The sequence below is a fragment of the Bradyrhizobium sp. WSM2793 genome (assembly GCF_000379585.1).
In the GTDB taxonomy this organism is placed as follows: Bacteria; Pseudomonadota; Alphaproteobacteria; order Rhizobiales; family Xanthobacteraceae; genus Bradyrhizobium.
This window is the reverse complement of record NZ_KB902835.1, coordinates 109,874-167,320: the sequence shown is the minus strand read 5'-3', so window position 1 is coordinate 167,320 and position 57,447 is coordinate 109,874. Positions and strand designations below refer to the sequence as shown.

Genomic DNA, 57,447 nt, shown 5'->3' with positions numbered 1-57,447 from the left:
CGATGGCGCGGGCACCCAAGCTCGGCACCCAGACGCCCTACTGGCACCGCTTCGTTCTCGGCGATGCCGAGGTCACCGTCGTGTCCGACGGGCCGCTGCCGCTCGGCGATCCCTCCGGAACCTTCACCGGCGTGCCCAAGGAAGAGGTGAAGAAGATGCTGGCGGACAATTTCCTGTCGCCGGACAACGTCGTGCTCGAACAGAACTCCCCGATCGTGAACACCGGCGACAAGCTCATCCTGTTCGATACCGGCATGGGCTCATCGAAGATGTTCGGCGCCAGCACCGGCCGGCAACAGAAGAGCATGACCGAGGCCGGCATCAAGCCGGGGGACATCGATGCCGTGGTGTGTTCGCATGCCCATATCGACCATATCGGAGGCATCGTCGACGAAGGCGGCAAGCCGCTGTTTCCGAACGCGCAGATCTACATCTCGCAGACCGATTTCGACTTCTGGACCGACGAAGGCAAGCTCGGCAGCCCGGCCAAGGACTTCGTCGTCCACGCCCGCAAGAATCTGCTGCCGGTCCGTGACCGGATCGTATTCTTCAAGGACGGCCAGGAATTCCTGCCGGGGGTCCAGGCCATCGCCGCGCCCGGTCACACCGTCGGCCACACCATCTTCATGGTGTCGTCGGCCGGCAAATCCTTTGCCTTCCTCGGCGACCTCTCGCACCATTCCGTGCTGCTGCTCGAGCGGCCGCGCATGGAATTCTCCTACGACACCGACCCGAAGCAGGCGGCGGAATCGCGGGTGAAGTTGCTCACGATGCTCGCGGCAAACAAGGTCCCGGTGATGTCGTATCACTTCGCCTGGCCGGGCTACGGCCATGTCGCCAAGGCCGGCGACGGCTTCCACTATTATCCCCAGCCGATGCAGATGACGTTGTAGGTTCTCGCGATCAGGTCCGGGCGGCGCGCGCCGTCCGGACCATTGATGCGCCCTATTCCGCGGGCTCGGCAACCGCGCCGGCGCCTGAGGCCGCAGCGTCCGCCCGGGCACCGGGGAATATCCGCTTCACCAGCACGAACAGCGCGGGCACGAAGAAGATGCCGAGCACGGTTGCCGCGATCATGCCGCCGGCGACGCCGATGCCGACCGCGTTCTGGCTGGCCGAGCCCGCGCCCGTCGCCACCGCCAGCGGCAGCACGCCGAGGATGAAGGCGAGCGACGTCATCAGGATCGGGCGCAGGCGCTGGCGCGATGCGTGCAGGGTGGCATCGACGAGGCTGCGGCCGGAAGCGATCTGCTCCAGCGCGAATTCGACGATCAGGATCGCGTTCTTCGAGGCCAGCCCGATCGTCGTGAGCAGTCCGACCTGGAAATAGACGTCGTTGGCCTGATCGAACAGCGTCGCCGCGAGCAGCGCGCCGAGCACGCCGATCGGCACCGTTAGCATCACCGCGAACGGGACCGACCAGCTCTCGTACAGTGCGGCAAGGCTCAGGAAGACGATCAGCAGCGAAATCGAATACAGATACAGCGTCTGGCTGCCGGTGAGCCGTTCCTGGAACGACAATCCGGTCCATTCATGGCCGTAGCCCTTGGGCAGCTTGGCCATCTGCTCCTCCACAGCCTGCATGGCGACACCCGAGCTGATGCCCTGCCCTGCCTGCCCCTGCAGCTCGACGGCGGCGACGCCGTTGTAGCGCTCGAGGCGCGGCGAACCAAAACTCCAGCGATCGGTCGCGACCGCCGAGAACGGCACCATCGAGCCCGAGGCGTTGCGCACATACCAGCGGCCGATGTCGCTGGTATCCATGCGGAACGGCGCATCGCTTTGCACATAGACCTGCTTGACGCGGCCGCGGTCGATGAAGTCGTTGACATAGGCGCCGCCCCACGCTGCCGACAGCGTGGTGTTGAGATCGCTGAGGTTGACGCCGAGCGCGGTGGCCTTGGCCTGGTCGACGTCGAGGTTGAATTGCGGCGTGTCGTCCTGTCCGTTCGGCCGGGCCTGTGCCACGCGCTTGTCCGCCGCGAGCTGCCCGAGCAGCTGGTTGCGCGCCTGGATCAGCGCCTCGTGACCGTTGCCGCCGGTGTCCTGGAGATAGAGGTCGAAGCCGCCGGCATTGCCGAAGCCGGGAATCGACGGCGGCAGCACCGCGAACACCATGGCGTCGCGGATTTTCATGAACGCCCCCATGGCACGGCCGGCCACGGCCTGCGCCGAGGCTGCAGGACTCTTGCGCTCGTCGAACGGCTTCAGGCTGACGAAGGCAAGGCCAACGTTCTGTCCCTGCCCTGCGAAGCTGAAGCCACTGACTGCGAACACGCCGTCCACGGCGTCCTTCTCGTTGTCGAGATATTGATGCTCGACTTGCTTGATGACATCGAGCGTACGCGTCGAGGTGGCGCCGACCGGAAGCTGGATCAGCGTCATGATCGTGCCCTGGTCCTCTTCGGGCAGGAACGAGCTCGGCAGCCGCTGGAACAGGACGACCATGGCGGCGAGGATCGCCGCGAAGGCGATCATCACTCCCGCGATGCGCCTGATCGCACCGCCCGCGGTGCGCTGATAGCCGTCCGCCATGCGGTCGAAGCCGCGGTTGAACAGGCCGAAGAAGCCGCGCTGCGCGCCATGATGCTTCGGCGGCTTCAGGATCGTGACGCACAGCGCCGGCGTCAGCACCAGCGCCACGAGCACCGACAGCACCATCGCCGTGACGATGGTGAGCGCGAACTGCCGGTAGATGATTCCGACCGAGCCGTTGAAGAACGCCATCGGAATGAACACGGCCGAGAGCACGACGCCGATCCCGACCAGGGCCCCGGTAATCTCGCGCATGGATTTCTCGGTCGCCTCGCGCGGGCCGAGCTTCTCCTCGGCCATCACGCGCTCGACGTTCTCGACCACGACGATGGCATCGTCGACCAGGAGGCCGATCGCCAGCACCATCGCGAACATCGTCAGCGTGTTGATCGAATAGCCGGCAAGCGAGAGCACGCCGAAGGTCCCGAGCAGCACCACCGGCACGGCAATGGTCGGGATGATGGTCGCCCGCCAGCTCTGCAGGAACATGAACATCACGACGAAGACCAGCGCGATCGCCTCGAACAGTGTGTGAATCACCTTTTCGATCGACAGCTTGACGAAGGGCGTGGTGTCGTAGGGGTAGACGACGCGGAGCCCCTCCGGCATCGCGGCGCTGAGCTGGGCGACACGTGCCTTCACCGCCTCCGAGGTCGCGACGGCATTGGCGCCGGTCGCAAGACTGATGCCCATGCCCGCGGCGGGCTTGCCGTTGTAGCGCGCGGCGGAATCATAGGACTTCGAGCCGAGCTCGACCCGCGCGACGTCGCCGATGCGGACCGTCTGACCGGTCGTGGCCGTGCGCAGGATGATGTCCTTGAACTGCTCGACCGTCTGCAGGCGGCTCTGCGAGGTGATGGTGGCATTGAGCTGCTGGCCGCCGACGGACGGCAGGCCGCCGAGCTGGCCGGCGGTCACCTGGGTGTTCTGAGTCTGGATCGCCGCAGTCACGTCCCCAGGCATGAGGTTGTATTTCGCCAGCTTGTCGGGATCGAGCCAGATTCGCATGGCGTATTCGGCGCCAAACAACGTCACCTGGCCGACGCCAGCGACGCGGCTGATGGGATCGTTGACCGAGGACGCCACGTAATCGGCGATGTCGCTGGCGGCGAGCCGGCCGTCCTCGGAGACGAAGCCGAGCACCATCAGGAAGCTTGCCGAGGACTTCACGACCTTGATGCCCTGCTGCTGCACCACCTGCGGCAGCAGCGGCGTCGCGAGCTGCAGCTTGTTCTGCACCTGCACCTGGGCGATGTCGGCATCGGCTTCGTTGGTGAAGGTCAGCGAGATCTGCACTTGGCCCGTCGAGGTGCTCGACGACGACATGTATTGCAGATAGTCGAGGCCGGTCATGTTCTGCTCGATGACCTTGGTCACCGAGTTCTCCGCGGTCTCGGCATTGGCGCCGGGATAGGTCGCCGTGATCGTGACCACAGTCGGCGCGATCTGCGGATATTGCGCGATCGGCAAGCGCATGATCGCGAGAACGCCGCCCAGCATGATCAGGATGGCGATGACCCAGGCGAAGATCGGCCGCTTGATGAAGAAATGGGACATGACGGTTACTGCTCGGCTGCGGCTGCTGCAGGCCGCGCATCGGCCTGCCGCGTCGGATTCACGGTGAGGCCGGTTGCGGGATCGACCGCGACCTCCACGGACTTGACGGGCGCCCCGGGGCGGGCCTTCTGCGTGCCCTCGACGACCAGGCGATCGCCGGCCTTGGCGCCGGAGCGCACCAGCCAGTTGCTGCCGACATCCTCGCCGAGCTCCAGCATCCGCTGCTCGACCTTGCCGTCCTTGTCGACGAACATCGCCACTGCCTGCCCCAGCGGATTGCGCGAGACGGCGCGCTGCGGCACGAGGATCGCAGCCGGATCGACGCCGGCGACGACGCGGGCGCGCACATACATGCCCGGCAGCAGCGCCCGCTCGGGATTGGCGAAGACTGCGCGCGAGGAAACCGAGCCGGTGCTCTCGTTGACGCTGGCATCGGTGAAACCGTACTTGCCCTTGTGGCCGTAGGTCTTGCCGCTCTCCATCAGGAGCTCGACCTGCACACCCTCGGCGGGACGCTTGAGCTTTCCGCTCGCGATCTGGCTGCGCAGGCGCTCCATCTCCGAGGTCGACTGATCGAGGTCGACATAGACAGGGTCGAGCTGCTGGATCGTTGTCATCGCCGTCGCCTGGCTCGCGGTAACCAGCGCGCCGGGTGTGATGCTCGACTTGCCGATCCGGCCCGAGATCGACGCGGTGACCTTGGTGCGATCCAGCGAGATCGCGGCGGTGTCGCGGTTGGCTTGCGCCGCCTTCACGTCGGCCTCGCCCTGCTTGTAGGCGGCAACGGCATCATCGACGTCCTGCTGGCTCGCCGCGTTGGTCTGCAGAAGCTGGGTCTTGCGCGCAGCCTTCAGCTTGACGCTGACGAGCGTTGCCTCCGACCTCTGCACCGCGGCCTCGGCGCTCGCCAGACCCGCCTTGTACTGCACCGGATCGATCTCATAGAGCAGGTCGCCTTCCCTCACCTCGGCGCCTTCCACGAAGTCGCGCTTGAGCAGAATGCCCGTGACCTGCGGACGGACCTCGGAAACCTGATAGGCGACGACGCGGCCCGGCAGCAACGTCGAGATCTTCGCTTCCTGCGGTTTCAGGGTCATGATGCCGACCTCCGGCACCATCTGCGGCAATGCCGCTTGCGGGTTCTGCTCCCCGCAAGCGGCAAGCAGCAGGGCAATCAAGGGAACAGCGCGGACGATCGGGGGGCGCATGATGACGATCCATGGGTGAGTTGCGGCCCCTCGAGGAGGATCGCGCACGGAAACATTCGGAAACTATTCAGTTTCCATCTGGAAACTTGATAGTTTCCTTCCCCGAAGTCAAGTGCTAGGCTGCCTGCGCAGCAGCGTTCAAGCAGTCGTGAAACAGCTCAGATTCAACGGCGGGTGTGTCCATGGCGAGAGAATCCAGAAATCAGAGACGTATTGCTCCGCCGTCGGAGCGGACCAAGCCGGCCGTCATCCTTCCCGCCCCCGACGCTCGCATGACGCAACTGCTGGCGGCGGCGAAGGACACCTTCACCAGCAAGGGATTTGCCGCGACCACGATGGACGACATCGCCGGTGCCGCCGGAATGTCGAAGAAGACGCTCTACAAATTGTTCGAGAGCAAGACCGAGCTGTTTCGCGCCATGCTGCTGCGCAGCCTGCCGGAAGCAGACTTCGCCGATGCCCCTTCGGAAGGATCACCAGTGATCCGACTTCGAAACATGCTGCGCGAGGCGGCCGACGTGGCGCTGTCGCCTGGCGAGATCGCCCTGCAGCGTCTGATCATCGGTGAACGTCAGGCCTCGCCGGAGCTGGGGCGCATGTTCGCCGAGGTCATCATGGAGAGCGGCACAGAGCATATCGTCGAGCTACTGAAGGCCGTTCGCCTGGAGCCTCGTTTCGCAGCTGTGCCGCTCCGCCTCATCGCCGAAATGCTGTTCGGCATGGTGTTCAGCCACGATCATTTCAGGCTGCTGACCGACACCGGATTCAAGCTCAATCGCCGCGTGCTGGACCGGCGGATCGACCTTGCGATCGCGACGTTCTGTGCAACCGAAGAGGCGCAAGCCTCGTAATATTCTGGCCCTCCGCACCCCCGGAGTCGGACCAAACAGGTTCGAGGGAGCCCGAGCATTGCTTGACGCAAATCAACATCCGACCGCTCGCGGCAACAATGCTGGCCTACGGAAACTCGGGCGAGCCGCGTCATGGACGATCTCTCGAAAATGGGGATTGATGCCGCCAGGCTGCCGGGCTGGCTGCGCTTCGTGGTGGTGATCGTGATCGTAGCGCTTGCCGCCGGCGCGAGCCTCGCTGCCTATCGCTGGTACGCCCGGCCCGTGACACTGTCGATCGCAGTCGGATCCCTGGATGGCGACGCTCCCAGGATCGTCTCGGCGCTCGCGAGCAGGCTTGCCGTCAACAACGCGCCAGTGCGCCTCAAGCTGGTCGAGACCGGCGGGCCCATCGAATCCGCCGCGGCGTTCTCGTCGGGCAAGACCGACCTCGCCGTCGTGCGCGGCGATGTCGGCGATCTCTCTCAAGCGCAAGCGATCGTCGTGCTCACCGAAGCCGTCGCCCTGCTGGTGGCTCCGCCGGGATCGGCGATCTCGGATATCGCCGGCCTGAAACGCACGACGGTAGGGGTTGTCGCCGGCGACACGAACCAGAAGGTGGTCCGCGTCCTCACCAGCGCATACGACCTTGGCCGCGCCAATGTCGTCTTCAAGAACATCGCGATGGACGACGTTCGCCGCGCGCTGGACGCGAAAGAGGTGCGCACGGTGCTTTTCGTCATGCCGCTCAGCGAGCGGTATCTGTCGTTGCTACGCGGCCTGTTCTCACAGACTGCCAAGACCGCGCCGATTCTGATCCCGATCGAAAATGCAGGCGCGATTGCGGAGAAGGAGCGCGCCTATGAGAGCTTCGACATCCCCAAGGGAGCGCTGCGCGGGTCCCCGCCTGTTCCCGCGGACGACGTCACAAGCTTGCGCGTCGCCTTCTATGTGGTCGCCAAGAAGAGCCTCGACAACGACGTGGTCGCCAGCTTCACGCAGGCCATCACTGCCGCGCGCAGGGACATCCTGTCGGAATGGCCGGTCCTCGCCCAGTTCAAGGCACCGGATACCGATGCCGGCGCATATCTCCCGGTCCATGCCGGCGCCGCCGAGTTCTACAATGGCAGCCAGCTAGGCTTCCTCGACAAGTGGAGCAACGTGATTTTTCTGGCGCCGATGGCGCTGGGCGCGCTTGCATCGATCGCGGCGGCGCTGTGGCGGTTTCTCCGGTCGAGCGAACACCAGCCGCGCGAACCGGCACTCGACGCGCTGTACACGCTCGGCCGACAGATCCGCGAGGCCAAAAACGAAACCGACCTGCTGGCGATCGAAGACCAGATCGACAATGTGCTTCGTAGCCAGCGCGCGAGATTGGACGGCGACGACAACCCGCTGGATGCTGCCACCCTCAACGTGGCGGCCCACCGCCTCGAGAACCTCATTCACGAGCGCAGGGCCGTGCTGACTGCAGCGCCCGCCGAGTCGCGGTAGCAGCGCGCTGTCAGCAGCCGAGCCTGTCGGCGATCCCGCCAAAGTCCTTGGCGACGATGTCCCAATTGCCGGTGGCTTCGAAATCGACCTTCTGGAGCGGACCGTACTCCGTCGGCCGTGCGACGAACGCGGTCTTCAGCCCGTTCTTCTGGGCGGCCGCGAGATCGCCGTTGTGGGCGGCGACCATCATCACCTCCTCCGGCTTGAGGCAAAGCAGCTTTGCTGCGCCGAGATAGGTCTCGGGATCGGGCTTGTAGTGCTCGAACAGCTCGGCCGACATGATGAGGTCCCACGGCAGTCCGGCGAACTTCGCCATGTTGGTGAGCAATGCGACATTGCCGTTCGATAGCGGCGAGATCACGAATTTCGACTTCAGCCGCGTCAGGCCCGCGACGCTGTCCGGCCAGGGATTGAGGCGATGCCAGCCCTTGGTGAGATAATCGAGATCGGCGTCGGTGAGGCCTTTGATCGAAAACTGCGCGACCAGCTTCTCCAGCGAGCGGCGGTGCAGATCATCCAGCATGACATAGCCGCGCTCGGGATGTTGCCGCACATCGTCCATCGAGGCCATGTACATGCCGCGCCAGCCATCGACCAGAGCGGTCCAGTCGGCGCTGATGCCGCGCTGCCTGCTCCACCACATGAAGTCCGAGATCAGGCTGGTGCGCCAATCCACGACGGTGCCGAACACGTCGAACACCAGGGCTTTGACGGCGGAGAGTTCGGACATGGCGCTTCCCGATTATTCTTATTGTCATTCCGGGATGCGCTGTTAGGCGCAGGCCCGGAATCCATACTCCCGATCGTGGTTATGGATTCCGGGCTCGACGCTTTGCGTCGCCCCGGAATGGGGGCAGTTGTTATGCCCTACTCAGTCCAGATGGAACTTCGCGAGCTCACGATGCTCGGCCTTGATGTAGCGCACGGTGCCGGTGACCGAGCGCATCACCACAGTCTCGGTCTCGATCACGCCGTCCTTGCGGAATTTGACGCCCGAGAGCAGCGAACCCGTGGTGACGCCGGTGGCGGCGAACAGGCAGTCGCCGCGCGCCATGTCCTCGATGCCATAGATCATCTTGGGATCGTTGACGCCCATCTTGGCGGCGCGCTCGCGCTTCTCGTCGGAATCGAGGATGAGACGGCACTGCATCTGGCCGCCGATGCAACGCAGCGCCACGGCCGCGAGCACGCCTTCCGGCGCGCCGCCGGTGCCGAGATACATGTCGACGCCGGTATTGTCGGGATCGGCGCAATGGATCACGCCGGCGACGTCGCCGTCGGTGATCAGGCGCACGGCAGCGCCGGTCGAGCGCACGCTCTCGATGATGCTGGCATGGCGCGGACGATCGAGCACGAGAACCGTGATGCCGTCGGGCTGGACACCCTTGGCCTTGGCGAGACGGCGGACGTTGTCGGCCGGCGTTGCATCGAGATCGACGACGCCCTTGTTGTAGCCCGGCCCGATCGCGAGCTTCTGCATGTAGACGTCGGGCGCGTGCAGCAGCGTGCCGCCGTCGGCCATCGCCATCGTGGCGATCGAGCCCGGCATGTTCTTGGCGCACAGCGTGGTGCCTTCGAGCGGATCGACCGCGATGTCGACCTGCGGACCGGCGTTCAGGCCGACCTTCTCGCCGATGAAGAGCATCGGCGCCTCGTCGCGCTCGCCCTCGCCGATCACGATGGTACCCTCGATCGGGAGCTTGTTGAGCTCGCGGCGCATCGCATCCACCGCAGCCTGATCGGCCGCTTTCTCGTTACCGTGCCCGCGCAGCCGCGCCGACGACACCGCCGCCCGCTCCGTCACGCGTACGATCTCCAACGTGAGGATGCGCTCGAGCAATGCGTGCGGGGGGACTGAAATATGGGTCGACATCGGCTTACTCCTTCGAAACGGTTTTGGACAGAAGTCTCTGCCCGCATCAACTCTCAACGCCCACGGTTCGTTCGCTCAAACCGCCTCATTGTTTCAGCATGACCTTTCCGGAAAACCGCTTCAACGCTTTGCGCTGGCGCGGCCCTCTGGGCCGGGGGGCACGCTCTAGTTCTTCTCGATCCGGATCACCTGCGGCCGTCCGCTGATCACCTTGTCCTTCTGCACGGCGGCTAGCGCGCGGCGCACCGCATCCTCATGCGTCGCATAGGTGATCAGGATGACGGGCACGGGGACCGCCTTGCCGTCGGCTGGCGCAGCGCCGCCATTGGGATGACGCTGCACGATCGACTCGATCGAAATCTTCTGCTCTGCCAGCCGGGTCGCGATCGCAGCCGCGGTGCCGGGGAAATCGCGCGCCAGAAGGCGGATGTAATAGCCGCCCTCGTGCCGCTCCATCGGCGCCTTCTTGGTGTCGCGCAAATGAGAAATCGGCCGGCCGAACGGATTGGCGCGGATGCCGCGCGCGGCATCGGCGATATCGGCGACTACGGCGGATGCCGTCGCGGCACCGCCGGCGCCGGGGCCGACCAGCGTGATCGGCGGAATGCCCTCGCCGTCGATCGTGACCGCATTGGTGACGCCCATCACCTGCGCGATCGAGGAGGATTTCGGAACCATGGTCGGATGCACGCGCTGCTCGATGCCCTTGGCGGTGCGCACCGCAACGCCGAGCAGCTTGACGCGGTAGCCGAGATCCGCGGCCGCGCGCAGATCTTCCGGCGCGATGGAGGAGATGCCTTCGACATACACTGCGCTTTGAGCAACTTTCGTGCCGAAAGCGAGGCTGGCGAGAATGGCGAGTTTTTGCGCGGTGTCGTGGCCGTCGACGTCGAAGGACGGGTTGGCCTCGGCATAGCCGAGCCGCTGCGCATCCGCGAGGCATTCGGCGAAGGACAGGCCCTCCTGCTCCATCCGGGTCAGGATGTAGTTGCAGGTGCCGTTGAGGATGCCGTAGACGCGGTTGATGCCGGTTCCGGCAAGTCCCTCGCGCAACGTCTTGATGACGGGGATCGCGGCGCCGACGGCTGCCTCGTAATTCAGCGCGCCGCCGTGCTTTTCAGCGGCTTTCGCCAGTTTCAAACCGTGCCTCGCGAGCAGCGCCTTGTTGGCGGTGACCACTGACTTGCCGGCGCTGAGCGCGGCCTCGACCGCCGACAGCGCGGGATCGCCGGCGCCGCCCATCAGCTCGACGAAGCAATCGATGCCGGGATGCGTGGCCAGCGCCATGGGATCCTTGACCCATTCGACGCCGCGCAGGTCGATGCCGCGCTTCTTCGCCTTCGAGCGCGCGGTGACGGCAACGACACGGATGCCGCGGCCGCTGCGGCCTGTAAGCACGCGGGCCTGCGTTTCAATCAGACGGACAACTTCGGCGCCCACGGTGCCGAGCCCCGCTATGCCCACTTTCAGGGGTGCAACCATGATGACTTAGAAAACCTGCCGAAGAGAACTTAACGCCGATTGGCGAGCGGAACGACGTTGTGCAACGTTTCGATGCCGCTTTCAAGGAAGCGTCGCACGCCGCGCGCGGCCTGCCTGATCCGTTGCTCGTTTTCCACCATGGCGATGCGGACATATCCTTCACCATGCTCGCCGAAGCCGACGCCGGGCGAGACCGCAACGCCGGATTTCTCCACCATCAGGGTCGCGAATTGCATGCTGCCGACGCTGCGGAAGGCTTCCGGCAGCGGCACCCAGGCGAACATCGAGGCCTCCGGCGGCGGGATCTCCCAGCCGGCGCGGCCGAACGATTCCACCAGCGCATCGCGGCGCTTGCGGTAGGTGTCGCGCATCTCCTTGATGCAATCGTCCGGGCCGTTCAGTGCGGCAGTCGCCGCGACCTGCACCGGCGTGAAGGCGCCGTAATCGAGGTAGGATTTGACGCGGGCGAGCGCTGCGATCACGCGCTCATTGCCGACCGCAAAGCCCATGCGCCAGCCGGCCATCGAATAGGTCTTCGACATCGAGGTGAACTCGACCGTGACGTCCATCGCGCCCGGCACCTGGAGCACCGAGGGCGGCGGATTGTTCTCGTCGAAATAGACCTCGGCATAGGCGAGATCGGACAGGATCAGGATCTCGTGCTTCTTCGCGAACGCGACGAGGTCCTTGTAGAAGTCGAGGCTCGCCACATAGGCGGTCGGGTTCGAGGGATAGCAGACGACGAGCGCCAGCGGCTTGGGGATCGAATGCACGATCGCCCGCTCCACCGCCTCGAAGAACTGCGGCGTCGGCTCCGACGGCACCGAGCGGATTACGCCGCCTGCCATCAAAAAGCCGAAGGCGTGAATCGGGTAGCTCGGGTTCGGACAGAGGATGACGTCGCCGGGCGCGGTGATCGCCTGCGCCACGTTGGCAAAGCCTTCCTTCGAGCCGAGCGTCGCGACGATCTGGGTGTCGGGGTTGAGCTTCACGCCGAAGCGGCGGGCGTAGTAGCCGGCCTGGGCCCGGCGCAGTCCGGGGATGCCGCGCGACGCCGAGTAGCGATCGGTGCGCGGCTTTCCCAGCGTCTCCTTCAGCTTTTCCAGCACATGCGAGGGGGCCGGCAGATCCGGATTGCCCATGCCGAGGTCGATAATATCGGCGCCGGCATTCCGCGCGGCCGCCTTGGCCCGATTGACCTGCTCGAACACATAAGGCGGAAGGCGGCGGATGCGGTAAAATTCTTCCATGGCTCTCTGGGCTCCGGGGCAACCGGTCAGGACAGAATCGACAGGCCAGGACGGCGCTTCGGAAACGCGTCCATTTCCGTCGTGAAAATTACTCAAAATCAAATGCTTAGAGCAATCATCGACGACGAAGACTGAAGTCGTTCGCCCTGACTCTCGGCTGAACCGTGGTCTTTTAGCACGGCAAGGCGGGGGCGCCAGCGATTACCTTGGAGCGGCTCATTTCGCATCCTTGCCGGCGACGGCCTGGCGATCGCGCGCGGCGGCGAGCTCAGCCTCGATCTTGGCACGTTGCTCCGGCGGGATGACCGCTTGATCGCGATCCGGCGGCAGGTCGTGCACCGGCAGATAGGTGCCGGGCTCCCTGGGATGCGCCTGCGCGTCCGTGGGCGTCATATCCGCGAGCTGGCTCGAGCAGCCGCCGACGGCAAGCGCCGCGATCAGCAGCGCGCCGCGGATCGGCAGCGTCTTTTGCAGGTCCCACAACGCCAACACTTGGGAAATCCCCTACTCGTCCCAAAGCACGGCCCCGGGCAACCTTACCCAAGACCGTGCCCAAGCTCAAACCATTGCTGCCCAAATGGTGAGAGCGAGAAAACAGCCAATGCCCATCAAGCCGAGCGGTGCGGCCCGAATGTGACGGAACCAAGAAGATTTGTCGCAGTGCAACACATCTTCGAGAGTGTTTAACGCCAAACATGCGAGCTTCGCGGTGACGAATACGGAATGAATCGTTACTGTTCTGCTCATGAGTATGGCCACGACCGATACGCCCAAACCCGAGACGAAGTTCGATGCGGAAGCCTTCGCGATGAATGTCGCGCGGGCGATGGAGAGCGGCGGCAAAGCGCTGGCCGCTTACCTCAAGCCGCGCGAGAGCGGCGAGGTGCAGGATCGCCCGCCGCCCGAGCTCACCGAGGTCGTCAAGACCTTCACCTCGGTTGCCGAATACTGGCTGTCGGATACGTCCCGCTCTTCCGATCTGCAGACCAAGCTCGCCAAGGACTATCTCGACCTCTGGGGCTCGGCGGTGCGCCGCATGGCCGGCCAGGACGCGCCGCCCGCGATCGCGCCCTCGCCGCGCGACAAGCGTTTTGCCGACCCGGAATGGAAGTCGAACCAGTTCTTCGATTTCGTGATGCAGCTCTATCTGCTCACGACCAAATGGGCGCAGGAGCTGGTGCGCGATGCCGAAGGACTCGATCCGCAGACCCGCCGCAAGGCGGAGTTCTACGTCCAGCAGGTCATCAACGCGATCTCGCCGTCCAACTTCGTGCTGACCAACCCCGAGGTGCTGCGCGAGACCGTGACCAGCAGCGGCGAGAACCTCGCCCGCGGCCTGAAGATGCTGGCCGAGGACATCGCAGCCGGCAAGGGCATGCTGAAGATCCGCCAGTCCAATCCGGACAACCTCGTCGTCGGCGTCAACATGGCGACGACGCCGGGCAAGGTGATCTACCAGAACGAGATGATGCAGCTGATCCAGTATTCGCCGACCACGGAGACGGTGCTGCGCACCCCGCTCCTGATCGTGCCGCCCTGGATCAACAAGTTCTACATCCTCGATCTCAAGCCGGAGAAATCCTACATCAAGTGGTGCGTCGACCAGGGCATCACCGTGTTCGTGATCTCATGGGTCAATCCCGACAAGCGGCTCGGCAACAAGAGCTGGGAAGACTACATGAAGGAAGGTCCGCTCACGGCGATGGACGTGATCGAGAGGGTCACGGGCGAGATGAAGGTGCATACCGCCGGCTATTGCGTCGGCGGCACCATGCTCGCGACCACGCTGGCCTGGCTCGCCGAGAAGCGCCGCCAGCGCGTGTCGTCCGCGACGTTCTTCGCGGCCCAGGTCGATTTCACCCATGCCGGCGACCTCCTGGTGTTCGTCGACGAGGAGCAGATCACGGCGCTCGAGCAGGACATGAGGGCGGCCGGCGTGCTCGAAGGCTCGAAGATGGCGATGGCCTTCAACATGCTGCGCTCCAACGATCTGATCTGGTCCTACGTCGTCAGCAACTATCTGAAGGGGCAGCAGCCGAGCGCGTTCGACCTCTTGCACTGGAATTCGGACGCGACGCGGATGACCGCGTCGAACCATTCCTATTACCTGCGCAATTGCTATCTGGAGAACCGGCTCTCCACCGGCACGATGGTGCTCGACAACACGCTGCTCGACCTCTCCAAGGTCAAGGTGCCCGTCTACAACCTCGCCACCCGCGAGGACCACATCGCGCCCGCTGAATCGGTGCTGTACGGCTCGCAATTCTTCGGCGGTCCGGTGAAATACGTGCTGTCGGGCTCGGGCCACATCGCCGGCGTCGTCAATCCGCCCGCCTCGAACAAGTACCAGTACTGGACCAACGACAACATCAAGGACGTCAACGTCGCGCAATGGATGAAGGAAGCCGTCGAGCACAAGGGCTCGTGGTGGCCGGACTGGCGCCAATGGCTGGGCGAGCTCGATCCGGAGCAAGTCCCGGCGCGCAGCGTCGGCAGCGACGCCCTTCCCCCGATCGAGGACGCGCCCGGCAGCTATGTCAGGGTCCGCGCATAGCGGAATCTTCCGCGCTTTTGTATAGACTCGCGCTCAACGCAGCGACGACAGAGGGGATCGAACCATGACGCGCGAATTGTTCTGGCTGACACTGACTGTGATCCTGACCGGGATCCTCTGGATCCCCTACACCATCAACCGGTGCCAGGTCCGCGGTCTCAGTGGCGCGCTGGCCAATCCCTCGCGCGGCGACAAGCCGCAGGCGGAATGGGCGAACCGCCTGATGTTCGCGCACGACAATGCGGTCGAGAACCTCGTGCTCTTTGCGCCGCTGGTGCTGATCCTCAACGCGATCGACTATTCGACAAAATGGACCGTGCTCGCCTGCGCCGTCTATTTCTGGTCCCGCGTCGCGCATCTCATCGTCTACGCGATCGGCATCCCGGTGTTCCGCACGCTGGCCTTCACCGTCGGCTTCCTCGCCCAGGCCGTGCTGGTGCTGGCGATCTTCAAGGTGGTTTGATTTCGTGTCCCGGACGCGCGAAGCGCGAGCCGGGACCCAGATGGCCGCAAACGAAGCTGAAAACATGGGCCCTCGGCTCAGCAGCGCACCGCCAAGCGGCGCTGCGCTGCGTCCGGGGCACGATACTGCCCTACTCCTCCGGCAATCCCAGCATCAGCCGCATGTTCTGCACGGCTGCGCCCGAGGCGCCTTTGCCGAGATTGTCGAGCCGGGCGACCAGCACGGCCTGGTGATATTTGTCGCTGGCGAAGACGTAGAGCTCGAGCATGTTGGTCTCGTTGAGCGCCTCCGGCTCGATCCGGCCGCCCTTTGACGCTTCGTTCTGCAGCGGCATCACCGAAACGTATTTCGAGCCGGCGTAGCGCTTGGCGAGCGCGGCCTGGAGCGCCGCACCATCCGGCTTGCCGGGCAGCGTATCGAGTTGCAGCGGCACCGAGACCAGCATGCCCTGCCGATAGTTGCCGACCGAGGGAATGAAGATCGGCCGCCGCGTCAGGTTCGAATAGAGCTGCATCTCCGGCAAATGCTTGTGCTCGAAGCCAAGGCCGTAGAGCTCGAAGGACGGTGCGCTGCCGTCCTCGAAGCTCGCGATCATCGACTTGCCGCCGCCGGAATAGCCGCTCACCGCGTTGACGGTGACGGGATAATCGGGCGGCAACAGGCCGGCATCGACGATCGGCCGCAGCAGCGCGATCGCGCCGGTCGGATAGCATCCGGGATTGGAGACCTTCTTCGCCGCCTTGATCTTGCCGGCCTGGTCCGGCGTCAGCTCGGGAAAACCGTAGGCCCAGTCGGGCGCGACCCGGTACGCGGTCGAGGCGTCCAGCACCTTCGGGCCCGCAACGCCCATGCTGTCGACCAGCGCGACCGTCTCCTTGGCGGCATCGTCGGGCAGGCAGAGGATGACGAGATCCACCTCCTCCATCAGCGCCTTCTTGGCCGCTGGGTCCTTGCGCTTGTCGTCGGCGATCGTCTTCACGACGACGTCGTTCTGGAGCTTCAGCCGCTCGTTGATGCCGAGCCCGGTGGTGCCGGAGCCGCCATCGACGAAGACGGTCGCGGGCTTGGTGGCAGCGCCCTTCGGGGCCTGTTTGGTGTCAGCGAGGCTCATGATGCGCTCCCTTCGAGCATGTTCGTGTCGTCTGCAAAAACCTGCGGCCTTGCCTGCCGCATCAAATCTGAGATCTGCTTGGCGTCGGCATCGCCGGCGCTGAGCGCATTGGCGATCGCCGCATAGTCGGCGTCCGATTTGTGCTGGTTGAGCTTGAAGCTGCCTTCGACCTCCTCAACCGTCATCACCAGACCCACGATCGCCTTCTTCATCGTCTCGAGCCGTCCGGCCGTCATCTTGTCCGATGTCCACGGCTTCTTCGGCAGCAGCCAGTTCTCGAACTTGTCGCTGAGCGTGGCGATCTGCACCGCCAGCTCGTCGTCAGACAACATCCGCACCGGCCCGCTCAGATGCACCGACTGGTAGAGCCAGGTCGGCACCTGGTCCGGCGAGACGTACCAGTCCGGCGATACATAGGCATCGGGGCCATTGACCGCGAGCAGCCAGGACGCTGCGCCGTCCGCAAGCTTTAACAGCGGATTGTGACGGGCGACATGAAAGGCGGCCTGCGGCGTGCCGTCGGCGGCATAGGTCAAATAGAACGGCAGCGGGGAAGCGACCGGTTTCTTACCGTCAAAGGCGCACATGGTGCCGAAGCCGCGCTCTTCGGCGAACTTCAGGCTTGCGGCGCGGTCCTGCTTGAAAAAGGGTGGCGTGTACATCGTGGTCTCCTGCTGGGCCTCCTTGGGGGGCCGCCGGATCAGATCGCGCTGACAGGAGAGAGAGTGCCGCGGATCGGATCCAGCGGCAAAGACGATGATCTCAAACGCGATCGACCGCCCAAACCGCTAAAGAGCGGCGGCGGCGACGGGCGAACAGGATGGTCGCAGCGTTGATCATGGCGCGCGGCTATAAGGCCAGATCGGGTTTCCGTCAAGGTTTCGGCGTCAGATGACCCGCCAGATCCATTCCATGATCTTGGCGAGCACGTCGCCGAACATCAGGAGCACGGCCGACCAGATCAGGGCCGAGACGAAATTGGCGGCCTGGAAGCTCCAATAGGGCATCTCGAAGATGCCGGCCGCGAGCGGCACCGAGGCGCGCAAGGGTCCGAAGAAGCGGCCGATGAAGATGCTGGGGATGCCCCAGCTGCGCACGAAAGCCTCGCCCCTGGGCAGGAGTTCCGGATAGCGCGAGAGCGGCCACATCTGGGCGACCTTCTCCTTGTAGCGGTAGCCGAACCAGTACGAAACCCAGTCGCCGAGCGCCGCGCCGAGGCCGCCGGCGATCCAGACCGGGTAGAAGCTGATCCCGCTCGCCCCGATCAGCGCACCGATCGCGACCAGCGCGCCCCAGGCCGGGACCAAGAGCGAAATGAAAGCGAGCGACTCTCCGAAGGCGAGCACGAACACGATCGGGGCCGCCCAGGCCTGGTGAGCGCGCACGAATTCGGCCAGGGCGTGCGCATACTGCTCCATCAAAAAAAAGCCTTCCCGCCCCGTCTCAAGGTGCTGCTCGATGAAAAAGACTGGTAAGCCAAGGGCTTGTGTGACATCAAGTCACAAAACTCGCCTCGCCGCGGACCGGCCGGTCAAATTGCCGGGAATTGCAGGGGCTGCGGCGTAAAATCGCCGGGATTGGCTCCCAACGACACCGCCGGGCCTGCCCCGCGGTAACCTTTCCAAGTCAGAAGTGGCATAGTCGGCCTAACCGATTCGCCGCTTATGCGGCCCTCAAAGCGTATCAAGATATATGTCCAAGCAGTTGAAACCCAAAGCAAAAGACGATTTTTTCGGCGGCGACGAGCCGAAACCTCGGGCGCCTGCCAAGGCGGCTTCGCGCGGAACCGGCGGGGAAGCCGACTACACCGCAGCCGACATCGAGGTGCTCGAAGGCCTGGAACCGGTGCGGCGCCGGCCCGGCATGTATATCGGCGGCACCGACGAGAAGGCGCTGCATCATCTGTTCGCCGAGGTCATCGACAACTCGATGGACGAGGCGCTGGCGGGACATGCGACCTTCATCGGCGTCGAGCTCTCCGCGGATGGTTTCCTCACCGTCACCGACAACGGCCGCGGCATCCCAATCGATCCGCATCCAAAATTCCCGAAGAAGTCGGCGCTCGAAGTTATCATGTGCACGCTGCATTCGGGCGGCAAATTCGACTCCAAGGTCTACGAGACCTCCGGCGGCTTGCACGGCGTCGGCATCTCCGTGGTGAACGCCCTCTCCTCGTTGCTCGAGGTCGAGGTCGCGCGCAGCCAGAAGCTCTACCGCATGACGTTCGAGCGCGGACACCCCAAGGGCAAGCTCGAGGATCTCGGCAAGATCAACAACCGCCGCGGCACGCGCGTCCGCTTCAAGCCCGATACCGACATCTTCGGCGCCAAGGCTGCGTTCAAGCCGCAGCGCCTGTTCAAGATGACGCGCTCGAAGGCGTATCTGTTCGGCGGCGTCGAGATCCGCTGGAATTGCGCGCCCGAGCTGCTCAAGGGCGTCGAGGACGTCCCGGCGGAGGCGACGTTCCACTTCCCCGGCGGCCTCAAGGATTATCTGGCGGCAGCAATTCACGCCGACACGCTGGTGCACCCGGATATCTTCTCCGGCAAGTCCGGCCGCAATGGCGCGCATGGCGCCTGCGAATGGGCGGTGGCCTGGACCGCAGATGCCGACGGCTTCCTCTCTTCCTATACCAACACCGTCCCGACCCCCGATGGCGGCACGCACGAATCCGGCCTGCGCAGCGCCCTGCTGCGCGGCCTGAAGGATCACGCCGAGCGCGTCGGCCAGGGCAAGCGCGCCTCGTCCATTACGTCGGAAGACGTGATGGTCGGCGCCGCCGTGATGCTCTCGGTGTTCGTGCGCGAGCCCGAATTCCAGGGCCAGACCAAGGATCGTCTCGCCACCGCGGAGGCGCAGCGCATCGTCGAGCAGGCGATGAAGGATCCGTTCGATCACTGGCTCTCGGGCAATCCGAACATGGCCAACAGGCTGCTCGATTTCGTGATCGACCGCGCCGAAGAGCGGCTGCGGCGGCGGCAGGAGAAAGAGACCGCGCGGAAAACCGCCGGCAAGAAGCTGCGCCTGCCCGGCAAGCTCGCCGACTGCACCGACGCCGGCACCGAAGGCTCCGAGCTCTTCATCGTCGAAGGCGACTCGGCCGGCGGCAGCGCCAAGCAGGCGCGCGACCGCAAGACCCAGGCCGTGCTGCCGCTGCGCGGCAAGATCCTCAACGTCGCATCGGCCGGCAAGGACAAGCTGACGGCCAACGCCCAGCTCTCCGATCTCGTGCAGGCGATCGGCTGCGGCCAGCTCCTGCAATACCGCGAAGAGGATCTGCGCTATCAGCGCATCATCATCATGACCGACGCCGACGTCGACGGCGCACACATCGCTTCGCTGCTGATCACCTTCTTCTATCGGCAGATGCCGCGGCTGATCGACGAAGGGCACCTCTTCCTCGCGGTGCCGCCGCTCTACAAGCTCACGCACGGCACCAAGTCGGTCTACGCGCGCGACGACAAGCACAAGGAAGAGCTGATCAAGAGCGCGTTCAACGCCAACGCCAAGGTCGAGGTGAACCGGTTCAAAGGCCTCGGCGAGATGATGCCGGCGCAGCTCAAGGAGACCACCATGGATCCGAGCAAGCGCACGCTGCTCAAGGTGGTGCTGCTCGCCGACGATCGCGACACCACGGCGGATTCGGTGGAACGACTGATGGGCACCAAGGCCGAGGCGCGCTTCGCCTTCATCTCGGACAAGGCCGAGTTTGCCAGCGAAGAGCTGCTGGACGTTTGAGTCCTCGGCGCTGCAGCGCTTCATCGAGAGCCCCGGCGAAAAGCCGGGGCTCTTTTGCTTTGCGGGGGCGATGACGTCGCTGCGGTCCGGATGGCTTTGAGCGATTCCCGGCACCATCGTTGCGACTCGGCCAGCGACTCACGGCGCTCAGGCGGAGGCACGACTGCCTCCATTTCGGACAAGGCGGGATTTGCTAACGAAACCTTACCCGAGGTTGAATTCCAAAAATCTCAGTAAGGCTTTGAATTTATGTGGTTATTCCAGATCTCGACAACCGCGACCGAAATGCCCGCGTATCGGCGTTTTCCGGCGACTGTGCCTGCCCGGCAACAGCATTCCGGCGGGAAACGTCTATAGTCCGGACATCAGATGACACGAACTTCAGTGCGCTCGCGCTGCTACACAGACCAAGGTTGGGGATTTTTATCATGAAGAAGGTTTTGCTCGCTCTGACCGCGGTTGCCGCGATGACCGGTTCGGCCTCGGCGGCCGATCTCGGTGCCCGTCCCTACGTGAAGGCCCCGATGCCGGCGCCCGTCGCCAACTGGACCGGTTTCTACGTCTTCGGCGGCGGCGGCGGCGGCCTCTCCAATGCCGACCAGCACGTCCAGACCACTGTTGGTGCGGTTCCGCTGACGATCGACCAGCGCCAGGGCGGCTCCGGTTGGTTCGGCACCGTCGGCGCCGGTTACGACTGGCAGTTCAGCGGCACCTGGGTCGCCGGTGTGTTCGCTGACGGCCAGTTCGGCAGCATCCGCGCCACCATCCAGGATCCGATCGTCGGCATCACCGGCAACCAGAAGCTGGAAACCTCCTGGGCCGCGGGCGTGCGCCTCGGCTGGCTGGTCGCCCCGAACGTTCTCTCCTACGTCAACGGCGGTTACTCGGGCGCCCACTTCGGCCAGACCAACTTCACCACGCTGGGCGGCACCCCGGCCGGCATCCACCTCAACAGCTACAACCGCAACGGCTGGTTCGTCGGCGGCGGTGTCGAGAACAGCCTGAACATCTTCGGCGTCTCTTCGCCCGGCTGGTTCATGAAGACCGAGTATCGTTCGGCCTTCTACAACGCCAAGACCTCGAACGAGCTCTTCGACGGTACCAACGCGCTGGTCGGCCGCGACATCCGCGCCAACAGCTGGAACCAGACGATCTCGACCTCGCTGGTCTACCGCTTCAACTGGACCGGTCCGGTCGTCGCGAAGTACTGATCCGAACGCAAGCTCAGACGTCAAAGCCCCGGCATCGCCGGGGCTTTTTCGTTATGGACCCGTCAACGGCAAGCGCTAATCCTCACGCGGTGCATGCTTCGACGTGTCCGCGCTTCCCGCCGCCCCCACCCAGCATCCCCGATCGCTCCTGCTTCGCCCCGTCCGCGCGAGACCAGGACTTCTCCCCGCGCGACGGCTTGTGGCTGGCGCCGCCATTGTATCCGGACCGAAGCTACGGCTAGTGTGGGCCCAAGCTTTCGCGGCAGCGGTGATCTCTTCATCGTCGCAACGCGACGGAAACGGACCGACGGGAGGAATGCATGCGCAGATTTCTGCTTGTAGCAGGCCTGTTTGCCCTCGCCGTCGGGCTGCTCTGGATTGGACGGGGCACGGGTACGGTTCCGTGGCCGCGATCGAGCTTCATGGTCAACCAGCTGCATTGGGCCGGCTATGGCGCCGCCATGACCGGCTTCGGGCTGGTGCTGATCTGGCAGAGCAATCAATAAAAGAAACCAGGGAATACAAGCATGACATCCAGCCGGTTCGAGCTCCGCGGCAAGGTCGCGGTCGTAACAGGAGGTAATGGCGGCATCGGGCTCGGCATGGCGCGCGGCCTTGCCGATGCCGGCGCCGACATCGCCGTGGTCGGCCGCAACGAAGCGAAGTCCAAAGCAGCGGTCGAAGATCTCAGGCAGCGCGGCGTCAAGGCGATCGCAGTTGCGACCGATGTCACCGACAGGGCCGCGATCGAAGCCATGATCGCGCGCGTGGTGAAGGATCTCGGCCGCATCGACATCCTCGTCAACAATGCCGGCATGAGCATCCGCAAGCCGCCGCACGAGCTCGAGCTCGACGAGTGGAACAAGGTGATCGACACCAACCTCACCAGCGCCTTCCTGTGCTCGAAGCTCGCTTATCCGGCCTTGAAGGCGTCAGGAAACGGCAAGGTGATCAACATCGGCTCGATGATGTCGATCTTCGGTGCGAGCTTCGCCACCGCCTACGCGGCAAGCAAGGGCGGCATCGTGCAGTACACGCGTGCCTGCGCCAATGCCTGGGCGCCCGACAACATCCAGGTCAATGCGATCCTGCCGGGCTGGATCGATACCGACCTCACCCGCGGCGCGCGGCAGCAGGTATCGGGATTGCACGAGCGGGTGCTGGCGCGCACGCCTGCGGGGCGCTGGGGCGACATCGACGATTTCGCCGGCATCGCCGTGTTCCTGGCCTCGCCCGCATCGAACTTCGTCACGGGCACCGCGATCCCCGTCGATGGCGGCTTCTCGGTGATGGCCTGAGGCCACACCTTCCGGCCATTCAGCAACGCAAAAAAGAAGCCCCGGACAAGTCCGGGGCTTTTGAATTTATGCAGTGCTTTTTTTGATCGTTGGTCGCGTTGCGTCGTCGACGTGCTCAGTAACGGGCAATGACCGGTGCGTCGAACTTGTAGCTCGCGCGCACGACGGCCCATTGGATGTCGCGCGGCTTGGCGTCGAAGGTGTAATTCCCCGAGGTGCCGCCGAGCTGATAGGTCTGGCTGCCGAAGGCCGCGTAATTGTATTCGAGGCCGACGATCCAGTTGCGGGTGACGCCGTATTCCCAGCCCGCGCCGACAGTCCAGCCGTTGGCCCAGTGGGTCTGTCCGCCCGAGCCCGACACACCGACGGTGTCGCTGACCGACAGACGGTTGTTCGCGCCGGCATAGCCGCCCTTGACGTAGAAGAGGTTGTTCTGCACGGCGAAGCCGGCGCGGCCGACCACGGTCGCGAGCACGTTGGTGCGCCAGGAGAACACGTCGTCGCCCGCACCGAACGCGGTGTTCGTGAACGAGCCCTTGTTGTCGAGGCCGGAGATCGTGCCTTCCATGCCGAACACGTAGTTGTTGGCCTGCCAGTTGTAGCCGATCTGGGCGCCGCCCATGATGCCCGCGCTGCGCTGACGATAGCCTTCGCCCGGGACGAGATCGCCGAACGGCGCACCGATCCCATTGTTGATGAACTGCTGGTTGGTCCAGGCGCCGCCGATGTGGCCGCCGACATAGAAGCCGGTCCAGTTGAACAGCGGCTCGACATAAGCGGGCGCCTTCGCGTAGCGCGCGCCGAGATCGGCGGCAGAGGCCACGCCCGTCGAAACCAGAGCGGTCGTGCAGGCGAAGGCGGCAATCAATTTGTTACGCATGGTACAACCCCGTGTCCTTTGATGGACGCACGGTCACAGACGGGTGTTACTAAAATTCGAATCAACAGAGTTAACGTGGCGGATGGGCACGCGCAGGTCCGTGAATCCGTTGGCGCTGTTGCACGCCCGCAACGCCACATGCGCGATTTAACGCGAAATTATCCCTGCCGAACTCCTGCGCTACGATGCCGGCGTGGTCTTCGAATGCACGTGCTCGGGCCGCACGCCGAGCGCGAGCAGACGCGCGGGAATGCCCTGCAGCCATGGCAGCGCGGTGATGAGGCGCACGATCAGCGGCACCTTGAGCGGCCGGTCACTGCCTTGCAAGGCGCCGCTGATGATGTTGTTCTGCACGATCACCTGCATGCGCTGCGTCATCTTCACCGGGAACTCGCGGCGACGGCGCACGGCATCGAGCTCATCCTCGGACGGGCAGCCGTGCTGCATCTTGTCCGCCAGCAGATTGGCGGTTGCGACTGCATCCTGCACGGCGAGATTGACACCGACTCCGCCGACCGGAGACATCGCATGCGCGGCATCGCCAATGCAAAGCAGACCCGGCCGCGTCCAGCGCGCCATGCGGTTGATCGCGACGGTCAGCAGCTTGACGTCGTCGAAGCTTTTCACGTCGGCGATGCCGGAGCGAAGGATCGGCGCCATGCGCACGACGTCGTCGAGCAGCGCCTGCAGTCCCCTCGCCTTCACCGCCTCATGCTGTCCCTTGGCGATGACATAGGCGCACTGCCAATAGTCGCCGCGGTCGAAAGTGATCATCATCTTGCCGGGCTCGACGCGCGCGAACACGCTTTCCGTCTCGTCGGCCTTGCGGCCGGCGCGGAACCACAGCACGTCCATCGGCGCGCCGATTTCCTCGACGACGAGGCCGGCGCGCTCGCGCACCGTCGAATGCCGGCCGTCGCAGGCGATGGTGAGATCGGCTTCGATGTCGATGATGCCGTCGGGCGTTTTCGCCCGCGCGCCGGCGATCGTCTCGCCGCGGCGGATCAGATCGACCGCCTCAGTGCTCATCATCACCTCGAGCGAGGCAAAGCGCCGGCCGGCCTCGCGCAGGAAATTCAGAAAGTCCCATTGCGGCATGAAGGCGATGAAGGGGTATTTGGTGTGGAGCCGGCTGAGATCGGCGATGCGCACCGGTGTGCCGCCAAACAGGCCGTCCATCTTCTGTAGGCGCTGGTGCGGCAGCTTCAGGAAGCCGTCGATCAGACCGAGCTCGTCCATCACCTGAAGCGTCGAGGGATGCACGGTGTCGCCGCGGAAATCGCGGAAGAAATCGGCATGCTTCTCCAGCACCGCGACTTCGATGCCGGCGCGCCCCAGGAGATAGCCGAGCATCATGCCGGCCGGCCCGCCGCCGACGATGCAGCAACGGACTTTTTTCGTCCGGTTCGGTTGTTGGTCGGATGTCACTGCAGCCACGATCCGCGATGCGAGTCTCGATCAAGATATGGCGAGCAATGTAACGCCGATTCCGGTCGAATGGCGCTTGAATTTGGCTGTGCGACCTCCAACGCCGGCCGCTCAGATCGCACCAATCCTTGCGATCCGGAATAAGCGGCACCCCCTGCTGTTATCAGCAGATAAGACCCTGAAGGGCATCAGAGACCCGCACTGCGCGGGCCCTTTCATGGACGGAAGCCAAACTATTTCTGATCCTCATTGCTGGTCCCGGTGCCGGGACTGCCGATCGGCAACCCGTTCGGTGCATGACCGACACCTGCGTTCCGTCCAGCTTGCGCTGCCGCTGGCGATGTGCCGTTTGCAGTCGGGGACTGAACGTTCGGATTGTTCAGGCCGGTGTTGGTGTTGACGTTGGCCCCGGTGGTGGTGCCATGAATGCCCATTCCCGAAGGAGCCGACGGCCCCGAATTGGCGCTGCTGGATGAGGTGCCCATTCCGGCACCTGAGCTGGCTGCAGATCCCGCGCCGCCGGTCCCTGTACCGGCCGCGGCACTGCCACCGCCAGCAGCACCACCGCCGCCTCCGCCAGCACCCCCGCCTCCCTGAGCAAAAGCGGTCGTCGAAAGCGCAGCGCATGCGAAGGCGATGAGGATGGACTTGCGGATCATGGATTGTTCTCCCTGGTTTGGTGGACAATCCAGCGACCCAATGAGTTGTTCCTTCGCCTGGGTGAACACGGGTCCGCCGTCCTTGGGGAACGCCCACAATCCCGCCGTGTATTGGTCCCCTTTGGGGGCCTAGACGTACCAAGTCACCCCCCAATCTCCTTGAGCAAGGCACGGCGTTTGTCGTGAAGTTCGCGGAGATATTGCTTATTCGAACGCTGCGTCTCCTGCCACTCGATGCGATCTTCAGCGGTCCAAAGGAAGGACTCGCGTTCGAAGCGAGCTATCTCGGCCTCATCGAATTCCTTATAAAGCTTGATATCACGCTCCACCTCTTCCAGTTGTTCCTGGATCGTTTTTGGCATCAGCCGTTCCCCCGGCCTAGCCTCCAGCCTGATCCAGTCTTCGGCTCAAATTACGGGGTTAGCAACAGAGGTTTGCTCGGTTCGGTGAGCTCACGCATTGATAAAGGCTATTGCGTAAGATTTTCTGTATTGTTGCCGGATCCGAGCCTCGCTGCGAGAAATCCGCTCCCTCGGGTCACCACCCTGCTTTGACGGCTGCGCTCCGGCCAGCGAACGCCGTCAATCACTACTGCCGGTTCGCACTCCGAAAGCTCTTGATCTCCGAGACGCTGCCGTCGCGATAAGTCAGCTCCACCGAGACGGACTGCGTGGCGGGGGCAAGCTTCATGTAGAGCGGCATGCCGGCGGTAATCGCACTGGGGTCGCGCATGTCGCAAGCAGGCATCTTCAGCACCTGGTTGGGCACGGCAGTGTCGATGCCGATGCGCACCTCGCGGATGGCGCAGCGATAGGACACGAGGTGCGTGTAGTAGACCAGCAGCCCGTTGAACTCGCGGAACGACAGCCAGCTCGTCGACGTCATGTCGAGGATCTTGCGCTGGTCGCGGATCAGCGCGGCCTCGGGATCGAACCGGATCGGGAACGGCCCCTGCATGTCGCCGGATTGATCGACATAGCGGACCTCGATGGTGCCGGCCGCAGCATCCGGCGGCAATTCGATCGACGGGTTAGGCATCCGCTTGCGCGTGCGCGGATCGAGCGTGTCGATGAAGCCGGTCTCGCGGAAATCGCCCTTGCCGGCCATGCGCCAGGAAATGCCGAGCGTCGGGTCGGCGAACGAGAACACCACGCTCCAGCCGCCATTGTGCCGCGAGAAGCTCGCGATCGGCGCGTTGAGGGTCTCCTCCTTCGGCAGTTGCGGCACTGACACCGGCGGCAGCGCCGCGAGCTTCTGCGGCGGCGGATCAGCTGGCCGCGCGACGGCATCCTTCGCCATGCCGCTGAGGAAGACGTCGTCGACCATCTGGTCGAAATAGACCGGCACCTGCCTGTGCTTGACGGTATCGGCCATCTCGCTGACGGCACGGCGGGTGCGCTGCGCCACCTGCACGAGGTTCTCGCCGGGCTGCAGCAACTCCTTGGCGAAGGTGCGCGTGAACACCGAATTGGGATTGGCGTCGTCGTTGGAGAGGCGGTCGAGCGCGGTCTGGCGGGGACCTGCCGAAAACACCGAGAACACGCCTTCAGGCAGCTGCACCATCGGAGCAAGCCCGCCGCCACCGGCCACCGCGCGGGTGCCCTTGCGCTCGAACGGGTTGTTGCGGCAGGCATCGAACACCAGGATCGAGGTCCGCGCCTTCTTGTTCTGGAGGCGCTCGACGATTCGGTCGGCCAGGATCGATGCGTCACGCACCAGCTCTTCCTGCCCTTCGGTCGCTGCCGGCACGTCCGTCGGCAGCAGGTAGTTCTGGCCCGCGATCTCGAAGCCGTGGCCGGCGTAGAAGAAGAACGCGGTATCGCCCGGCTCGATCGCCTTATCGAAGGCGAGCAGGGTCTCGGAGAATTGCTGCCGGCTCTGGTTCTCTGCGACCATCACCGAGAAGCCGAGCTGCTTCAGCGTATCGCCCATGGTGCGGGCGTCGTTGACCGCCTTGAGCAGCTTCGGCACGTTCCTGTAGTCGTTATTACCAATGACGAGCGCGACACGCTTCTCGGCATAGGCGGGAGCTACGAAGCCGCTCAGGCTCGCCGCCAGGCCAAGGGCCGCCAGAATTCCGAAAAGCCGACGCGTCATCGCAAAATTCCCGTTGCAGAACGGCGCTAGGCCGCTTCCCTCGAACAGCAGTTCATTGGACCCCCCGCCGCTGTGTGATAGTCGGCCCAGACGTAACGAGGGTTCAAGGGCCCGGGCCCCGGTTCCACGATCTGCCTATGGCAGATTGCGCTGGAATCTGCTTTTTCTTTGGCATCAGGCAAACGCGCTCGAAGCGAGGGGGCTGCCGTGTATCGCTGGTGTACCGACGAAGTCGAGCCGCAGGATCGCTTCGATTATTGGCGCGAGGTGCGCTCCAAGGGATTGTTCGGCGTCACCGCCGAACTCGAGCGCGAACGGCGCGCGGACTTTTTCGGCGAATTCTCGCTGCGCCAGCTTGGCGGCGCCGGCCTCGTCGAGCTGAAGGCCTCGCAATATACGGTCGAGCGCAGCAGCTCCGACATCGCCTACGCACCCGGCGACAGCATCTGCGTCTACCAGCAGCTCGGCAGCGGCGGCTGGTTCGGCGGCATGCGCGGAAACGACTTCGCGATCGCCCCGGGCAGTTTCGCCACCAGCCATACTGACCTGCCTTACCGCACGGCGCCGCTGGGTGCCGGGGGCTTCCATTTGCGGATCCTGAAGATTCCGGTCAGCGGCATCCCGGCGCAGGACAAACGCATGCGCGAGCTTGCGCCCCGGACGTTCAGCGATCCCACCCTGGCGCCCCTGCTCGGGGCCTGCTTTGCCGAGCTCGGCGAAGCCTCAACGGATCAGGGCGCCAGCGATGCGACCTCCCTCGTCCAGGCTTTGGCCCATCTGGCGCTGATCGAACGCGGCATCGTCAGGCCCGGCAGCCGGCGCGGACAGGCCGCGCTGCGGACGGCCCGTCTCTCGCGGGCCCGGCGCCTGATCGCGGGCCACCTGCAAAACCCGGATCTGGCGCCGACGATGGTGGCCGACGAGCTCGGCGTGTCGGTGCGCCACCTGCGCATGCTGTTCGAGACCGCGGCGAAGAGCTTCTCGCAGACCGTGACGGACGAACGCCTGAAACAGAGCCGCCGCCTGATGCGTGAGGCACCGGAGCGGCTGATCGCCGACATCGCGACCTCCTGCGGCTTCGAGAGCCTGGCGACCTACTACCGGGTCTTCAATGCCGCCTATGGCATGGCCCCGGGTGACTTCCGGGCGCAGGGCTCGGATAGGGGTTAGCCGTCGTTTTGGCGGCTCCGGCCGGAGCGCGGGGCTGGGCGGAAAAACCCCAGTTGCACCCGCTATTTGGTAAAAACCTCAGGTTTTTTAGGACCTTCCCGCGCCCGCTCCATTGACTTTGGCCGATTCCCGCCTATGTTCCGGGGCGACGCGGCTCAGATCGAAGACCGATTCCTGAGCCTGGCGCTTTGTTCGCGTGAGTCAGCACCCCCAGCTTCTTTGAGAGCGCGCCGTTTCGGGGTGGAACGCGACAGCCTTATTACCCTCGATTCCGAACGGCGGTTTCGACCAGAGGCTCAATGTCCTTTTCAGATCTCGGACTGTCCGAAAAAGTCCTCGCCGCAGTGGCGGCCACCGGTTACACCACCCCCACCCCCATTCAGGAACAGGCGATCCCCCACGTCCTCGCACGCAAGGACGTGCTCGGCATCGCCCAGACCGGCACCGGCAAGACCGCGGCCTTCGTGCTGCCGATGCTCACCATCCTCGAAAAGGGCCGGGCTCGGGCGCGGATGCCGCGCACGCTGATCCTCGAGCCGACCCGCGAGCTCGCGGCCCAGGTCAAGGAAAACTTCGACCGCTACGGCGCCGGCCAGAAACTCAACGTCGCGCTACTGATCGGCGGCGTTTCCTTCGGTGACCAGGATGCCAAGCTGACGCGCGGCGTCGACGTGCTGATCGCCACCCCCGGCCGCCTGCTCGACCATACCGAGCGCGGCGGCTTGCTCCTCACCGGGGTCGAGCTGCTCGTCATCGACGAAGCCGATCGCATGCTGGACATGGGCTTCATCCCCGACATCGAACGCGTCTGCAAGCTCGTCCCGTTCACGCGACAGACCCTGTTCTTCACCGCGACCATGCCGCCGGAAATCCGGCGCATCACCGAAGCCTTCCTGCACAATCCGCAGAAGGTCGAAGTGTCCAAGCCTGCCACGACTGCCGTGACGGTCACGCAGTCGCAGGTGCCCGCGGGACGCGAGGCGCACGAGAAGCGCGAGTTGCTTCGCCGCCTGCTGCGCGAGGCCAAGGACCTCAAGAACGCGATCATCTTCTGCAATCGCAAGCGCGAAGTCGCCATCGTTCACAAATCGCTCCAGAAGCATGGTTTCAGCGTCGGCGCACTGCACGGCGACATGGACCAGCCGGCCCGCATGGCGGCGCTCGAACAGTTCCGCAAGGGTGAGCTCCCCCTCCTCGTCGCCTCGGACGTTGCCGCCCGCGGCCTCGACATTCCCGAGGTCAGCCACGTCTTCAATTTCGACGTCCCCCACCATCCCGATGACTACGTCCATCGCGTCGGCCGCACCGGCCGCGCCGGCCGCACCGGCACCGCGATCTCGATCGTGACGCCGCTCGACCAGAAGTCGATGGTGGCCATCGAGAAGCTGATCGGCCAGAGCATTCCGCGCGCCGAAGGCGACTTTGAAATCCACGCCGAAGCCTCCGATGGGGCCGAGCGTCCGCGCGAGTCGCGTGGCCGCGAACGTTCACGTGGCGGACGCGGCAAGCCGCAGCGCGGCCGTGATCGTGAGCGCAGCCATGAGCCGCGCGAGGCCCGTGGCGAAACAAGACATGCTTCCGAAGCAAGACATGCTTCCGAAGCAAAGAGTTCTTCGGAGGCAAGACAGCCCGCTGAAGCAAGGCATCGTTCCGACGACAAGCGCAGGGCCGAGCCGCGTCACGACGCGCGCCAGCAGTCCAATAATTCGCATGTGCCGTCGATCGGCCGTCCCGAGCCCCGCCGTCAGCGCGAGGCCGACAGCGAGCCGGGCGATCACTCGCATCTGCCGGCGTTTCTGCTGCGGCCGGTTCGCTCCTCCCCCGCCGGGGCCTGAGGCGCGAGGCGCCCCAGGTTTCGGTTGAGCAAAGCCGCCGCACAATTTTTTAGATGCATTCGTGAACGTATATTTACGGGGTGTTCACGATCGTCCGTTAGCCTACGAACATAATTTAAGCATTGCTGCGGTCGACGTCGCACCGACCGCTGTGGGGTATGTTCCGTGGTCAAGGTTCTCGACGAACACGAACGCACGATGGCGTTCGCCGAGGTAGCGCTCGGGCAGATCCGATCGCTGCGGCAGACGGCAATTCCCCGCAACTATGAGATTTGGTACGTCTACGCCACCGGCTACAACGCGCCTCTCAACAAGATCGTCAACGAGACGCTGGCGCGCAGCGGCAAGCTGACTGAAGCCGATCTCGAGCAGATCTACGAGACCTATCTCTCCCACATCAAGACCACCGACCGCATCGACAAGGTCGGCGCGCGCGTCATCGGCGAGATCGACGACGTGATGAAGGTGTTGAGCGATGCACTCGGCATGACCGGCTCCTACGATGCCAGCCTGTCGGGAGCCACCGAGAAACTGGCGTCGGCCGAGAACCGCGAGCAGATCAAGGCGATCGTCGAGACGCTGCTGCGTTCGACCAGCGAGATGCGCGAGACCAACAAGACGCTGGAAGACCGGCTGACGCTGTCGAAGAACGAGATCAGCAATCTCCAGCAGAGCCTTGAGGCGATCCGCGCCGAGAGCCTGACCGATCCGCTCACGGGCCTTGGCAACCGCAAATATTTCGACCGCATGATCGACATGGCGGTGCAGAGCGCCCTCGCCTCGGGCGAGCCGCTGTCGCTGCTGCTGTTCGACATCGATCATTTCAAGTCGTTCAACGATTCCTACGGCCATCTCACCGGCGACCAGGTGCTGCGGCTCGTCGGTCTGTCGCTGAAGCAGACCATCAAGGGCCAGGACATCACCGCGCGCTATGGCGGCGAGGAATTCGCGGTCGTGCTGCCCAACACCGCGCTGCGTCAGGCTCTCACGGTGGCCGACCATATCCGCCGCGCGGTGATGGCGAAGGAATTGAAGAAGAAGTCCACCGGCGAGATCCTCGGCCGCGTCACCATCTCCGTCGGCGTCTCCATGCTCAAGCCGGGCGACGACACCGACGCACTGATCGAGCGTGCGGATGCCTGCCTCTACGCCGCCAAGCGCAACGGCCGCAACCGCGTAATCTGCGAAGCCGATCCGGAATACGCGGTCGAAACCCACAGCCGGGTGGCGTAGATTTTCAAAGAGCTGCCGTAGGGTGGGCAAAGGCGCGTGAGCGCCGTGCCCACGATCTCGGCATGATTATTTCGAACCGTGGGCGCGCTTCGCTTTGCCCACCCTACAGCATCGCCGCTTGACATTATTCCGTGGCGAACAAAATCTGACAAGACAACATTGGCCGTCTGCACCCGAGCCCCCAAAGGACTTGTCGTCGTGCCCAATCCCCATGATTTTCACACGCCGCAATCGTCCTACACCAGGGATGAGCTGCTGAGATCGAGCGACGGCGGCTATTTCGGCCCCGGCAATGCGCAATTGCCCGCGCCGCCGATGCTGATGATGGACCGCATCCCGGAAATCAGCCTGGACGGCGGCGAATTCGGCAAGGGCCATATCGTCGGCGAGCTGGATATCGTGCCGGACCACTGGTTCTTCGATGCCCATTATTGCGGTGACGCGATGATGCCGCCGACGCTCGCACTGGACGCCATGTGGCAGATGGTGGGCTATTGGCTCGGCTGGTCAGGCTCACCGGGCAAGGGCCGCGCCATCGGCGTCGGCGAAGTCGAGTGCACGGGCACCGTCACGCCGGAGACGCGATGCGTGCGTTACGAGGTCGCCATGAGGATGGTCAGGCGCGGCAAGCTGGTGCTCGGGATAGCCGACGGCCGCGTGCTCGCCGACGGCATCTGCATGTTTACGGCGAAGGACATGAGGGTCGGCCTGACCAAGGCCGCAGACTGAGCTCTCGTATGGTGGGCAAAGGCGCGCACAGCGCCGCGCCCACGAACTGCGCATGATTATTTCGAACGGTGGGCACGCTTCGCTTTGCCCACCCTACGGACCGTCTTCTTGACTGGCTTCTTCGCCGACGGCTTCTTGGCAACGGACTTCTTCGACGCAACCTTCTTCGGCCGCGTCTTCACCTTGGCGCGCTGGGCGGCGGCGAGCGCCGCCCTCGCCCATTGCGCGAGCTCGGCGGAATCGTCGAACAGGCGCGCCGGCAGCTCCCAATAGGAGTTGACCAACACGGTCTTGGCGCGGGTCGAATATTGAAACGGTTTTGAGCCTTCGGCTTCAAAGTCCGGGATCGTCACCTCGTCTGCGCGCAAGAACAGGCCGGCACGCAGTGACAGCGCGAAGTTGATGCCGTCGGTGGAGATGCCGTAGCCGGAGAACATTTTTCGAATGGTGACGGGGCCGAAATCGGCGAAGAGGTCGATCAGGAATTCGCGGTCCATCGTGCGCTCTCTCTCCCCAACGTCGTCCCCGCGAAAGCGGGGACCCCAGCGCGAGCGCTTCGCGCTCGTCGCGATAATCACAGGGAGGAGTTTAGCGAAGACTGTTAGTCGTGCCAGCTCCGGTACTGGCACCTTCCGCTCAAGATAGATCCACGCGGTATGGATCCCCGCGTTCGCGGGGACGACGACCGAGCGCTTAGCGTGAGCCGGGCCTACCCGTCGATCTTGGCCGGCCGCAGCTCGACCGACTCGCCGCAGCCACAGGCGGAGATCTGGTTCGGATTGTTGAAGACGAACTGGGCCTGCATCTTGTCGGCCTTGTAGTCCATCTCGGTGCCCAGCAGGAACAGCACGGCCTTGGGATCGACCAGGATCTTGACGCCCTTGTCCTCGACGACCTCGTCGGTCGGGCGGACGTCGTGGGCGTATTCGACCGTGTATGACTGCCCGGCGCAGCCGCCGTTCTTCACGCCGACGCGCAAGCCGACGATCTCGGAATCGGCGCGCTGGGTCAGCTCGGTGATGCGCTGGGCAGCAGCGTCCGTCAGCCGCATCACCTGCGGGCGCGGCCGCCGCGGCTTCGGAGTGGATGCTGGTGTCGCCTGGGTCATCTTATCTATCTGGTCCGTTGCGGAGCAAATTCAATGCTGAGGTTACGCGTCACCACATGTTGAGCACGAGGCGCGCCTCGTCGCTCATGCGTTCCGGCGACCACGGCGGCTCCCAGACGACCTTGACGTCGACCACGCCGACGCCGGGGACGCTGGCAACCGCGTTCTCGACCATGGTCGGCAGCTCGCCGGCGGCCGGGCAGTTCGGCGTCGTCAGCGTCATCTGGACGTCGACGGAGCGGTCGTCCTTGATCTCGACCTTGTAGATCAGACCGAGCTCGTAGATGTCGGCCGGGATTTCCGGGTCGAACACGGTCTTCAGCCCGGCGATGATCTCCGTGGTCAGCCGCTCGGTCTCCTCCGGCGGCAGCGCCGAATGGGTCTCCATCGGACTAGCTTTGATTTCGGCCGTGTCACTCATGCGAACAAATCCCGCGCCTTCAAAAGCGCCTGTGCCAGATGATCGACTTCTTCCCGCGTATTATACATGCCGAACGAGGCCCGGCAGGTGGCCGTTACGTTGAACCGCTCTAAAAGCGGCATCACGCAATGGGTGCCGGCGCGCACCGCGATGCCCTGGCGGTCGATCACGGTGGCGACGTCGTGGGCGTGCGCGCCCTTCAGCTCGAACGAGATCACCGGGCCCTTGCCCCGTGCCGTGCCGATCAGCCGCAGCGAATTGATCTCGCGGAGCCGATCCTGGGCATAGGTGGTGAGATCGTGCTCGTGCGCGGCGATGCGCTCCTTGCCGATCGAATTGACGTAGTCGATGGCCGCGCCAAGGCCGACGGCCTCGACAATCGCCGGCGTGCCCGCCTCGAATTTGTGCGGAGGATCGCCATAGGTGACGACATCGCGCGAGACCTCGCGGATCATCTCGCCGCCGCCGTTGAAGGGACGCATCGCGACGAGGTGGTCGTACTTGGCCCAGAGAATACCGATTCCGGTCGGCCCATACACCTTGTGGCCGGTGAAGACGTAGAAATCGCAGCCGATGTCCTGGACATCGACGGGCAGATGCACCGCGCCCTGGCTGCCGTCGACCAGCACGGGAATGCCGCGCGCGTGGGCGATCTTCACGACCTCCTTGACCGGCACGATGGTGCCGAGCGCGTTCGACATCTGCGTGATCGCGACCAGCTTGGTCCTGGCCGTCAGCAGCTTCTCGAACTCGTCGATGAGGAAATTGCCCTCGTCGTCGACCGGCGCCCATTTGATCACGGCGCCATGGCGTTCCCTCAGGAAGTGCCACGGCACGATGTTGGAATGGTGCTCCATGATCGAGAGGACGATCTCGTCGCCCTCTTTGATGTTCGGCCCGCCCCAGGACGAGGCGACCAGATTGATCGCCTCGGTCGCGTTGCGGGTGAAGATCACTTCTTCCGTACGGGGCGCGTTGATGAACTGCGCCACCTTGGTGCGGCCACCCTCATAGGCTTCGGTCGCGGCATTGGCGAGGTAATGCAGGCCGCGATGCACGTTGGCGTATTCGCTCGTATAGGCCTGCGTCATGCGGTCGAGCACGGCGCTCGGCTTCTGCGCCGAAGCGGCGTTGTCGAGATAGACCAGCTTCTTGCCGTAGACCTGCATCGCGAGCGCCGGAAAATCCTGGCGCACGCGCGCGACGTCGTAGGCACCGTTGTTGACCGCCGGATGCGTGCTCATGACCGCCGCTCCAGCCAGCGCTCGGCAATGCCGATCACGTGCTCGCGCAAACCGTCATCGGCGATCTGCTCGATCGCCTCGCCGACGAAAGCCTGGATCAGCAGCGCCTGGGCCTGCTTCTCCGGCAGGCCGCGCGCCTTCAGGTAGAACAACAGGCTGTCGTCGAGCGCACCGGCGGTCGCGCCGTGGCCGCAGGAGACGTCGTCGGCAAAAATCTCGAGCTCGGGCTTGTTGTCGGCCTCGGCTTCATCCGAGAGCAGCAACGCGCGGGTCATCATCTTGCCGTCGGTCTTCTGCGCATCGGGACGGACGATGATGCGGCCCTGGAACACCGAATGGGCGCGATCGTCGATCACCGCGCGGAAAACTTCGCGGCTGACGCAGTTCGGCACGGCATGGTCGACCACCAGCGTGGTGTCGCCATGCTCGGTCTTCTGCAACAGGTTGACGCCGTTGGCGGAGAGCTCGCTGCCCTCGCCCGCCAGCGTGATGAAGCCCTGCAGGCGGCTGACAGCAGCCCCGGTCGTCATGTTGAAGAAATTCAACTTCACATTGGCGCCGACGGTGACGAAGTGCGACGAGACGTTCAAGGCGTCGGGTGCATCGTCCATCAGGCGAATGTGTGCAACGTCGGCGTCATCGCCGACAGAAACGATCACGGCGTCATTGACCTGGTAGGCCGCAGCGCCTGCCGCAACGAAGCTCTCGACGATGGTGGCGTGCGCGCCCTTGCCGATCGTGACCTGCGAGCGGGTGAAGGCTGACGCCGATGTGGCGGTGGCGATGTGGATGATCTGGATCGGTGCGGACAGCTGCGCACCGTCGGCGATATCAAGCACGACGCCGTCGGTCGCCATCGCCGCGTTGAGCGAGATCACGGCATCGGTGGACACGGTCTTCAACAGACCGGCATCCTTCTCCAGCGCATCCCGTAGCGTCTTGAAGCCGACCTCGGCGGCCAGCGCCTTGACGTCGGAAAGATCGGCTGCGAACACGCCGTCGACCAGCACCAGCTTGCGGGCGCCTGCGATCGCATGCGTCTTCACCGTGTCCGCGGCGCGCTTCAGCGCGGCCGCATCGGGCGCGGCTGCCAGCGGCAGCACCTCGCCGACCAGCGCACGCAGGTCGGTGTATTTCCATTCCTCGATCCGGCGGTGCGGAAGGCCGAGACGCTCATAGGTCTCGAACGCCTCGCGGCGCACAGCGGTGACCGCGGACGAACCCGGCAGCCGGCCCTCGGCGCTGGTGAAGAGATCGCTCACCGCGCGGCCCTTTCCGGTCTTTGCCACAGCAACGTTCATCGCAAAATTCCTTACGCGGCATCCTCGAACTGGGCGTAGCCGGATGCTTCCAGCTCCAGCGCCAATTCCTTACCGCCGCTCTTCACGACACGGCCCTTCGACATCACGTGCACGACGTCGGGCACGATGTAGTTCAGCAGCCGCTGATAATGGGTGATGACGACCATCGCGCGCCCCGGCGAACGCAGCGCGTTGACGCCGTCGGCCGCGATGCGCAGCGCATCGATGTCGAGGCCGGAATCCATCTCGTCGAGGATGCACAGGCTCGGCTCGAACAGCGCCATCTGCAGCACCTCGTTGCGCTTCTTCTCACCGCCGGAGAAGCCGACATTGACGCCGCGCTTGAGCATGTCCTGCGGGATGTTCAACGACTTCGAGACCTCGCGGACCTTCTTCAGGAAGTCCGGCGTCGAGTATTCGTCCTCGCCGCGCGCCTTGCGTTGCGCGTTCAGCGCGGTGCGCAGGAAGTTCATGGTGGCGACGCCGGGAATCTCGACCGGATACTGGAACGCCAGGAACACGCCCTTGGCGGCGCGCTCGTCCGGGCTCATCTCCAGGAGATCCTCGCCCTTGAACAGGATCTGGCCGTCGGTGACCTCGTAGCCGGGCTTGCCGGCGATGACGTGGGAGAGCGTCGATTTGCCGGAGCCGTTGGGCCCCATGATCGCATGGACCTCGCCCTCGTTCACGGTCAGCGTCAGCCCGTGGAGGATCTCACGCTCCTCGACACGAACCTTGAGGTCTTTCACTTCAAGCAAAGCCATTTTGGTGTCCAGTCTATTCAAATGATGCATGGAGCGCCTAAGCGCACCGCGAGGGTCGGTATTAACCGACCGACCCTTCAAGCGAGATCGAGATCAGCTTCTGCGCTTCCACCGCGAACTCCATCGGCAGTTGCTGCAGCACGTCCTTGACGAAGCCGTTGACGACGAGGCCGACCGCCTCCTCCTGCGAGAGACCGCGCTGGATGCAGTAGAACAGCACGTCCTCGGAGATCTTCGAGGTCGTCGCTTCGTGCTCGAACGTCGCCGAGGAGTTCTTGGCCTCGATGTACGGCACGGTGTGCGCGCCGCATTTATCGCCGATCAGCAGCGAGTCGCAGGCGGTGAAGTTGCGCGCGCCGGTCGCTTTCCGGTGCGCGGTAACGAGGCCGCGATAGGTGTTCTGCGACTTGCCGGCCGCGATGCCCTTGGAGATGATACGACTCGACGTGTTCTTGCCGAGATGGATCATCTTGGTGCCCGAGTCGACCTGCTGGAAGCCGTTCGAGATCGCGATCGAGTAGAACTCGCCGCTCGAATTGTCACCGCGGAGAATGCAGCTCGGATACTTCCAGGTGATCGCCGAACCCGTTTCGACCTGGGTCCAGGAGATCTTGGAACGGTTGCCGCGGCAGTCGCCACGCTTGGTGACGAAATTGTAGATGCCGCCCTTGCCTTCCGAATTGCCGGGGTACCAGTTCTGCACCGTCGAATATTTGATCTCGGCATCGTCATGCGCGACGAGCTCGACCACGGCGGCGTGCAGCTGGTTCTCGTCGCGCTGCGGCGCGGTGCAGCCCTCGAGATAGGAAACGTAGGCGCCCTTGTCGGCGATGATCAGCGTGCGCTCGAACTGGCCGGTATTGCGCTCGTTGATGCGGAAATAGGTCGACAGCTCCATCGGGCAGCGCACGCCCGGCGGCACGTAGACGAATGAGCCGTCGGAGAACACCGCCGAGTTCAGTGTCGCGTAGAAATTGTCCGAGGTCGGAACCACCGAGCCCAGATATTTCTGCACCAGTTCAGGGTGCTCGCGGATCGCCTCAGAGATCGGCATGAAGATCACGCCGGCTTTCTTCAACTCCGCCTTGAAGGTGGTCGCAACCGACACCGAATCGAAGACCGCGTCGACCGCGATCTTCCGGCGGGCGGGATCTTCTTCGCCTACCTTCGGCTCGACGCCTTCGAGCATGGCAACTTCCCGCAAGGGGATGCCGAGCTTCTCGTAGGTCTTCAGGATCTCCGGATCGATCTCGTCCAGCGAGGTGACCGTCTTCTTCGGCTTCGGCGCCGCGTAGTAATAGAGGTCCTGGAAGTCGATCTTGGGATAGTCGACGCGCGCCCAGGTCGGCTCGGTCATGGTCAGCCAGCGCCGATAGGCCTCGAGCCGCCACTGGAGCATCCAGTCGGGTTCGTTCTTCTTCTGCGAGATGAATTTTACGATCTCTTCCGAAAGCCCCTTGGGGGCCTTCTCGGAGTCGATCAGGGTCTCAAACCCATAACGATACTGGTCGACGTCGATGCGCTTCACGCGCTCGACCGTCTCTTGTACGGCTGGCATTCCATCCTCCGCTCGCGGTTTCAAGGACCGCGGTGGATCAAACTCGAACGATTATTACGGTGTCTATTACGATGTTTTTTGGCGGAAAGCACGTGCTTAGAACCGTTCAAGCCGTGTTTCATCGCTTAGCTCTTAAGTAGGGTATTACCGAGCTTTCGCCAAGCCTCTAACGCCCTATTGATGTCTTCGAGTTCCGTGGACCAGCCCAGACTGACGCGCACCGCTCCCTGGGCCACGGCGGGATCATACCCCATGGCCGACAGCACATGGGACGGCTGGACCTTACCCGAGGAACAGGCCGAACCCGAGGAGACTGCGATGCCCTCGAGGTCGAAGCCGATCACGGCGGTTTCAGCCTTGAGGCCGGGCGCGGTGAAAAGGACGGTATTTGGCAACCGCGTCACCTCGTCCGAGAAGATCGTTGCGCCGGCGATTGCTCGGATGCCGTTTTCCAAGCGAATTCTGAGGGTTGCCATCTGTTCCGCATCTTCGGAAAGAGTCTGAAGCGCGGCCTTCACCGCTGCGCCAAAGCCGGCGATTCCCGCAACATTCTCGGTTCCCGCGCGTCGGTTCAGCTCCTGGCCGCCTCCCCGCAACAACGGCTCCAGTCCCGTCAGTCCCTCCGCCACGACCAGAGCGCCGACGCCCTTGGGGCCGCCGACCTTATGTGCAGAAAAAGTCGCAAGATCCGCGCCCATGGCGTTGATTTCAAATGGGATTTTGCCAAGCACCTGGATTGCATCGACGTGCAGGAGGCCGCCGGCCTCGTGGACGATCCGGGCGACCTCGGCGACCGGCTGGAGCGCGCCGGTTTCGTTGTTCGCGGCCATGACGGAAACCAGTGCCGGGGCGCCGCCACCGAGCAGACTAGTGAGATGGTCGAGGTCAACCACACCGGAACGCGTCACCGGGATCGGGCTGACCCTGTCCGCCGGGAACCGGCCACCGGCCAGCACCGAAGCGTGCTCCACGGCCGAGACCAGCAGCCGCTCGACCGGGCCGCCGGATGACCGCCGCAGGCCAGGCGACAGCGCCAGCGCGTTGGCTTCCGTGCCAGCGGAGGTGAAGACGACGTTCCGCGGCAGCGCCCCTACCGCCACCGCGAGCGCGGCGCGGGCCTCCTCGACCAGCCGTCGCGCCTCCCGCCCCTCGGCATGGACTGAGGACGGGTTGCCGACCAGGTCCCAGGCGGCGAGCATCGCGCGTCGCGCTTCGGCGCGCAGCGGTGTGGTCGCATTCCAGTCGAGATAAACGCGGTTCTGCATCTAGTATTATATTACCTTGCCTGGGAAACTTGGCCCGTGGGGCCCCTCCAGCTCGACATGGCGCCCCGACATGCGCTTGGCAACGGGCGATTCCAGATCCGCGGCAGCCGATGACGCGACCATGACACGCTAACGCCTTGAGCCCATTGGGTGATGTTCAAGATGCTTGCTTTTTGACCCTCTGCCTATGTTAGAACCCGCACCGTCAAGTCACCGCACGCCTTCAGCGCATCACCGCAAGGCGCGCCTTCTCACCCTTCATTCGCGCTTCCGTCGGCACCTGCCGATGAGGCCACAATCGGTTGATTGCCGAGGATCGTCTCTCCAGCAAGTCAATCAAGAGATCATCGATGCCTGAAGTTATTTTCACTGGCCCTGCCGGCCGTCTCGAAGGCCGCTATCACCCGGCCAAGCAGAAGAACGCGCCGATCGCGATGATCCTGCATCCGCATCCGCAGTTTCACGGCACGATGAATCATCAGATCGTGTACCAGTGCTATTATGCGTTCGCGCATCGTGGCTTCTCGGTGCTGCGCTTCAATTTCCGCGGCGTCGGCCGCAGCCAGGGCTCGTTCGACCACGGCACCGGCGAATTGTCGGACGCCGCCGCAGCCCTCGACTGGGCGCAGACCATCAATCCCGAAGCGCGCGCTTGCTGGGTCGCCGGCTTCTCCTTCGGCGCCTGGATCGGCATGCAGCTTCTGATGCGCCGCCCCGAGGTCGAGGGCTTCATCTCGATCGCGCCGCCGGCCAACCTCTACGACTTCTCGTTCCTTGCGCCCTGCCCGTCGTCGGGCCTGATCGTGCATGGCGAGAAGGACGCGGTGGTGCCGCCGAAGGACGTCAACACGCTGGTCGAGAAGCTGAAGACGCAGAAGGGCATCGTGATCGACCAGCAGGTCATCCCCGGCGCCAACCATTTCTTCGACGCCAAGCTCGAGCCGCTGATGGAAACCATCACCGCCTATCTCGACATGCGGCTCGCGAACGTGCGCTGAGATTTTGTAGCCCGGATGGAGCGAAGCGAAATCCGGGAAACTCCATCCGCGGATACACGGCCCCGGATTGCGCTCCGCTCCATCCGGGCTACGAAGCCAAGGCTCGCAGCTCAAGCCAGCTTGAGCGCGGCGATCCCCGTCAAGACGAGCGCGATGCCGGCAAGCTTCATCGCGCTCAAGGTCTCGCCGAACAGCACCACGCCCATGACGAAGGTTCCGGCAGCCCCGATGCCGGTCCACACCGAATAGGCAACGCCGACCTCGAGCACCTTCAAGGCGCGCCCGAGCAGGAAGACGAAGGCCGCGAGCAGCACGAGCGAAGCAATGCTCCAGCCCACCCGCGTGTAGCCTTCCGCGTACTTCATCGAGATCGCCCAGCCGACATCGAGCGCGCCGGCGATCACCAGCATCAGCCAGGCCATGGATTGTGACATCGGCTCGCCTCAGGCGGCGAGCTTGAGCAGATGGGCGTCGTGCCGCACCAGGAAAGCCCGCAGCAATTGCGGATAGTCGGCGCCGACCGCGGTGCGTACGCTCGGACGCTTCGCCAGCTCCGCACGCCACGCCCGCATCTTCGGCAGATCGCTGAAGATGCCGAGCTCGGTCAGTTCGTCGAACACATCGAAATAGCGGAAGACGGGTGCGAACACCGCATCGACCAGGCTGAACGCATTGCCTGCGAAATACGGGCCTACGCCAAGCGCTGCCTCGACGCGCGCGAATTTCGCAGCGAGCGCCTGGCGCTTGGTTTCGAAGGTCGCCGGATCCGTCGTCGTCTCCAGTCCCCAGAGGTCGCCGAGGATCGCCGAGCCGAACTCCATCCAGGCGCGATGCTCGGCACGGTTCAGCGCATCCGCCGGATGCAGCTTGAGGCCTGCTTGCGTCTCCTCGATGTATTCACAGATCACGTTGCTCTCGAACAGCGCGACCTCGCCCTTGTCGGTCGTCACAACCAGCACCGGCACCTTGCCGAGCGGCGAGAGCTTCAAGAACCAGTCCGGCTTGTTGGCGAGATCGATATCGACCCGCTCGAACGGAACGCCCTTCTCCGTCAGCGCGATCACGGCGCGCTGCACGTAGGGACAAAGCTTGTGGCTGATCAGTTTGAGCGAAGCGGGCGTCTCAAGTGCGGTCGTCATGGCAATGATCCCGGCGATTGATGCGACTACATCCAATATAGATGCAGTTGCATGCACTCGTCAAGTTCAATGCATCTGCATTGATCGCCCGTCCTCAGGGCCGCGCGATCACCCCGCCCGTCATCGGCATCGGCACGCCCGTGGTGGTCGGATAGGACAATGGCAGGCCCTTCAGCCCGCGCGCCGCGAGGAAGCCGAAGGCCTGGGCTTCGATGGCGTCGGAGGCCCAGCCGAGCGTCTCGGCGGCCTCGACTGTCGCCGATCCCACCCGCTCCCGCAACATGCGGAGCATGGTGAGGTTGCGGGCGCCGCCGCCGCAGACGATCCAGCTGCGCGGCCGACGCGGGAGCAACGGGATGATGCGGGTGATCGCCGTCGCGGTGAAGGCGGTCAGGGTCGCCGCACCGTCGGCCGGCGCCACGTCGCCGAGTCTCAAGGCGGCAAAATCGTTGCGATCGAGCGATTTCGGCGGAGGCAGCGCAAAGAACGGCAGCTCCAGCGCGCGAGCGATCCAGACCTCTTCGACCTTCCCGAGGGCTGCGAACTTTCCTTCCGCATCGAACGCCTGGTTCATGGTGCGGTACATGAAATCGTCCAGCAGCGCGTTGCCGGGGCCGGTGTCGCAGGCGATCAGCGTATCGTTGCCGTCGATATAGGTGATGTTGGAGACGCCGCCGATATTGACCACGACGATCGGCCCCTCGCGATCCAGCGAGTTGGCGAGCGCGCGGTGGTAGACTGGTACGAAGGGCGCCCCCTGCCCGCCGGCCTCGACGTCGGCGGCGCGGAAATCATGCATTACTGGGATATGGATCGCCTTCGCCAGCGCCGCGGCGTCACCGATCTGCACCGTCAGGCGCCGCTCGGGGCGGTGCAGCACGGTCTGGCCGTGGAAGCCGACGATGTCGACATCCTCGGGCTTCATTCGGTTCTGGGCGAAGAAGGCGGCAACCGCCTCGGCATGGGCCCGTGTCACCGCGCGCTCGGCCTCGGCCAGGATGCCTGGCCGGGCGTCACGTTGCGCCAGGTGCACAGCCTCGGAGAGGGCCTGACGCAACAGATTGCGCTCCGCAGGGCTATAGGCCCGGTAGCCGGACGGCCCAAATGCCTTCACCTGTTTTCCATCGGTTTCGATCAGCGCGACATCCACCCCGTCCAGCGAGGTGCCGCTCATCAAACCGAGTGCCGTCAACATCATGGATCAGCGTCCTCAAAAGACCCCCTCCGGCATGCCGATCTTGTGCCAGAGGGACACATCTTATAATGCCACAGCGCCAAGTGGCGGGCAGCAATCGGGTTCCCACGGAAGACCCTTAAATTGCTCCCGAAACAGTAAACCAAGAATTGTTGGGCATGCCGACAGATGACTGCATTTAAATCGGATTTCCTCAATATCCTGCAGGAACGTGGTTTCATCCACCAATGCTCCGATTTCGAGGGGCTGGACGCGCTCGCCGCCAAGGGCGAGGCGACCGCCTATGTCGGCTACGATTGCACCGCCCGCTCGCTGCATATCGGCAATTACCTGACCATGATGATGCTGCACTGGCTGCAGCAGTCCGGCAACAAGCCGATCACGCTGATGGGCGGTGGCACCACCATGGTGGGCGATCCCTCCGGCAAGGACGAGACGCGCGCGATGCGCACCATTGCCGAGATCGAGGCCAACAAGGAATCGATCCGCGGCGTGTTCGCGAAAGTGCTGCGCTACGGCAGCGGCGCAAGCGACGCCGTCATGCTCGACAATGCGGAGTGGCTGACCAAGCTGAACTGGATCGAGATGCTGCGCGACGTCGGCCGGCACTTCTCGGTCAACCGCATGCTGACCATGGACTCCGTCCGGCTGCGCCTCGAGCGCGAGCAGGAGATGAGCTTCATCGAGTTCAACTACATGGTCTGCCAGGCCTACGACTTCGTCGAGCTTGCCAAGCGCACCGGCTGCAAATTGCAGATGGGCGGCTCGGACCAGTGGGGCAACATCATCATGGGCGTCGATCTCGGCCGCCGCATGGGCACGCACCAGCTGTTCGCGCTGACGACGCCGCTGCTGACGACCGCATCGGGCGCCAAGATGGGCAAGACCGCGCAAGGCGCAGTCTGGCTCAACGCCGACGCGTTCTCGCCCTATGATTTCTGGCAGTACTGGCGCAACACCGAGGATGCCGACGTCGGCAAATTCCTGAAGCTGTTCACGACGCTGCCGATGGCTGAGATCAGGAAGCTCGAAGCGCTCGGCGGCTCGGAGATCAACGAGGCCAAGAAGGTGCTCGCCACTGAAGCGACCGCGCTGCTGCACGGCCGCGAGGCCGCGAACGAGGCGGCGGAGACCGCGCGCCGCACCTTCGAGGAAGGCGCGCTGGCCGAAACCCTGCCGACGGTGGAAATTCCGCGGGGCGAGATCGACGCCGGCTTCGGCGTGCTCAACGCCTTCGTCAAGGCGGGCCTCGTTGCTTCCAACGGCGAAGCCCGGCGCCAGATCAAGGGCGGCGGCCTTCGCGTCAACGACGAGCCGGTCACTGACGAAAAGATGGCACTGTCGGCAAACAATCTGACGCCCGAGGGCGTGATCAAGCTCTCCTTCGGCAAGAAGAAGCACGTCCTCCTTAAGCCTGCATAGGCGTATGAGCTTTTCGCTGCTTGTCAGGGCGCACGGATGCGCGCTCCCTGACAGGCAATGGATCAGAACACTCCCAGGGAGAACGTCGCGAGCGATCAGCGGGACGCTGTTCGCACCGCGCTCGTCGTGCTCGCGCTGTGCTTCACGCTGGCCGTGCTCGGCCGCGGGCTCGGCGACAGCTTTACGGTGTTCCTGAAACCGATTTCGGAAAGTTTTGGCTGGGACCGCGCGCAGATCGTCTCGGTCTATTCACTGACCTGGCTCGCGAGCGGTCTCACTGCGCCCTTCGTCGGACGCCTGTTCGACCATTCCGGACCACGCATCGTCTATGCGCTCGGGCTGTTGCTGCTGGGCGCGGCATTCCTGGTCGCAGCCCACGCGCAACATCTCTGGCAGTTCCAACTCTCGATCGGCCTCTGCGTCGGCATCGGCGTTGCCTTCATCGGCATCGTGCCGAACTCGATCCTGCTCGGCCGCTGGTTCGGGCCCCGTCTGCCGACTGCAATGTCGGTGGTGTATTCGGCGATGGGCGGCGGCGTGCTGGCGCTGCTGCCGGCCTCGCAGCTCCTGATCGATCACGTCGGCTGGCGAGACACCTACCAGCTATTCGGCTTTACGGCACTCGGCCTGTTGCTCCCGCTGATGCTGCTGCCGTGGCGGCTGTTCGCTGCAGGTTCGCCGCATGTCGTGAAAAGGACCGATCCTGATTTCGTCGACAATGGCTGGACGCTGCTCCGTGCCATGCGCCATCACGCCTTCTGGGCGCTGTTCTGGACCTTCTTCTTCACTGCCGTCGGCATGTACTCAATTGCCGCGCAGATCGTGGCCTATCTGATCGACGCCGGCTTCCCGCCGCTGCAGGCTGCGACCGCCTGGGGCTTCTCCGGCGTCGTGCTTGTGTTCGGCATGCTCGGCGTGTCCGCGCTCGACGGCCTGATCGGGCGCAGGCCGTCGGTGCTGCTGAGCTACGCGATCTCGATCCTCGGCATCGTCCTGCTGTGGCTGTTGCAGTATTCTCCGAACATCCTGCTGCTCACCGGTTTCGTCGTCTGCTTCGGCAGCATGATGGGCTCGCGCGGCCCGCTGATCAGCGCCACGGCGATGAGGATTTTCCAGGGCAAGCGGGTCGGCACCATCTACGGCACCATCTCGATCGGCAGTGGCCTCGGCTCGGCGTTCGGCTCCTGGAGCGGCGGCCTGATCCATGACGCGACCCACGGGTATAACGCGCTGCTTGCTTTCGCACTTGCGAGCGTGGTGCTCGGGATGATCCCGTTCCTGATCGTGCCCGCCTTGCGGCGGTAAGTTTCCTGGAGGTAACTTGCGCGCATCCGCGTCACCGGCAAATTACGGATGGGCGCGACGGGGAACACGCGCAAAAAGTGCGGTCGCACGGGGCTGAAATCCTGGCCTGCGGTGTTTTGTCCGACATGACGAAAATGTCAGGACGAATCGAGTGTGCACGGCTTGCAGGGCGAAACCGAATGCGGTCCAAGTCGCAGCATTGGATGGAGGGCACAAACCAATGAACTTTCCGTATCTCACTCGCTTTCAACCGGTTCTCTTGAGCCTGTTTCGCTTCGTCACCGGACTGCTGCTGTTCCAGTACGGCATCGCAAAGATCTTCAAGTTTCCGGTGCTCCCCTACTTCGCGAACATCCCGCCGCTGATCTGGACGGCCGGTGCGCTCGAGCTCGTGCTCGGCGCGCTTCTGATGCTCGGCTTGTTCACCCGCCTCACCGCTTTCATTCTCTCGGGCGAAATGGCCTTCGCTTACTTCATGGGCCACATGCTCAAAGGCGAATCGCCTGTGTTCCTGCCGCTGCTCAATGGCGGCACCGCAGCAATCCTGTTCTGCTTCGCCTGCCTCTACCTCGCGGCCGCCGGCGGCGGTTCGGTCAGCGTCGATGCGCTGATGGGCAAGGAGAGCGACGCGGCGGGCGACGCCTACGCACGGCGCTGAGGCGCTCGCTAGTTAACCTGAAAGCAAGTCGGCACTGGCGGATCTGCCGGTGCCGACTCAGCGCGCGCCCAGCACGTTCCAGATCAGGACGAGGGCAGCCACGAGCAGCACGGCCATGACGACGCGGTGAACGAATCGGTTCATTGCCGCTCCGGCCCGGCTCGGTCACCACCAAATTCCGACATCATCTGTCTCGACGACCTGACGCGCCACGCACTGGCACAGCGCGATTCCGCCTGCATGCTTGCGCATCCGGCTGCGGACGCTGCGCGCGCGGCAGCACGTCGCACGCGTCCATTCATGATTGGTAAGAACTTCATGCTACCGACGCGAGCAATAACAACCATTTCTTTCGAGGCCGCGATGAAGCTGATGAGTCATCTCAAGATCCGGACCAAGCTCGCCAGCATGGTCTGTCTTTCAGCTCTCACAGTCACGGCCATCATCGGCGTATCGTCCGTCCTCAGCAAGAGTCGCATGATGGAGGATCGCGTCCAGCAGATGCGGACTGCGGTAGAGCTGCTCTACAACTACGCGCAATCGCTTCAGGAAGAGGTTGCTGCCGGCAAGCTGACGCCGGCCGACGCCAAGGCCCAGTTCCACCAGCGTGGCCGCCGCATGAACTTCAACGGCAACCAAGGCTACCCCGTTGTCTACAACCCCGACACCTCCATCCTGGTGAACGGCGCCAACCAGCAGCTGGAAGGCAAGATCACTGGGGCCAAGGACTCCAACGGCGTCTTGATCGCCGACGCCATCATCGAGGCCGGCGGCGAGACCGCACAGGGCGGAGTGACCTCCTATCTTTACCCCCGCCCCGGCCAGACCGAGCCCGTGCGCAAGACCGTCTTTGCGCGCAAATTCGCGCCCTGGAACGCGACCATCAGCTACGGTCTCTATGTCGACGACATCGACGCCGACGTGCGCGCGCTGACGCTGGAGCTTGCCGCGATCGGCATCGGCCTGATGCTGCTGATGGCGACGCTGTCCTGGCTGATCGCCCGCGACGTGCTCGGCGCTCTCGACCGCCAGAAGAACCGCATGCAGGAGATTTCGGAAGGCGCCATCGACAAGCCGGTCGAGGAGACCGACCGCGGCGACGAGATCGGCCGCATGGCCGAGACGCTCGAAGTCCTGCGTCAGACTGCACTGACGGCGCGTAACCTGGAAGCCGAGCAGGTCGCCACCAAGACCCGCAGCGAGCAGGAGAAGCGCGACGCCCTGATCGCCCTCGCCGATCGCTTCGATGCCTCCGTCGGTCAGCTCGTCGGCCTGATGGCCTCGGGCTCCGGCGAGCTCGAGATCACCGCCAAGTCGATGTCATCCACGGCCGAAGGCACCAACCGCCGCGCCGCCGTGGTCGGCACGGCCGCCACCGAGGCGAGCCAGCGCGTCCAGACCGTCGCGGCTGCCGCCGAGGAGCTCTCCTCCTCCATCACCGAGATCAGCCGCCAGGTCGCTCAGTCCGCAGAAGTCACGGGCCGCGCGGTCGACAGCGCGCGCCGCACCGACACCATCGTGCGTGCGCTCTCGGACGGCGCCCAGCAGATCGAGCACGTCGCCGAGCTGATCTCCAGCATTGCCGCGCAGACCAACCTGCTCGCACTCAACGCCACCATCGAGGCCGCGCGCGCCGGTGAAGCCGGCCGCGGCTTTGCCGTCGTCGCTTCCGAGGTGAAGTCGCTGGCGAGCCAGACTGCCGAAGCCACGCGCGAGATCGGCGACAAGATCGCCCAGATCCAGGGCGCGACCAAGGAGGCCGTCGACGCCATCGGCGGCATCACCGCCACCATCGAGGAGGTCAGCCGCATCGCCACCTCGATCGGGGCTGCCATCGAGGAGCAAGGTGCCGCAACCGCCGAGATCGCCCGCAGCGTCTCGCAGACGGCGGAAGCCACCAAGGAAGTCACCACCAATATCGGCGGCGTCTCGACCGCCGCGAACGAGACCGGCAACGCCGCCGGCATGGTGCTCGCCGCCGCCTCGAACCTCTCCAAGCAGGCCGAGCAGCTCTCCGGTGAAGTCGGCACCTTCCTGGCGGGCGTGCGCGCCGCCTAACGCGTCACTCCAGAATCAAGACATTTGGCGCGAGAGCGTCGCCACATGGCCGGGCTTGTCCCGGCCATCTACGTTTTTGGCCGCGACGAAGAATGTGGATGCCCGGCCTTCGCCGAGCCGAAGCCGCTCCGGCCGCGCAGGCGGGACAAGCCCGGGCATGACGGGCACTTGGGACTATGGGTGGTTACCGCCGCGTCAGGCTGCAGCCGCTCGAGAGCTGGCGCGTCGAGCCGGTCGAACCGTCGTTCGACTGCGAGGGGAATTCCTCGAACGGCGAGTTCTGCTTGCCGGTGTTGAACTCGAAGATCTTGCGGAACAGGCCGGGGGCCATCGCCGAGATCGGATTGACGCGCATCACGGGCGCAGCCGGTGTGCCGACGACCTCATAGGTCACGCCGATCAGCCCTTCATTGTTGCCGCCGCCGAGGAAGATGCCGAACAACGGGATCTGGCCGAAGATGTTGTTGACGCCATACATCGGCACGAAGGTGCCGCTCATGCAGACCTGGTTGCCGGGATAGTCGATCGAGCCCTCGATGGTGGCGCCGATCATGGGACCCTTGACCACACCGTCGCGGACCGTCAGCGCACCGTTCTGCCGCGTGAACTCGGCGCGGAGCGCACTGAACGAGACGCCGTTGCCGGTGCCGTTGGGCGCGCCAGCGGCGACGCGTTCGAGCTGCGCCTCGCCCTTCACCGTGAAGTCGCGGACGTTGATGAGGCCCTCGCGCGAGGTGTTCGGCTCGGATGTCGGCGGCTCCATCGCCACCACCATCTGGCCGCCGACCGCCTTGGTGTAGGTGTCGGTGAAGCGCAGCAGCGCGCCGGCATCGTTGGTCTGGAGGTAGATCACCTCGCGGTTGCCCTGCGCACGGCCGCCGCGCAGGTCAGCCGCCACCGGCGTGTCTTTGCCGACCTTGCCGCTCAGCGTGAACGCCTTGATGGCACCATTGCGTTTCGACATCTTGGCATCGACACTGCGCATCGCCTCACCGTTGAAACCGGCGACGGCGCCGAGCTTCACGTCGATGTCGAAATCGACGTTCTTCATCTTGTTCTTGTCGTCCTTGGAATTGCCGGAGATCGCCGACTTCAGGAAGCCGCGACCGTCGAACACGTCGCCGCGCATCGTGCCCTTGATGACGCCATCCTGGCTGCGCTCCACCTTCAGCGACGCCTTGTCGCCATCGGACGGCGAATAGGTCGGGAAGTTCGCGTTCATGAGATCGCCGTTCGCGTCGACCTCGAGCGAGCCCTTGATCGAGGCGCCACCGCCTTCGATGACGATGTCTTCCAGACGCGTCGATTGCGCGGTCGGCACGACCTTGAAGCTGGCCTTGCCCGACTTGCCCGGCAGCTTGACCCAGCCGGGCAGGATGTTGTCGAGCTTGACCGAGGTCAGGTCGGCCTCGACGCCGAGCTTCGTCGTCTGATCGGGGCTGCCGGCGATCTTGCCCGACAGCTTGATCGGCAACGATCCGCTGACGGCGGGGCTGAGATCGAATCCCAGGCGCGCCCGGCTCGCATCGTCCAGCGTCGCCTGCAACCTGACATCCGCGTCGCCCTCGGCGGGCTTGCGATAGTCGAGCGAGGCCGCCTGCCCGTTGATCTTGACGTCGCCCTTGACCTGATAACCCGTGTTGCTCGCGACGATCTTGAGGCTGTTGGCCTCCAGCTTCTGGTTCATCACCAGCTTGTCGGCGGCAAAACCGTTGAGATCGGCGGTGACGGCGTAGGTCGTGTCCGCCTTGGTCAGCTCGCCCTTGACCGGCAGGCCGAGCTGGATGTTCGCCGTGAACGTCCCCTTGCTGGTGTTGGGATCGACGACGGTCGATGACAGATCACTCAGGCGATCATTCGAGAGCATCTCGGCCGCCGCAGGCACGGGTCCGTCGACGCGGAACCTGGTCCGCGACGGCGACGGCTTGGGCGCCATATCCGGCACCTCGAAGACGAAATCGGAAATCGTGACCTTGCGGCCGGCGGGCGTATCGGCGATGCCCTGCCCGATGGTCACGGTCGCGGTGCGGCCGGTCACGCGCGCCTTCAGATCGGCATCGTGCACAACGGGCATGCCGTCTACGGGACGGACCGCGACGCCGCTCGCGACGATGTTGACCGAGAGGCCGTCGTCGGGAATCGGCGGGCCCTTGCGCGGAAGGTTCTTCGTCGGCGAATTGACGCCGATCTCGATGCGCTGGAGCGTACCGCGCTCGATCCGCTCGATCACCCATTCGCGCAACTCGGGAACGACCAGCGTCGGCCACATCCGCTTCAGCGCGGAGGCCGACATCGGCGTTCCCGCAAAGCCCAGCGTCAGCCGCGGCTCGCCGGAATAGTCGATCGCACCCGTGCCGGCGACACCGATCTCGCCATTGCTGATGTCGGCCTGCGTCAGCAAGAGGCGCTTGTGGTCGGTGTCGAAGCGGAAGCCGATCGCGATGCGGTTGAAGACGAGCGGCGGCTCGTTGTCGATGCCGCCGAGCAGGATCGAACCGCCGCTGAAGCCGAGCTGCCAGTCATTGATGGTGCCGTTGGGCGGCTCCAGATGAGCCAGAAGCGTCAGGCGGTTCGCGCCCGACAGGATCTTGAACGGTGCCACCAGCACCCGCCGATTGGCGTCCCACTCGACGTTGATCTCGGCCTGGTCGATCGCCATCGGATAGTCCGGCGTGTCGGTGTCGATGATATTGCCGGCGCCGACCGCGATCTTGCCGCGGAAGAAGGTCGGCACGCCATCGCGGCCGAGCTCGCCCTTGAGCTCGCCCGTCAGCGGCAGGTCGGCGGTGTAGGTGAGATCCTTGACCCGCAGTGCCAGGAGGATGTTGGAGGTCGAGACCTTGTCGGCCTTGATGTCGACCGAGCGCACGCCGTTCTCGGCCGGTCCGATCGTGGCACGCAGCATCCACGGGCGCGCGCCCTCTTCGCCCAGGCTGAGCGTGACGCCACCCCGGCTAGGCCGACGCAGGCTGAGCGTGATGTTCTCAAACGACCATTTGCTGCCGCGCTGCTGATCGTCGACGATCAGATTGCCGTTCTTCAGGCCGATCTCGTTCAGATTCTGGCCGTCGAGGCCGGTCATGCTGAGACTGTCGAGCCAGTCGAGGCCCTGAAGGATGCCGCTTTGTGCCGTCGCCTGAGGCGGGCCTTGAGAGGCAGCTTGGGATGGATCCTGGTTCGCAGGCGCCGTGGCGAATGGCGGCGGCGGGACGCCGTTGCGCGGGAATGTCGGCGGCAGACCCGCGTCCTTCTTCGAGGCGACGCCGGTTGCCAGCGGCTTTGCGGTATCGCCGGCGGACACGGTGACGGTACCGTCGGGCGCGATGCGGATCGCGAGTTCGGCATCGACCAGATTGAGACTCTCGGCGCGCAGGTGACCCATCAGCAAGCCGGCACCCGATAGCTTCACTTCAGCCTTCGGCGCGCTGGCAACGATGGCGTGATCGCGATCGCGGACGATGATGTCTCGGATGCGGACGGCGATGCGAACCCGGCCGGCGCGCTCGATCTGGGTGCCTCCGATCTCAACCGTATTGCCGTGACCGATATTGTCCTCGATCGCGGCCGCCAGCCATGGCGTTGCAATGTCGAGATTGATGGGGCCGGCACCGAGCCGCCACCACAGCGCGCCGAAGCAGCCGATGAAGATGACGGCGAGAGTCCCGACGACAAGGACGACGCGCTTCAGCCAGCGATCGGCCGCCAGCCAGCGGCGTAGCGCCCCAAACCCGTCACCGAAGCGATGAAAGCCCGAATTGGAACGCGACAACAGCCGGCGCGCGCGATGGCCCGCGGCCGCCTCCTGATCCGGATCCCAATCGGCATCGTCCCATTCCTGCGGCTGTTGCTGAACGCCGCGCCGATCGAAGTCCCGATTATAATCCTGGGGCGACTTATTCCTTGCCATTGCCTCTCGATACAGGCGCCCGTCATAGGATTGAGCGCCGCCGGGACCGCAGCCGTCCGCGGGAAGCGAAGCTCCCTGCGCCGGCATTGCCGCCATACCTCGAATATTCCTGCTGTTCGTCATTTCGCCCCGGGAGCGCGTTCAACGAGCAGTGGGGTGGTGCGTGGAATTCCTTGTAACCATACTCCGGCGCCGCCAGACTTGCCCAGCCGAGGGCGCGATTCCGGCACACCGGACGAGAGCTGCAATACCGTTTCGGTTGACCCGCCGAAAGCGTCGAAAGGAAGGCGTATGTCCAAGAAATCCCGAACGAAATCGTCCAAAACGCCCTCCGGCAGTCCGACGGCTAAAAAGCAGGTCCCGAAAACGCGGGCCTCTACTCCGACAAAGTCCGCGAAAACGCCGCGGACACCGGCGAGCAAATCAACCGGGACCTTAGCAAAAGCAGGATCACATACGGCCGCATCGAAACAGTTAAATTCCTCCAAATCGGTGTCTCCGCCCGCCAAGGCGAAGTCGGGCCTGACCGAGGGCCAGAAGGCCCCCGCCTTCCGCCTGCCCCGCGACGGCGGCGAGGTCGTCACATTGGCGGACTATGCCGGCCGAAAGCTCGTCCTGTTCTTCTACCCCCGCGCCGACACCCCGGGGTGCACCCGGGAGGCGATCGACTTCACTCGCCTCGCCGGTGCCTTCGCGGCTGCCGACACTGCCGTGCTCGGCGTCTCCGCCGATCCGTTAAAGGCTCAGGAGAAGTTTCGCGACAAGCACAAGCTCGGTATCCCCCTGATCTCGGATGAGACGCACCAGTTGCTGGAAGCCTATGGCGCCTGGGGCGAAAAGTCCATGTATGGCAAGAGCTTCCTTGGGATTCTTCGCACCACGATACTGGTCGGGGCCGATGGCAAACTGGCCAGGATCTGGCGCAATGTCCGGGTCGACGGTCATGCCGACGAGGTGCTGGAAGCGGCAAGAAGTCTTTAACCAGTCCTTTAAATTCGCGCGTTCCCGTTTCCGGAAAATTAACCATGACCGCCCAGATTGCTGCGGCAATTAGGCCGTACGGACTCATCCGACCGGCGCGGGAGTGCCGATGTCGAAAAGTTCTGCCCAATACTCGCAGTACGCCCAACATCATCCTCACGACCGCGGACGGGCCTCCCAACGCCGTCCTGCCCCCGCGGCAACCGCAGCGATTCCCCTTCCCGCGACCGACGACGCCTACACCATCGTCCATGCCGGCAAGCAGGTTCGCTTCGGGCCCGTGGTGTTCTGGATCGTGGTTGGCACGGTGGTGCTGCTCGGTCTCTGGTCGGCGGCAACCGCTACCTATTTCGCTTTCCGTGACGACGTCCTGACCCGGCTGATCGCCCGCCAGGCCGAGATGCAATACGCCTATGAGGACCGCATCGCCGAGCTGCGCGCCAAGGTCGACCGCACCACCAGCCGCCAGTTGCTCGACCAGGAACAGTTCGACCAGAAACTCGACCAGATCATGAAGCGCCAGACGGCGCTGGAGTCCCGGGCGACGGCGCTCGGAGCCATGCCTGATGTAACCGGCTCGATTCCGCGTGCGACGCCCCAGCGCGGCGATTCGAGCCAGAGCACGCCTAAACCCTCGCCGATCAGCGACACCGTGATTTTCGTGGCGCCTCCGGACCGTGAGGCCCGCCTGGAATCGCGCGCACCCACTGTCGCAGCGCCCCCGACCAGCCAATTCGCCAAGAACCAGGGTTTCGACAACGTCCTGGTCCGGCTCACGACCTCGCTCGACCAGGTTGAACGGCGCCAGATGGCGGCGCTCAGCGCCGTCGAGGAAGGCATGGATTCACGGATGCGCCGGATGCGCGGCGTCGTCAGCGATCTCGGCCTGAATCTCGCCAATCTCGAATCCGCCGTGCCGCGCACCGCGATGGGTGGTCCGTTCGTGCCGGTCAAACTGACGGCCAATGCCGGACCGTTCGAGAAGCAGCTCTATCGCATCAACACCACGCGCGCCGAGATGGACCGTCTCAACCGCACGCTGGCGCTGGTGCCCTACCGCAAGCCCGTCATCGGCGAGGTCGAGTTCACCTCCGGCTTCGGCGTCCGCAGCGATCCCTTCCTCGGCCGGCCCGCAATGCATACCGGGCTCGATTTCCGCGCCGCCACCGGCGATCCGGTTCGCGTCACCGCCAACGGCAAGGTGGTGTCGGCCGGCTGGTCCGGCGGTTACGGCCGCATGGTCGAGGTCGACCACGGCAACGGACTTTCGACCCGTTACGGCCATCTCTCCGAGATCAACGTCAGGGTCGGCGAGACCGTGAAGATCGGCCAGGTCGTCGGTCTGGTCGGGTCGACCGGTCGCTCCACCGGTCCGCATCTGCACTACGAGACCCGCATCGAGGGCGAAGCGGTCGATCCGCAGAAGTTCCTCCGCGCCGGCGTGCGTCTCAGCGCGGGCTAAGCCCGCGACAAAAGGCGACTGTACATCATCACTGGCTGCGCTCGTGGCCGACCTCGCCGGTGATGACGTCGCCGAACAGCTCCCAGGCTTGCCCGTTGAAGCGCATCAGCTGCATCTGCTCGATCGGGAAATAATCGTCCGGTGAGGTGTTGACCATGATGCCCGGCAGCATCAGGTCGGTGTGATAGTCCTTCAGGTTTGCCGCCTGCTTCATGACGTTTTCGCGGGTGAGATTATCGCCGCATTGCTTCAGCACCTGCGCCATCGCCTCGGCCTGGACATAACCGTAGACGTTGTTGGAATTGGTCTTGTCGCCATCGGGGTAATATTTGTCCATGAACTCCCGCCATTTCACCACGGCCGGATCCTTGTCCCAGGCCGGGTCGGTCGGATCTTTCAGATAGATGGTCGAGATGATGTCCTTGGAGTAGTCGAGCCCGGCCGGCTTGAGTACCGAGGCGACGGAGGTCGCGGTGTTGGCCAGGAAGAATTTTGGCTTCCAGCCGAGCTCGCCGACCTTCCGGATCGCCTGCGCCGAGCCTTTCGGCGCGGCCCATGAGAAGAAGATGTCCGCACCGGAATCGTGCAGGGCGACGATCTGCGAGTCGATCGAGGGATCGCTGACCTCGTAGGACTTGTCGGCGATGATCATGCTGGCCTTGTCGCCGAGCCCGTCCTTCAGGCCCTTGAACTGGTCCTTGCCGGCGTCGTCATTCTGCCAGAAGACGGCGATCTTGCTGCTCGGGAAATGATCGCGAATGTACTTGGCGTAGATGCGTCCTTCGCTCTGGTAGTTGGGCTGGAAGCCCATGGTCCACGGGAAGTTCTTGGGGTCGCCGAACTTGGTGCCGCCGGACGCGACGAACAGCTGCGGCACCTTCTTGGCGTTCATGTATTTCATGATCGCGGAATTCGAGGGCGTGCCGAGCGGCTGGAAGATCAGCAGCACCTCGTCGCTCTCGACCAGCTTGCGCGCCTGCTCGATCGCCTTCGGCGGCGAATAGGCGTCGTCATAACTGATGAAGTTGATCTTGCGGCCGTTGATCCCGCCCTGATCGTTGATCATCCTGAAATAGGCGGCCTCGGTCTTGCCGATCACACCGTAGGACGACGCCGGCCCACTATAGGGCATGATGTTGCCGATCTTGATTTCGGTGTCGCTGGCGCCGGGGTCGTATTTTTTCTGCGCCGAGACCGGTGTCGTGGCGAGCACTCCGGCAGCAAGCATGGCGAGGGCAGCAAGGTTTTTGCGACGACCCGGCATCGGTCTCTCCCCTGTTTTATAGTCTTGTTTTGTGGGGAGTGTCGCAAGGCCGTTCGCGGCTGGCAAGCGCTTCGATTTTCCGCGAGATGAAACCGCGAATCCGGAATTTACTCGCTGCGCCGCAGCAGGTTCAAAATGCGTCCGTCGATCACGAGCAGCGCGCTGCCAATGACGATGGCGCCTGCGATCTCGCGCATCGAGATCGGCTCCCCCAGCACCAGCCATCCCAGCAGGATGGCGGTGACGGGAATGAGCAGCGTCACCAGCATGACATTGGTCGCACCGGAGCGCCGTATGATCTGAAAGAAGACGATGTAGGCGAGCGCCGTCGACAGGGCCGCAAGGCCAAGCACCGCGGACCATGTCGCGACACCCGGCACTGCGAGGCGCCATGGCTGCTCCACCACGCCAGCGATGATTGCCATCATCACCGTCGATGCCATCAGTTGAAACGTTGCCGTGCCCAGCGGCGGAGAGTCCTTCAGCATTCGCCGCGCTGCCAGTGCGGCGAATCCATAGCTGAAGGCTCCGCCAAGGCAGAGCAGGATGCCAAGCCCCTGCCCCGACCTCGTCTCGATTCCCCATCCGCGCAGGATGATCACGCCCGCAAGGCCGAGCCCCACACCGGCCACGCGCCGCAGCTGCAAGGCCTCTTCGCCCGCCGCGGCCGTCACGACCACCGTAAACAGCGGTGTCGTCGCATTCAGGATCGACGCGAGTCCGCTCGGGATGAAAGTCTGCCCGGCCACGATCAGCGAGAAT

Annotated in this window: 49 protein-coding genes (2 of these 49 only partly in view); 20 read left to right on the top strand and 29 right to left on the bottom strand. The window is 64.3% G+C overall.

The window, feature by feature from the left end; all coding sequences use genetic code 11:
* Positions 1-893 carry the 3' portion of an MBL fold metallo-hydrolase gene (locus A3AS_RS0140165; RefSeq protein WP_018323065.1) on the top strand. Its footprint begins 79 nt before the window's first position, so 893 of the gene's 972 nt are visible here — the last part of the coding sequence; its start codon lies beyond the left edge, outside the window; it ends in the stop codon at positions 891-893.
* A gap of 52 nt (positions 894-945) precedes the next feature.
* Here A3AS_RS0140165 and A3AS_RS0140160 read toward each other — a convergent pair whose 3' ends face one another.
* Together A3AS_RS0140160 and A3AS_RS0140155 are read right to left on the bottom strand one after the other, a co-directional pair.
* Positions 946-4,092, bottom strand: a complete 3,147-nt coding sequence (locus tag A3AS_RS0140160; protein ID WP_018323064.1) for an efflux RND transporter permease subunit — start codon at positions 4,090-4,092, stop codon at positions 946-948.
* A 5-nt stretch (positions 4,093-4,097) separates the two neighbouring features.
* Positions 4,098-5,300 (bottom strand): efflux RND transporter periplasmic adaptor subunit, encoded by a 1,203-nt coding sequence (locus A3AS_RS0140155; protein ID WP_049815129.1) that lies wholly within the window; start codon positions 5,298-5,300, stop codon positions 4,098-4,100.
* A 272-nt stretch (positions 5,301-5,572) separates the two neighbouring features.
* On the opposite strand from A3AS_RS0140155, the gene A3AS_RS0140150 reads away from it, so the two are divergent.
* Entirely contained in the window at positions 5,573-6,151 is a 579-nt protein-coding gene (locus A3AS_RS0140150; RefSeq protein ID WP_018323062.1) for a TetR/AcrR family transcriptional regulator, read from the top strand.
* Between the two features lie 132 nt (positions 6,152-6,283).
* Positions 6,284-7,624, top strand: coding sequence for a TAXI family TRAP transporter solute-binding subunit (locus tag A3AS_RS0140145; RefSeq protein ID WP_020508825.1), 1,341 nt, complete (start codon positions 6,284-6,286; stop codon positions 7,622-7,624).
* Between the two features lie 10 nt (positions 7,625-7,634).
* Here A3AS_RS0140145 and A3AS_RS0140140 read toward each other — a convergent pair whose 3' ends face one another.
* The 5 genes from A3AS_RS0140140 to A3AS_RS0140120 form a co-directional block, all read right to left on the bottom strand.
* Positions 7,635-8,354 (bottom strand): haloacid dehalogenase type II, encoded by a 720-nt coding sequence (locus tag A3AS_RS0140140; protein WP_018323060.1) that lies wholly within the window; start codon positions 8,352-8,354, stop codon positions 7,635-7,637.
* A gap of 141 nt (positions 8,355-8,495) precedes the next feature.
* Positions 8,496-9,497 carry a class II fructose-bisphosphatase gene (gene glpX / locus A3AS_RS0140135; protein ID WP_018323059.1) on the bottom strand — a complete coding sequence of 334 codons (1,002 nt, stop codon included), beginning with the start codon at positions 9,495-9,497 and terminating at the stop codon, positions 8,496-8,498.
* Positions 9,498-9,662: 165 nt separating this feature from the next.
* Positions 9,663-10,979: a homoserine dehydrogenase gene (locus tag A3AS_RS0140130; protein WP_018323058.1), complete on the bottom strand. Its 1,317-nt coding sequence runs from the start codon at positions 10,977-10,979 to the stop codon at positions 9,663-9,665.
* Positions 10,980-11,008: 29 nt separating this feature from the next.
* Positions 11,009-12,229, bottom strand: coding sequence for an LL-diaminopimelate aminotransferase (locus A3AS_RS0140125; protein ID WP_018323057.1), 1,221 nt, complete (start codon positions 12,227-12,229; stop codon positions 11,009-11,011).
* A gap of 216 nt (positions 12,230-12,445) precedes the next feature.
* Positions 12,446-12,721: a hypothetical protein gene (locus A3AS_RS0140120; protein WP_049815128.1), complete on the bottom strand. Its 276-nt coding sequence runs from the start codon at positions 12,719-12,721 to the stop codon at positions 12,446-12,448.
* A 253-nt stretch (positions 12,722-12,974) separates the two neighbouring features.
* On the opposite strand from A3AS_RS0140120, the gene A3AS_RS0140115 reads away from it, so the two are divergent.
* A complete protein-coding gene (locus A3AS_RS0140115) occupies positions 12,975-14,783 on the top strand; it encodes an alpha/beta hydrolase (protein WP_026202867.1) in 1,809 nt (602 codons plus the stop codon).
* A gap of 64 nt (positions 14,784-14,847) precedes the next feature.
* Positions 14,848-15,246, top strand: a complete 399-nt coding sequence (locus tag A3AS_RS0140110) for an MAPEG family protein (protein WP_018323054.1) — start codon at positions 14,848-14,850, stop codon at positions 15,244-15,246.
* Between the two features lie 130 nt (positions 15,247-15,376).
* On the opposite strand, the gene argC is transcribed toward A3AS_RS0140110, so the two are convergent.
* The 3 genes from argC to A3AS_RS0140095 form a co-directional block, all read right to left on the bottom strand.
* Positions 15,377-16,357, bottom strand: coding sequence for an N-acetyl-gamma-glutamyl-phosphate reductase (gene argC, locus A3AS_RS0140105; RefSeq protein ID WP_018323053.1), 981 nt, complete (start codon positions 16,355-16,357; stop codon positions 15,377-15,379).
* Positions 16,354-17,019 carry an FMN-binding negative transcriptional regulator gene (locus tag A3AS_RS0140100; protein ID WP_018323052.1) on the bottom strand — a complete coding sequence of 222 codons (666 nt, stop codon included), beginning with the start codon at positions 17,017-17,019 and terminating at the stop codon, positions 16,354-16,356. The genes argC and A3AS_RS0140100 overlap by 4 nt, the downstream gene beginning before the upstream one ends.
* A gap of 225 nt (positions 17,020-17,244) precedes the next feature.
* Positions 17,245-17,775: a DedA family protein gene (locus A3AS_RS0140095; RefSeq protein WP_018323051.1), complete on the bottom strand. Its 531-nt coding sequence runs from the start codon at positions 17,773-17,775 to the stop codon at positions 17,245-17,247.
* Positions 17,776-18,049: 274 nt separating this feature from the next.
* Here A3AS_RS0140095 and parE point away from each other — a divergent pair, with 274 nt between their 5' ends.
* From parE to A3AS_RS0140075, 4 genes are all read left to right on the top strand, one after another.
* Entirely contained in the window at positions 18,050-20,095 is a 2,046-nt protein-coding gene (gene parE, locus A3AS_RS0140090) for a DNA topoisomerase IV subunit B (RefSeq protein ID WP_018323050.1), read from the top strand.
* Between the two features lie 428 nt (positions 20,096-20,523).
* Positions 20,524-21,306, top strand: coding sequence for an outer membrane protein (locus A3AS_RS0140085; RefSeq protein WP_018323049.1), 783 nt, complete (start codon positions 20,524-20,526; stop codon positions 21,304-21,306).
* Between the two features lie 320 nt (positions 21,307-21,626).
* On the top strand, positions 21,627-21,812 hold the full coding sequence (locus A3AS_RS0140080) for a hypothetical protein (RefSeq protein ID WP_018323048.1): 186 nt from the start codon (positions 21,627-21,629) through the stop codon (positions 21,810-21,812).
* Positions 21,813-21,833: 21 nt separating this feature from the next.
* Positions 21,834-22,604 (top strand): SDR family NAD(P)-dependent oxidoreductase, encoded by a 771-nt coding sequence (locus tag A3AS_RS0140075; protein WP_018323047.1) that lies wholly within the window; start codon positions 21,834-21,836, stop codon positions 22,602-22,604.
* Between the two features lie 115 nt (positions 22,605-22,719).
* Here A3AS_RS0140075 and A3AS_RS0140070 read toward each other — a convergent pair whose 3' ends face one another.
* The 5 genes from A3AS_RS0140070 to A3AS_RS0140050 form a co-directional block, all read right to left on the bottom strand.
* The gene (locus A3AS_RS0140070) at positions 22,720-23,484 is read right to left on the bottom strand and encodes an outer membrane protein (protein ID WP_018323046.1); all 765 of its coding nucleotides are present in this window, start codon (positions 23,482-23,484) and stop codon (positions 22,720-22,722) included.
* Positions 23,485-23,664: 180 nt separating this feature from the next.
* On the bottom strand, positions 23,665-24,912 hold the full coding sequence (locus tag A3AS_RS0140065) for an FAD-dependent oxidoreductase (RefSeq protein WP_018323045.1): 1,248 nt from the start codon (positions 24,910-24,912) through the stop codon (positions 23,665-23,667).
* Positions 24,913-25,145: 233 nt separating this feature from the next.
* On the bottom strand, positions 25,146-25,571 hold the full coding sequence (locus A3AS_RS48035; RefSeq protein WP_157644518.1) for a hypothetical protein: 426 nt from the start codon (positions 25,569-25,571) through the stop codon (positions 25,146-25,148).
* Positions 25,572-25,714: 143 nt separating this feature from the next.
* Positions 25,715-25,933, bottom strand: coding sequence for a hypothetical protein (locus A3AS_RS0140055; RefSeq protein WP_018323043.1), 219 nt, complete (start codon positions 25,931-25,933; stop codon positions 25,715-25,717).
* Between the two features lie 226 nt (positions 25,934-26,159).
* Complete coding sequence (locus A3AS_RS0140050) at positions 26,160-27,668, bottom strand: caspase family protein (protein ID WP_018323042.1); 1,509 nt, start codon at positions 27,666-27,668, stop codon at positions 26,160-26,162.
* Positions 27,669-27,875: 207 nt separating this feature from the next.
* On the opposite strand from A3AS_RS0140050, the gene A3AS_RS0140045 reads away from it, so the two are divergent.
* From A3AS_RS0140045 to fabA, 4 genes are all read left to right on the top strand, one after another.
* Positions 27,876-28,838 carry a helix-turn-helix domain-containing protein gene (locus tag A3AS_RS0140045; protein WP_018323041.1) on the top strand — a complete coding sequence of 321 codons (963 nt, stop codon included), beginning with the start codon at positions 27,876-27,878 and terminating at the stop codon, positions 28,836-28,838.
* Positions 28,839-29,137: 299 nt separating this feature from the next.
* On the top strand, positions 29,138-30,673 hold the full coding sequence (locus A3AS_RS0140040; RefSeq protein ID WP_018323040.1) for a DEAD/DEAH box helicase: 1,536 nt from the start codon (positions 29,138-29,140) through the stop codon (positions 30,671-30,673).
* A 165-nt stretch (positions 30,674-30,838) separates the two neighbouring features.
* Positions 30,839-31,906, top strand: a complete 1,068-nt coding sequence (locus tag A3AS_RS0140035; protein WP_018323039.1) for a GGDEF domain-containing protein — start codon at positions 30,839-30,841, stop codon at positions 31,904-31,906.
* A 198-nt stretch (positions 31,907-32,104) separates the two neighbouring features.
* Complete coding sequence (gene fabA, locus A3AS_RS0140030; protein ID WP_018323038.1) at positions 32,105-32,635, top strand: bifunctional 3-hydroxydecanoyl-ACP dehydratase/trans-2-decenoyl-ACP isomerase; 531 nt, start codon at positions 32,105-32,107, stop codon at positions 32,633-32,635.
* A gap of 56 nt (positions 32,636-32,691) precedes the next feature.
* On the opposite strand, the gene A3AS_RS0140025 is transcribed toward fabA, so the two are convergent.
* The 8 genes from A3AS_RS0140025 to A3AS_RS0139990 form a co-directional block, all read right to left on the bottom strand.
* Positions 32,692-33,132 (bottom strand): TfoX/Sxy family protein, encoded by a 441-nt coding sequence (locus A3AS_RS0140025; protein ID WP_018323037.1) that lies wholly within the window; start codon positions 33,130-33,132, stop codon positions 32,692-32,694.
* 212 nt (positions 33,133-33,344) lie between these two features.
* Positions 33,345-33,743 (bottom strand): iron-sulfur cluster assembly accessory protein, encoded by a 399-nt coding sequence (locus A3AS_RS0140020; protein WP_018323036.1) that lies wholly within the window; start codon positions 33,741-33,743, stop codon positions 33,345-33,347.
* Positions 33,744-33,792: 49 nt separating this feature from the next.
* Entirely contained in the window at positions 33,793-34,164 is a 372-nt protein-coding gene (locus A3AS_RS0140015; protein WP_018323035.1) for an SUF system Fe-S cluster assembly protein, read from the bottom strand.
* Positions 34,161-35,408 (bottom strand): cysteine desulfurase, encoded by a 1,248-nt coding sequence (locus A3AS_RS0140010; RefSeq protein ID WP_018323034.1) that lies wholly within the window; start codon positions 35,406-35,408, stop codon positions 34,161-34,163. Before A3AS_RS0140010 ends, A3AS_RS0140015 begins: the two co-directional genes overlap by 4 nt.
* Positions 35,405-36,709 carry a Fe-S cluster assembly protein SufD gene (gene sufD, locus A3AS_RS0140005; protein WP_018323033.1) on the bottom strand — a complete coding sequence of 435 codons (1,305 nt, stop codon included), beginning with the start codon at positions 36,707-36,709 and terminating at the stop codon, positions 35,405-35,407. The genes A3AS_RS0140010 and sufD overlap by 4 nt, the downstream gene beginning before the upstream one ends.
* 11 nt (positions 36,710-36,720) lie before the next feature.
* A complete protein-coding gene (sufC, locus tag A3AS_RS0140000; RefSeq protein WP_020508824.1) occupies positions 36,721-37,473 on the bottom strand; it encodes a Fe-S cluster assembly ATPase SufC in 753 nt (250 codons plus the stop codon).
* Positions 37,474-37,534: 61 nt separating this feature from the next.
* The gene (gene sufB / locus A3AS_RS0139995; RefSeq protein WP_018323031.1) at positions 37,535-39,031 is read right to left on the bottom strand and encodes a Fe-S cluster assembly protein SufB; all 1,497 of its coding nucleotides are present in this window, start codon (positions 39,029-39,031) and stop codon (positions 37,535-37,537) included.
* Positions 39,032-39,156: 125 nt separating this feature from the next.
* Positions 39,157-40,296, bottom strand: coding sequence for a cysteine desulfurase family protein (locus A3AS_RS0139990; protein WP_018323030.1), 1,140 nt, complete (start codon positions 40,294-40,296; stop codon positions 39,157-39,159).
* Between the two features lie 350 nt (positions 40,297-40,646).
* Between A3AS_RS0139990 and A3AS_RS0139985 the strand changes: the two genes are divergently transcribed.
* Positions 40,647-41,294 (top strand): alpha/beta hydrolase, encoded by a 648-nt coding sequence (locus A3AS_RS0139985; protein WP_014495555.1) that lies wholly within the window; start codon positions 40,647-40,649, stop codon positions 41,292-41,294.
* 110 nt (positions 41,295-41,404) lie between these two features.
* Here A3AS_RS0139985 and A3AS_RS0139980 read toward each other — a convergent pair whose 3' ends face one another.
* From A3AS_RS0139980 to A3AS_RS0139970, 3 genes are all read right to left on the bottom strand, one after another.
* Positions 41,405-41,728 (bottom strand): multidrug efflux SMR transporter, encoded by a 324-nt coding sequence (locus A3AS_RS0139980; protein WP_018323029.1) that lies wholly within the window; start codon positions 41,726-41,728, stop codon positions 41,405-41,407.
* 9 nt (positions 41,729-41,737) lie between these two features.
* Positions 41,738-42,433 (bottom strand): glutathione S-transferase family protein, encoded by a 696-nt coding sequence (locus A3AS_RS0139975; protein ID WP_018323028.1) that lies wholly within the window; start codon positions 42,431-42,433, stop codon positions 41,738-41,740.
* A gap of 94 nt (positions 42,434-42,527) precedes the next feature.
* Entirely contained in the window at positions 42,528-43,631 is a 1,104-nt protein-coding gene (locus tag A3AS_RS0139970; protein WP_018323027.1) for an anhydro-N-acetylmuramic acid kinase, read from the bottom strand.
* A 165-nt stretch (positions 43,632-43,796) separates the two neighbouring features.
* Here A3AS_RS0139970 and tyrS point away from each other — a divergent pair, with 165 nt between their 5' ends.
* From tyrS to A3AS_RS0139945, 4 genes are all read left to right on the top strand, one after another.
* Positions 43,797-45,050: a tyrosine--tRNA ligase gene (tyrS, locus tag A3AS_RS0139965; protein ID WP_018323026.1), complete on the top strand. Its 1,254-nt coding sequence runs from the start codon at positions 43,797-43,799 to the stop codon at positions 45,048-45,050.
* Positions 45,051-45,107: 57 nt separating this feature from the next.
* Positions 45,108-46,355 (top strand): MFS transporter, encoded by a 1,248-nt coding sequence (locus A3AS_RS0139960; RefSeq protein ID WP_018323025.1) that lies wholly within the window; start codon positions 45,108-45,110, stop codon positions 46,353-46,355.
* A 220-nt stretch (positions 46,356-46,575) separates the two neighbouring features.
* Positions 46,576-47,013: a DoxX family protein gene (locus A3AS_RS0139955; RefSeq protein ID WP_018323024.1), complete on the top strand. Its 438-nt coding sequence runs from the start codon at positions 46,576-46,578 to the stop codon at positions 47,011-47,013.
* Positions 47,014-47,376: 363 nt separating this feature from the next.
* Positions 47,377-49,071 (top strand): methyl-accepting chemotaxis protein, encoded by a 1,695-nt coding sequence (locus A3AS_RS0139945; RefSeq protein WP_018323023.1) that lies wholly within the window; start codon positions 47,377-47,379, stop codon positions 49,069-49,071.
* Positions 49,072-49,255: 184 nt separating this feature from the next.
* On the opposite strand, the gene A3AS_RS0139940 is transcribed toward A3AS_RS0139945, so the two are convergent.
* Complete coding sequence (locus A3AS_RS0139940) at positions 49,256-53,065, bottom strand: DUF3971 domain-containing protein (RefSeq protein ID WP_049815130.1); 3,810 nt, start codon at positions 53,063-53,065, stop codon at positions 49,256-49,258.
* A 204-nt stretch (positions 53,066-53,269) separates the two neighbouring features.
* On the opposite strand from A3AS_RS0139940, the gene A3AS_RS0139930 reads away from it, so the two are divergent.
* Both A3AS_RS0139930 and A3AS_RS0139925 read left to right on the top strand, forming a co-directional pair.
* Positions 53,270-53,959 carry a peroxiredoxin gene (locus A3AS_RS0139930; protein ID WP_018323021.1) on the top strand — a complete coding sequence of 230 codons (690 nt, stop codon included), beginning with the start codon at positions 53,270-53,272 and terminating at the stop codon, positions 53,957-53,959.
* Positions 53,960-54,068: 109 nt separating this feature from the next.
* On the top strand, positions 54,069-55,421 hold the full coding sequence (locus tag A3AS_RS0139925) for a M23 family metallopeptidase (RefSeq protein WP_026202863.1): 1,353 nt from the start codon (positions 54,069-54,071) through the stop codon (positions 55,419-55,421).
* A gap of 28 nt (positions 55,422-55,449) precedes the next feature.
* Here A3AS_RS0139925 and A3AS_RS0139920 read toward each other — a convergent pair whose 3' ends face one another.
* Entirely contained in the window at positions 55,450-56,685 is a 1,236-nt protein-coding gene (locus tag A3AS_RS0139920; RefSeq protein ID WP_026202862.1) for an ABC transporter substrate-binding protein, read from the bottom strand.
* 107 nt (positions 56,686-56,792) lie between these two features.
* A protein-coding gene (locus tag A3AS_RS0139915) for a DMT family transporter (protein ID WP_026202861.1) crosses the window boundary here: on the bottom strand, positions 56,793-57,447 show its 3' portion. The gene runs 257 nt beyond the window's last position; only the last 655 of its 912 coding nucleotides appear in the window; its start codon lies beyond the right edge, outside the window — the gene reads right to left on this strand; its stop codon occupies positions 56,793-56,795.

What these genes read in the sequence shown, in the direction of transcription:
- A3AS_RS0139940 (WP_049815130.1), bottom strand. Translation starts at nt 53,065, where the DNA reads ATGCCGGCGCAGGGAGCTTCGCTTCCCGCGGACGGCTGCGGTCCCGGC.
- A3AS_RS0139985 (WP_014495555.1), top strand. Translation starts at nt 40,647, where the DNA reads ATGCCTGAAGTTATTTTCACTGGCCCTGCCGGCCGTCTCGAAGGCCGC.
- A3AS_RS0139970 (WP_018323027.1), bottom strand. Translation starts at nt 43,631, where the DNA reads ATGATGTTGACGGCACTCGGTTTGATGAGCGGCACCTCGCTGGACGGG.
- sufD (WP_018323033.1), bottom strand. Translation starts at nt 36,709, where the DNA reads ATGAACGTTGCTGTGGCAAAGACCGGAAAGGGCCGCGCGGTGAGCGAT.
- A3AS_RS0139925 (WP_026202863.1), top strand. Translation starts at nt 54,069, where the DNA reads ATGTCGAAAAGTTCTGCCCAATACTCGCAGTACGCCCAACATCATCCT.
- A3AS_RS0140155 (WP_049815129.1), bottom strand. Translation starts at nt 5,300, where the DNA reads ATGCGCCCCCCGATCGTCCGCGCTGTTCCCTTGATTGCCCTGCTGCTT.
- A3AS_RS0140020 (WP_018323036.1), bottom strand. Translation starts at nt 33,743, where the DNA reads ATGACCCAGGCGACACCAGCATCCACTCCGAAGCCGCGGCGGCCGCGC.
- A3AS_RS0139990 (WP_018323030.1), bottom strand. Translation starts at nt 40,296, where the DNA reads ATGCAGAACCGCGTTTATCTCGACTGGAATGCGACCACACCGCTGCGC.
- A3AS_RS0140145 (WP_020508825.1), top strand. Translation starts at nt 6,284, where the DNA reads ATGGACGATCTCTCGAAAATGGGGATTGATGCCGCCAGGCTGCCGGGC.
- A3AS_RS0140110 (WP_018323054.1), top strand. Translation starts at nt 14,848, where the DNA reads ATGACGCGCGAATTGTTCTGGCTGACACTGACTGTGATCCTGACCGGG.
- A3AS_RS0140150 (WP_018323062.1), top strand. Translation starts at nt 5,573, where the DNA reads ATGACGCAACTGCTGGCGGCGGCGAAGGACACCTTCACCAGCAAGGGA.
- A3AS_RS0139945 (WP_018323023.1), top strand. Translation starts at nt 47,377, where the DNA reads ATGAAGCTGATGAGTCATCTCAAGATCCGGACCAAGCTCGCCAGCATG.
- A3AS_RS0140140 (WP_018323060.1), bottom strand. Translation starts at nt 8,354, where the DNA reads ATGTCCGAACTCTCCGCCGTCAAAGCCCTGGTGTTCGACGTGTTCGGC.
- A3AS_RS0140050 (WP_018323042.1), bottom strand. Translation starts at nt 27,668, where the DNA reads ATGACGCGTCGGCTTTTCGGAATTCTGGCGGCCCTTGGCCTGGCGGCG.
- A3AS_RS0140125 (WP_018323057.1), bottom strand. Translation starts at nt 12,229, where the DNA reads ATGGAAGAATTTTACCGCATCCGCCGCCTTCCGCCTTATGTGTTCGAG.
- A3AS_RS0140085 (WP_018323049.1), top strand. Translation starts at nt 20,524, where the DNA reads ATGAAGAAGGTTTTGCTCGCTCTGACCGCGGTTGCCGCGATGACCGGT.
- A3AS_RS0139920 (WP_026202862.1), bottom strand. Translation starts at nt 56,685, where the DNA reads ATGCCGGGTCGTCGCAAAAACCTTGCTGCCCTCGCCATGCTTGCTGCC.
- glpX (WP_018323059.1), bottom strand. Translation starts at nt 9,497, where the DNA reads ATGTCGACCCATATTTCAGTCCCCCCGCACGCATTGCTCGAGCGCATC.
- A3AS_RS0140115 (WP_026202867.1), top strand. Translation starts at nt 12,975, where the DNA reads ATGAGTATGGCCACGACCGATACGCCCAAACCCGAGACGAAGTTCGAT.
- A3AS_RS0140130 (WP_018323058.1), bottom strand. Translation starts at nt 10,979, where the DNA reads ATGGTTGCACCCCTGAAAGTGGGCATAGCGGGGCTCGGCACCGTGGGC.
- A3AS_RS0140075 (WP_018323047.1), top strand. Translation starts at nt 21,834, where the DNA reads ATGACATCCAGCCGGTTCGAGCTCCGCGGCAAGGTCGCGGTCGTAACA.
- argC (WP_018323053.1), bottom strand. Translation starts at nt 16,357, where the DNA reads ATGAGCCTCGCTGACACCAAACAGGCCCCGAAGGGCGCTGCCACCAAG.
- sufB (WP_018323031.1), bottom strand. Translation starts at nt 39,031, where the DNA reads ATGCCAGCCGTACAAGAGACGGTCGAGCGCGTGAAGCGCATCGACGTC.
- A3AS_RS0140015 (WP_018323035.1), bottom strand. Translation starts at nt 34,164, where the DNA reads ATGAGTGACACGGCCGAAATCAAAGCTAGTCCGATGGAGACCCATTCG.
- parE (WP_018323050.1), top strand. Translation starts at nt 18,050, where the DNA reads ATGTCCAAGCAGTTGAAACCCAAAGCAAAAGACGATTTTTTCGGCGGC.
- A3AS_RS48035 (WP_157644518.1), bottom strand. Translation starts at nt 25,571, where the DNA reads ATGATCCGCAAGTCCATCCTCATCGCCTTCGCATGCGCTGCGCTTTCG.
- A3AS_RS0139955 (WP_018323024.1), top strand. Translation starts at nt 46,576, where the DNA reads ATGAACTTTCCGTATCTCACTCGCTTTCAACCGGTTCTCTTGAGCCTG.
- A3AS_RS0140025 (WP_018323037.1), bottom strand. Translation starts at nt 33,132, where the DNA reads ATGGACCGCGAATTCCTGATCGACCTCTTCGCCGATTTCGGCCCCGTC.
- A3AS_RS0140055 (WP_018323043.1), bottom strand. Translation starts at nt 25,933, where the DNA reads ATGCCAAAAACGATCCAGGAACAACTGGAAGAGGTGGAGCGTGATATC.
- tyrS (WP_018323026.1), top strand. Translation starts at nt 43,797, where the DNA reads ATGACTGCATTTAAATCGGATTTCCTCAATATCCTGCAGGAACGTGGT.
- sufC (WP_020508824.1), bottom strand. Translation starts at nt 37,473, where the DNA reads ATGGCTTTGCTTGAAGTGAAAGACCTCAAGGTTCGTGTCGAGGAGCGT.
- A3AS_RS0140010 (WP_018323034.1), bottom strand. Translation starts at nt 35,408, where the DNA reads ATGAGCACGCATCCGGCGGTCAACAACGGTGCCTACGACGTCGCGCGC.
- A3AS_RS0140160 (WP_018323064.1), bottom strand. Translation starts at nt 4,092, where the DNA reads ATGTCCCATTTCTTCATCAAGCGGCCGATCTTCGCCTGGGTCATCGCC.
- A3AS_RS0139930 (WP_018323021.1), top strand. Translation starts at nt 53,270, where the DNA reads ATGTCCAAGAAATCCCGAACGAAATCGTCCAAAACGCCCTCCGGCAGT.
- A3AS_RS0140095 (WP_018323051.1), bottom strand. Translation starts at nt 17,775, where the DNA reads ATGGAGCAGTATGCGCACGCCCTGGCCGAATTCGTGCGCGCTCACCAG.
- A3AS_RS0139960 (WP_018323025.1), top strand. Translation starts at nt 45,108, where the DNA reads ATGGATCAGAACACTCCCAGGGAGAACGTCGCGAGCGATCAGCGGGAC.
- A3AS_RS0140100 (WP_018323052.1), bottom strand. Translation starts at nt 17,019, where the DNA reads ATGTACACGCCACCCTTTTTCAAGCAGGACCGCGCCGCAAGCCTGAAG.
- A3AS_RS0140070 (WP_018323046.1), bottom strand. Translation starts at nt 23,484, where the DNA reads ATGCGTAACAAATTGATTGCCGCCTTCGCCTGCACGACCGCTCTGGTT.
- A3AS_RS0139975 (WP_018323028.1), bottom strand. Translation starts at nt 42,433, where the DNA reads ATGACGACCGCACTTGAGACGCCCGCTTCGCTCAAACTGATCAGCCAC.
- A3AS_RS0139980 (WP_018323029.1), bottom strand. Translation starts at nt 41,728, where the DNA reads ATGTCACAATCCATGGCCTGGCTGATGCTGGTGATCGCCGGCGCGCTC.
- A3AS_RS0140040 (WP_018323040.1), top strand. Translation starts at nt 29,138, where the DNA reads ATGTCCTTTTCAGATCTCGGACTGTCCGAAAAAGTCCTCGCCGCAGTG.
- A3AS_RS0140080 (WP_018323048.1), top strand. Translation starts at nt 21,627, where the DNA reads ATGCGCAGATTTCTGCTTGTAGCAGGCCTGTTTGCCCTCGCCGTCGGG.